Origin of the sequence: Streptomyces sp. NPDC005302 (genome assembly GCF_040607345.1) — a bacterium.
In the GTDB taxonomy this organism is placed as follows: Bacteria; Actinomycetota; Actinomycetes; order Streptomycetales; family Streptomycetaceae; genus Streptomyces.
Genome location: NZ_JBEXGN010000033.1, coordinates 1 through 57,671, shown reverse-complemented (window position 1 = coordinate 57,671; position 57,671 = coordinate 1). Strand labels below are relative to the sequence as shown.

The following is a 57,671-nucleotide window of genomic DNA, read 5'->3' as shown; positions in this document are numbered from 1 at the left end:
ACGACATCGCGCGGCTCGGTGAGGCCTTCAACAAGATGGCGCAGAACCTCCAGCTGAAGATCCAGCAGCTGGAGGACCTGTCGCGGATGCAGCGGCGGTTCGTCTCCGACGTGTCGCACGAACTGCGGACGCCGCTGACGACCGTCCGGATGGCGGCCGACGTCATCCACGACGCGCGCGCGGACTTCGATCCGATGACCGCGCGGTCGGCCGAACTGCTCGCCGACCAGCTGGACCGCTTCGAGACGCTCCTCGCCGACCTGCTGGAGATCAGCCGGTTCGACGCGGGCGCTGCGGCCCTGGAGGCCGACGCGATCGACCTCAGGGACGTCGTACGCCGGGTGGTCGGCGGAGCCGAGCCGCTCGCCGAGCGCAAGGGCACGCACATACGGGTCGTCGGTGACCAGCAGCCGCTGATAGCCGAGGCGGACGCCCGGCGGGTCGAGCGGGTGCTGCGCAACCTCGTCGTCAACGCCGTGGAGCACGGCGAGGGCAAGGACGTCGTCGTCAAGCTCGCCGCGGCGGGCGGGGCCGTCGCGATCGCCGTCCGTGACTACGGCGTCGGGCTCAAGCCCGGCGAGGCGACCCGCGTGTTCAGCCGCTTCTGGCGGGCCGACCCGGCACGCGCGCGGACCACCGGCGGTACCGGCCTCGGGCTGTCGATCGCCCTGGAGGACGCGCGGCTGCACGGAGGCTGGCTACAGGCCTGGGGCGAGCCGGGCGGCGGTTCACAGTTCCGGCTGACCCTGCCGCGGACGGCGGACGAACCCCTCAGGGGATCGCCGATACCGCTGGAGCCCAAGGACTCGCGGCGCAACCGCGGACTCGACGACGCCGGTCTGCCGCACGCCGGCGGTACCAAGCTCGCCACCGTGCCCGTACAGCAGCCGGTGGGCGGGGCCACGCCGCAGCGGGGGCCCATAGCGCCCCGCCCGGCAGGGTCGCCCACGGCCGACCCGACGGCGCTGCCGGGCAACGGCTCGCGCGTGGTGCCCCGGCCCGCCGGGTCCGTACGCCGTCAGGAAGAGACGTCCGGGGGCGGCCGTGAACAGACCGCGCCGGAGCAGGGCGGCGGGGAACAGACCGGTCCGGAGCAGGGGCGGGACGGCCGGACGCCGGAGGAGCTCGGACATGGGGAGGTATTCCGTGGGCGCTGACCGCGGGGGGAACGGCGTCCGCGGACGCCGTCCGGTGCGCGTCATGGCGTACGCGAGCTGTGGGGCCCTGCTGCTGGCGGGGTGCGCCTCGATGCCCGACAGCGGAGACCTGCGGCAGGTGGAGTCCACCCCGCGACAGGACTCCCAGGTCCGCGTCTACGCGATTCCGCCACGTCCCGGCGCCTCGGCGGACGAGATCGTGCAGGGCTTCCTGGAGGCGCTCACGAGTGACGACGCCAACTACGAGACGGCCGGCAAGTACCTCACGGACGGCGCCCGCAAGACGTGGGACCCGTACGCCTCCACCACCGTGCTCGACGACGCGCCGGACCCGGTGATGGTGCCGACGGACACCAAGGACGGCACGCGGGATGTCCAGTTCCGGCTGAACGGGACCCGGGTCGCCGGCGTGGACGAACGGCACGCCTACGAACCCGCGGCCGGCTCCTACAACGGCTCGGTGCGCCTGACCAAGCTGAAGAACAAGCAGTGGCGCATCGAAGGCCTGCCCGCGGGTGTGGTCATGGGCTCGTCCGACTTCCAGCGCAACTACGTCTCCGTCAACAAGTACTACTACGCGTCGAACGGCACCTCCGGGGCCGGCCGGCCGCTGGCGACGGTCGCGGACCCCGTCTACGTGCGCGCGCAGGTGGACCCGATGACGCAGATCGTGCGGGCGCTGCTGCGGGGGCCCACGAAGTGGCTGGACCCGGAGGTCACGTCGAGCTTCCCCACGGGCACGGACCTGAAGAGCGCCGACACCTCCCTGTCGACCGACGACCGCAACAGGGTGACGGTGCCGCTGAACAGCGAGGCCGACCACGTCGGGAACGCCCAGTGCGAACGGATGGCCGCCCAGCTCCTGCTCACGCTGACGAATCTGACGCCGACCGGTGTCGAGGAGGTGGAGCTGCAGAGGTCGGACGGCTCGCAGCTCTGCGTGCAGAACAAGGAGCAGGCCGCCGGAGTCGCCTCGCACGGTACGGGCCGACAGTCGGAGGACCAGTACTTCATCGACCGCGAGCAACGGCTCGTGCGGATGGACGGCGGCGACCGAGACAAGAACCCCGAGCCGGTGCCCGGAGCGCTGGGTGAGGGCGTCAAGAAGCTGCGCGCGGCCGCGGTGTCGCGGGACGAGACCAGCGCGGCCGGGGTGTCGGCCGACGGCCGGAACCTGTACGTCGGATCGCTGGTGTCCGGTGGTTCGCTCGGCGAGCCGGTGCTGCGGAGCCAGGGCGGCACCGCGGCCGACCGGCTGACGACGCCCAGCTGGGACGCGCGGGGCGACCTGTGGGTGGCCGACCGCGACCCGAAGAAGCCTCGTCTGCTGTTGCTGCGCAAGGGTGCGGGCGAGCCCGTCGTCGTCCAGACGCCGTTGGTCGACGGGCGCATCGAGGCGGTGCGGGTGGCCGCCGACGGGGTGCGGATCGCGCTGATCGTCGAGAAGGACGGCAAGAGCTCGCTGCAGATCGGGCGCATCGACCGGTCCACGGGGGACGAGCCGGTCGGCGCCGACGTCGTCAACACGCGCATGGTGGCCCCCCAGCTGGAGGAGGTCACGGCCATGTCCTGGGCCGGGGACAGCCGGCTCGTGGTCGTCGGCAGCGAGAAGGGCGGCGTGCAGCAGATGCGCTATGTCCAGGTCGACGGCTCCACGCCGCCGGCCACCGCGCCGTCCGCGCTCGCCAACGTCAAGGAGATCGCCGCGTCCGAGGACGACACGCTGCCGCTGGTGGCGCAGTCGGAGACGGACGGGATCGTGCGGCTGTCGGCGGGGGAGCAGTGGCAGAAGATCGTCCAGGACGGAACGGCACCGGTCTATCCCGGCTAGTCGCCACGGTTCACGGCAGTGGGCCCGCCCGGTTCTCCGGGCGGGCCCACCGGCGTTCCGGGGCCGCCCGCCCGGAGATCCCGAGGCTCTCCGGGCGGGCGCCTGCGAGCCCCGACGGCTCCTCCTCCGTGGCCGGGCACGAACGGGACCCGGAGTTGTCCACAGGCAGTTGTCCACAGGGGTGGCCGAGCGGGCCGGGCGTTGGCACAGTGGTGGCCATGCGGGGGTGGTGGCAGGACCTCACGGATCTGGTGCTGCCGGCCGAGTGCGGAGGCTGCGGACGGCCTCGCGCGGTGCTCTGTGCCGAGTGCCGTGCCGCCCTGATCGGGGCCGCGCCGTGCCGGGTGCGGCCGGCGCCGGAACCGGCCGGGCTGCCGGCGGTGCACGCGGCCGCTCCCTACACGGACGAGGTGCGGGCCGCGCTGCTCGCCCACAAGGAGCGCGGCGCGCTGGGCCTGGCGGCACCACTGGGCGCGGCCCTGGCGGGGGCTGTGCGGGCCGCTCTGGAGGCGGCGCGACGTCCTGGTCCGGCCGGGCGGCCGGTGGCTCCGCAGGGGCGGCTGAGGCGCTGGAGAGGGGAAGCGGGGTGCGAGCGGGAGTGGCTGGAACACGGTGGCGAAAGCGTCCCCGGCACGGGGCCGGGAGACGGGCCTGTCCTGTTGGTGCCCGTGCCGTCGGCGCGCAGGACGGTCCGGGCGCGCGGACACGATCCGGCGCGGCGGATCGCGCTCGCGGCAGCCGGTGAGCTGCGGCGGACGGGGACGCCGGCGCGGGTACTCGGTGTCCTGCGTCAACGGCGTGCGGTGGCCGACCAGTCGGGGCTGAACTCCCGGCAGAGGCTGGACAATCTGGCCGGTGCCCTGGAGGTCGTGGCGGGCGGTGCGCGGCTGCTGGCCGAGGGAGGCCGGGTGGTGCTGGTGGACGACCTGATGACGACGGGCGCCTCGCTGACGGAGGCGGCGCGGGCGCTGCGGGTGGCACGGGCGGCGCCGGAGGGCGTGTACGCGGGGCAGGGGACGCCGAAACTGCCGGACCTGCCGGAACTACCGGAACTACCGGAAGTGGACGGGCGAATCGTGGGTAGAGGGCAGGTCAGAGGGACGCACGGTGACACGGTCTGCTCGGCCGTGGTCGCCGCACCACCGGACGCCTTCGAAATAAACCGGAACTGACTGAGAACTTGCATCGTTGCAGGTAATGACCCGGTCAATTCACCTGAACGGAGGTACGCCGCAGTAGAGGGTGACGACATCCGTCCGGGCGAGATATGTTCGGTTGTGAGGCAATGGCGCAGGCCGGGCCTCGCGCACCCGAATGCCGTGCCGCGGGTTTTTCCGAATCACCCGCATCGGTGGGGTGGAGATCTTGTCCTCGGGGGAGGAGGAGGTGAACGTCACCGAGTCCGAGGTTCCGGTGCTCACCGGAACCTGGTGCAAAAGGGAGATGCTCCGCCAGTGGAGCGGGGCTATCCGGGAACGGAGTTCTGCGTGGACATCGTCGTCAAGGGCCGCAAGACCGAGGTGCCCGAGCGGTTCCGCAAGCACGTGGCCGAGAAGCTGAAGCTGGAGAAGATCCAGAAGCTCGATGGCAAGGTGATCAGCCTCGACGTCGAGGTGTCCAAGGAGCCCAACCCCCGACAGGCCGACCGCTGTGACCGGGTGGAGATCACGCTCCACTCCCGCGGACCGGTGATCCGGGCGGAGGCAGCGGCGAGCGACGCGTATGCAGCACTCGACCTGGCCGCGGACAAGCTTGAGGCCCGGCTGCGCAAGCAGCACGACAAGCGCTACACCCGACGTGGCAACGGCAGGATCCCGGCGGCCGAGGTCGCCGACCACGTCCCGGGTGCCGCGACCCTGAACGGCAACGGCAGCGTCGTCCACGAAGGGGACCAGGACGCCGTGCCGACGAAGAAGATCGGTTCCCTCGAGATCATGGGCGAAGGCCCCTGTGTCGTTCGCGAGAAGACCCATGTGGCCGCCCCGATGACACTCGACCAGGCGCTCTACGAGATGGAGCTGGTCGGGCACGACTTCTACCTCTTCGTCGACTCCGAGACCAAGGAGCCCAGTGTCGTCTACCGGCGGCACGCCTACGACTACGGCGTCATCCACCTCAGTACGGACCCGATGGTGACTCAGGGCGGAGCGGACGCGCCGGGCGGTGCGCTCGGCGGCTGACCCCGTCCCACGGCAGCAGATCAGTCGATCCGGTGCCCCTGGAAGCGCGTGTGCGCCCCCGGGGGCACCGGTGTGCGACCCCTTCGCGCCCCGCTCCGACACCTCATTGCCGTCCCGGCATGGAATCATGGCCGCACCGGCCCAACCGGTGGGCCGTTGCCTTGGGTTGGCGATGGCACGGAATCACAGGCCACGGCCTTCAGGGGGAGGAACGATGGCGGACAGCTTCGGACCGATGCGTGACCGGGACGCCGACCACGGCGTGGTCGCCCCGGGCCCGGACGTGGGCTCTCCACGCAAGGAGCCGATCAGGGTCCTCGTCGTCGACGACCACGCCCTCTTCCGGCGCGGTCTGGAGATCGTGCTCGCGGCCGAGGAGGACATCCAGGTCGTCGGCGAGGCGGGCGACGGGGCGGAGGCGGTCGACAAGGCCGCCGACCTGCTGCCCGACATCGTGCTGATGGACGTACGGATGCCCAAGCGCGGCGGTATCGAGGCGTGCACCTCCATCAAGGAGGTGGCCCCCAGCGCGAAGATCATCATGCTGACGATCAGCGACGAGGAGGCCGACCTCTACGACGCGATCAAGGCGGGCGCGACCGGATATCTCCTCAAGGAGATCTCCACGGACGAGGTGGCCACGGCCATTCGCGCGGTGGCCGACGGCCAGTCGCAGATCAGTCCCTCGATGGCGTCGAAACTCCTGACCGAGTTCAAGTCGATGATCCAGCGGACCGACGAGCGCCGCCTGGTGCCCGCGCCCCGGCTCACCGAGCGGGAACTGGAAGTCCTCAAGCTCGTGGCCACGGGAATGAACAACCGCGATATCGCCAAGCAGTTGTTCATCTCCGAGAACACCGTGAAGAACCACGTCCGCAACATCCTGGAGAAGCTGCAGCTGCACTCCAGGATGGAGGCCGTGGTGTACGCGATGCGCGAGAAGATCCTCGAAATCCGCTGAAGGTTTCCGGGCTGAGGCCTGCCGGGAGGCGGGCGGCCCTGCCCCGGGCTCCGGCGGCAGGGGCGGGTCTCAGCCGAGAAGGCGCCTGATCTCCGAGTCGAGGGCGTCGCGCAGCTGTGGGGCGTCCACCCGCTCGACGCGCACGTCCGTGCAGTCCACCCAGCTCGCGGCCTCCACCAGGGCCTGCGCCACCGCCGGCACCGCCCGGACGCCGTCCACCGTGACCTGCTTGGCGACCAGGGTGTCGCCCTCCCGCGCCGGGTCCACCCGCCCGACCAGCCGGCCGCCGGCGAGGACCGGCATGGCGAAGTAGCCGTGGATCCGCTTCGGTTTGGGCGTGTACGCCTCCAGCCGGTGCGTGAAGTCGAAGATGCGTTCCGTGCGCGCCCGCTCCCAGATGAGGGAGTCGAACGGCGACAGCAGCGTCGTACGGTGGCGGCCGCGCGGGACCGTCGCCAGCGCCGCCGGGTCCGCCCACGCGTCGGCCGCGGGGCGGGCGCCGAGTCCCTTGGCACCGCCCTTCACCGCCACGGGCCTGCCCCAGCCCTCCACCGACACCGGGACGAGGCCGGAGTCCGCGATCACCGCGTCGACCTGCTCGCCCCTGAGCCGGTGGTAGTCGGCGATGTCCGCGCGGGTGCCGACGCCGAGCGACTGGCCCGCGAGCCGGACGAGACGGCGCAGGCACTCGGTGTCGTCCAGGTCGTCGTGAAGAAGGGTCGCCGGGACGGCGCGCTCTGCGAGGTCGTACACCCGCTTCCAGCCGCGCCGCTCCACGCAGACCACCTCGCCGTACATCAGCGCGCGCTCGACGGCGACCTTGGTGCCCGACCAGTCCCACCACTCGCTGGTCTTCTTCGCGCCCCCCAAGTCCGTGGCCGTGAGGGGGCCTTCGGCGCGGAGCTGCTTGACGACCTGGTCGTACGTGCCGTCCGGCAGGTCGTGGTTCCAGTGCGGGCGGGCGCGGTAGGCGCGGCGGCGGAAGGCGAAGTGCGGCCACTCCTCGACGGGCAGGATGCAGGCCGCGTGCGACCAGTACTCGAAGGCGTGCGGTGCAGGGGGCGCGTCGGCCGAGCCCGACGACGACCAGTACGCCTGCTCGACGGTCTTGCGGCCGACGGCGCCGAGCCGGGCGTACGGCACGAGTTCGTGCGAGCGGGCGAGGACGGAGATCGTGTCGAGCTGCACCGCGCCGAGGTGCCGCAGGACCCCGCGGACGCCCGCCCTGCGGTCCGGGGCGCCCAGGAAGCCCTGAGCCCGCAGCACGATGCGGCGGGCTTCGTCCGCGGAGAGTTCGGTGAGGGGACGCGGGAGACTCGTCATGCCCTCACGGTAGGCCGTGGCACTGACAATCGGGCCCCGCTCCTAAGAGTGTGCCCTCCCCGTGGCAGGGCGTCTTCGCACGGGCGCCGGGACGACCCGGTCGGCGGGACCCGGCGGGAGCGCGCGGGCGTCAGCGGGCCGGCAGATACGGGGCCGTCGACGGCAGCTCCAGGTCCGAGGGGAGCAGCGAGCCGACCCAGCAGTCCCTGCGGACGCCCTTGTTGTTGATCGCGGAACGGAGGGTGCCCTCGATGGTGAAGCCGGCCTTCTCGGCGACCGCGCGGGAGCCGCTGTTGCCGACCTCGGCACGCCATTCGACACGGTCGACCGACACGTCCGTGAAGGCCCACCGGGACACGGCGACGGAGGCCTCGGTGACATAGCCGTTGCCCCGGTGCTCCTTGGCGGCCCAGAAACCGATCTCGCCGACCCCGAGGGACCGCATGGTGATGGCGACCATGGCCACCAGCTCCCCGGAGGGCAGGAAGACCCCGAAGGTGAAGGCGGAGCCGTCGGCCCAGCCCTCGGGCACCATCTGGTCGGTGAAGCCCGTCGCGTGCTCACGCAGGTACGGGGACGGGATCGTGGTCCACCGCTGGATGTCGGGGTCCTGGACGGCGTCGAAGACGGCGTCGGTGTCCTCCACCCCCACGGCACGCAGGACGAGACGGTCGGTGGTCAGGGTGACGGGGTCCATCGGCCGATTCTGCTCGGGGAGCCGTAAGGACGCCATTCCTTTGCGTTGAGTGAGCACTTCGTTACTTTTCGCTGCGACAGTGCGGCACCTTCGGCAGTACCTGTCCGTTGTCCTAGTGGCTGTCGCAGGCAGACCTCCCGACGCGGTGTGGTCCTCGCTTACGATGGCCGTTGCTCAAGCTGTGATTTGAATCTGTCATTGAAACCGACCGTCCCAGGCCCGACCGGCAAGGAGACAAACCCCCGTGTCCGTCCTCTCGAAGATCATGCGTGCAGGCGAAGGCAAGATCCTGCGCAAGCTGCACCGCATCGCGGACCAGGTCAACTCCATCGAAGAGGACTTCGTCGACCTCTCCGACGCCGAGCTGAGGGCCCTCACCGATGAGTACAAGCAGCGGTACGCCGACGGCGAAACCCTCGACGACCTGCTGCCCGAGGCGTTCGCCACCGTCCGTGAGGCGGCCAAGCGCGTCCTTGGCCAGCGTCACTACGACGTGCAGATGATGGGCGGCGCCGCGCTGCACCTCGGCTATGTCGCGGAGATGAAGACCGGTGAGGGCAAGACGCTCGTCGGCACCCTGCCCGCGTACCTGAACGCCCTTTCCGGCAAGGGTGTCCACCTCATCACGGTCAACGACTACCTGGCCGAGCGCGACTCCGAAATGATGGGCCGCGTCCACAAGTTCCTCGGGCTGGAGGTCGGCTGCATCCTCGCCAACATGACCCCGGCCCAGCGTCGTGAGCAGTACGCGTGCGACATCACGTACGGCACGAACAACGAGTTCGGCTTCGACTACCTGCGCGACAACATGGCGTGGGCCCAGGACGAACTCGTCCAGCGCGGCCACAACTTCGCGATCGTCGACGAGGTCGACTCCATCCTCGTCGACGAGGCCCGTACGCCGCTGATCATCTCCGGCCCGGCCGACCAGGCGACCAAGTGGTACGGCGACTTCGCCAAGCTGGTCACCCGCCTCAAGAAGGGCGAGCCCGGCAACCCCCTCAAGGGCATCGAGGAGACCGGTGACTACGAGGTCGACGAGAAGAAGCGCACCGTCGCCATCCACGAGCCCGGTGTCGCCAAGGTCGAGGACTGGCTGGGCATCGACAACCTCTACGAGTCGGTGAACACCCCGCTCGTCGGTTACCTGAACAACGCCATCAAGGCCAAGGAACTGTTCAAGAAGGACAAGGACTACGTCGTCATCGACGGCGAAGTCATGATCGTCGACGAGCACACCGGCCGTATCCTCGCCGGCCGCCGCTACAACGAGGGCATGCACCAGGCGATCGAGGCGAAGGAAGGGGTGGACATCAAGGACGAGAACCAGACGCTCGCCACGATCACCCTGCAGAACTTCTTCCGCCTCTACAAGCGCCACGACCAGCAGGAGAAGGAAATGCCGGGCCTGTCCGGCATGACCGGTACGGCGATGACCGAGGCCGCCGAGTTCCACCAGATCTACAAGCTGGGCGTCGTCCCGATCCCGACCAACCGGCCGATGGTCCGCATGGACCAGTCCGACCTGATCTACCGCACCGAGGTCGCGAAGTTCGAGGCGGTCGTCGACGACATCGTCGAGAAGCACGAGAAGGGCCAGCCGATCCTCGTCGGTACGACGTCGGTCGAGAAGTCCGAGTACCTCTCGCAGCAGCTCTCCAAGCGCGGTGTCCAGCACGAGGTGCTGAACGCCAAGCAGCACGACCGTGAGGCGCCGATCATCGCGCAGGCGGGCCGCAAGGGCGCCGTCACCGTCGCCACGAACATGGCGGGCCGCGGTACGGACATCAAGCTCGGCGGCAACCCGGACGACCTCGCCGAGGCGGACCTGCGGCAGCGCGGTCTCGACCCCGAGGAGCACATCGAGGAGTGGGCCGCGGCCCTGCCCGCCGCTCTGGAGAAGGCCGAGCAGGCGGTCAAGGCCGAGTTCGAAGAGGTCAAGGACCTCGGCGGCCTGTACGTCCTCGGCACCGAGCGGCACGAGTCGCGCCGTATCGACAACCAGCTGCGCGGTCGTTCCGGCCGTCAGGGCGACCCGGGCGAGTCCCGGTTCTACCTCTCCCTGGGCGACGACCTGATGCGTCTGTTCAAGGCGCAGATGGTCGAGCGCGTCATGTCGATGGCGAACGTCCCGGACGACGTGCCGATCGAGAACAAGATGGTCACGCGCGCGATCGCCTCGGCCCAGTCGCAGGTAGAGCAGCAGAACTTCGAGACGCGTAAGAACGTCCTGAAGTACGACGAGGTGCTCAACCGGCAGCGCGAGGTCATCTACGGCGAGCGCCGCCGCGTCCTGGAGGGCGAGGACCTGCAGGAGCAGATCCAGCACTTCATGGACGACACGATCGACGCCTACATCGCGGCCGAGACCGCCGACGGCTTCGCCGAGGAGTGGGACCTCGACCGGCTGTGGGGTGCCTTCCGGCAGCTCTACCCGGTGAAGGTCACCGTGGACGAGCTGGAGGACACCGCCGGTGACCGCTCCGGCCTGACCGCCGAGTTCATCTCCGAGTCCATCAAGGACGACATCCACGCCCAGTACGCGTCCCGCGAGGAGCAGCTCGGCTCCGAGATCATGCGCGAGCTGGAGCGCCGGGTCGTGCTGTCGGTCCTGGACCGCAAGTGGCGCGAGCACCTCTACGAGATGGACTACCTCCAGGAGGGCATCGGCCTGCGCGCGATGGCCCAGAAGGACCCGCTCGTGGAGTACCAGCGCGAGGGCTTCGACATGTTCAGCGCCATGATGGACGGCATCAAGGAGGAGTCCGTCGGCTACCTGTTCAACCTGGAGGTCCAGGTCGAGCAGCAGGTCGAGGAGGTCGAGGTCACGGACTCGGCGCCGTCCCTGGACAAGCAGGACGCCGTCCCCGCGGGCGCCGGGCGGCCCGAGATCCGCGCCAAGGGGCTCGACGCCCCGCAGCGGCCGGACCGCCTGCACTTCTCCGCGCCGAGCGTCGACGGTGAGGGCGGTGTCATCGAGGGCGACTTCACCCACGACGACGAGCCCGTGCGCTCCGAGGCGGACGGCCTCACGCGCGCGGAGCGCCGCAAGCAGCAGAAGGGCGGCGCGCGTCGCCGCAAGAAGTGAGTGAGGGCCGCGCGGAGCCGGTGACAGCCGGAGCGTGCGGCCGGTAGCGCGTCGGAAGGGCCGGGCACCTGGGTGCCCGGCCCTTCCGACGTTCCCGCGCACCGTGCTCGGGCGCCACGCACGCGTGAGGCCCCCGCCTTCGCCGCCGACCCTGCCGCCGAGGCCTCGGCCGCCCGCTCGCGCCGGCCGCGTCAGTCGTCGTCGCGGTGGGGCATGCGGGGGCCGCCCAGTTCGATGGCCGTGCAGCGCCAGCGCAGGTCGGGACCCTGTTCCAGGCGGAAGGCCATGGCGCGCAGCTGGTCACCGGCGCCGATGCGGGCGAAGGCCTCCACGGCACCGGGCCGGGCGACGTAGTAGCCGATGTCCCGGATGACGGGGCGGGTGCCGCGGGCGCGCAGGGCACCGCGCTCGGCGAGCCAGACCAGTTCGTCGTACGCGCGGCCCGCGGTGTGCCGCAGCATGCAGTGGACGGGACGCGTGCCGCTCAGCACGGCCAGCAGCCGCTCGGCGAAGACGTCGGTGGGCCGGGGCCCCGTCGCGGGCCGTACCCCGCCGCGGGCCGTGTCCGGGGCGCGTACGGCGGACGGTGCCGCCGAGGGGGCCGGGTCCTGCGGCGGGCTGCCGCCCGGGCGCCTGGCGGGCGTTCCGGCGCCCGGCCCGCGGGGCGGGGTGCTCCCGGGGCGGCGCGAGTCCTGGCGGCCCGGCGGCCGGCCGCCGGGCTGGCGCCTGGTCCTGGTCATCACCTTGTTCATGTGCCGTCCCCGTTCCTCCGGACCGGTTCATACCGGTCGGTAACCTGCCGTTGGGGATCTTGTACGAGGCGGGGGAGGGCCCTCGCAAGGACGGCGGGCGCGCGTCGGAGCCCCCGGAGAGTTCACCTATCAGGGTTGCCGGAGGGCCGGGAATCCGCACGGGACAAGGGCGGTACCGGGTGAATCGCGGGACCGGGGTGGACGCTGGGGAGGGGGCGGCCGGGGACTCGAAAGGGGACGCCCGCACGTATCCTGAAGGCCCTCCCCGGAGACGCGGGACCGCCCTCCCCGGAGCCCGCGGACCGGGAATCCCCGGAGCCCCGACTACGAAAGCGGCCACCATGCGCGTCTACGTCCCTCTGACCCTCTCCGGTCTCGCCGAGGCGCACAGGACGGGGGAGCTGGAGGCGGGACCGTTCCTCGCGTACGCCGTCACCCCCGCGCTGCGCGAGTGGTACCTCTCCGACGACATCGAGGAACTGGAGTACGCGGCACTGAGCCGTGCCGCGCTGGCCTCGCTGCGGCTCGTGGCCGTGGACCCCGGGGCGGTACGGCGCCGGGTCGTCGTCGCCGTGGACGTGCCCGACCGTGCAGCGGCCGTCGATCCCGACCGGGGGCTCGACGCCGCCGCGCTCGGCGAGGTGCGCGTCTCGCAGGCCGTGCCGCTGTCCAAGGCCGCCGCGGTCCACGTCGACGCCCCGGACGCCGAGAAGGACGTCACCGCGGCCGCCGAGGCTCTCGGGGCGGCGGACATGGGGGACGACGACGCGCAGTTCGTCGTCGACGGGGCCGAGGACCACGAGCTGCTGTGGTTCGCCAGGCAGGAGATCCCCAACCTCCTGGGGCAGGGCGAGTAGCCCCCGCGGGGTGTGGCGCTGTCGGTGGGGACGGGTACGTTTCTGTGTATGGGGAAGCCAGAAAACGCGCACATCGTCTGGGACTGGAACGGCACGCTGTTCCACGACAATGACGCGATCATCGGGGCGACGAACGCCGCGTTCGCCGAGCTGGCGCTCGAGCCGATCACGCTGGAGCGGTACCGGGCGATGTACTGCGTGCCCGTGCCGAGGTTCTACGAGCGGCTGATGGGGCGGCTGCCCACCGACGCCGAGTGGCAGATCATGGACGCCACCTTCCACCGGTACTACGCGGAGCACCGTGTGGCCTGCGGACTGACCGACGGGGTGCCCTCGCTGCTCGCCGGCTGGGGAGCGGCGGGCCGCAGCCAGTCGCTGCTGAGCATGTACGTGCACGAGGAACTGGTGCCGCTGGTGCGGGGCTTCGGGATCGAGCCGCACTTCGTCCGGGTGGACGGGCGCACCGGGCCCTCCGGGGGCAGCAAGGCCGAGCACATGGTGCGGCACCTCACCGCGCTCGCGGGGGTCGATCCGTCCCGCGTGGTGGTGATCGGAGACGCCGCCGACGACGCGGTCGCCGCCCGGCACGTGGGAGCCGGAGCGGTGCTCTACACCGGCGGCTCGCACAGCCGCGCCAGCCTGGAGCTGGTGGGCGTCCCGGTCGTGGACAGCCTGGAGGAAGCCGTCGAGGAGGCGCAGCGCCTCGCGGCCTGAGCGGCCCGAAGGGCCGACACGTCCCCGAGTCCCGGGCGCGATCCGTTCGCGCCCGGGCCGTCGGGACACGTCAGGTCACGGGAGCCTTCGCCCGCAGCACCGTCAGGAACTCGCGCATCCAGGCCGAGTGGTCCGGCCAGGCACGGGCGGAGACGAGGGTGCCGTCGACGACGGCCTCCGCGTCCTGGAAGGTCGCGCCCGCCGCCTGCATGTCGAGCTCCAGCGCGGGGTACGCCGTGACGCGGCGGCCGCGCAGGCTGTCGACCGCCGCGGTCAGCAGGGGACCGTGGCAGATCTGGGCCACCGGCTTGTCCGCGTCGAAGAACGACTTGAGGATCTTCCGGAGCTCGGGGTCGTTGCGCAGATACTCCGGAGCGCGCCCGCCGGGGATGACGAGCGCGACGTACGCGCCCGGGTCGACGTCCGCGAACGCGAGGTCGGCCGGCCAGGTGTAGCCGGGCTTCTCGGTGTAGGTGTCGAAGCCGGGCTCGAAGTCGTGGACCACGAACCGGAGCTTCTTCTGCTCGGGTGCGGCGATGTGGACCTCGTAGCCCTCCTCGCGCAGCCGCTGGTAGGGGTACAGGACCTCCAGTGACTCCGCCGCGTCGCCGGTGACAATCAGGATCTTCGCTGCCATGGTGCTGCGCTCCCGTCGGCCGTGCTCAGGCGTTCCGTTCGGTCGTCCCGGTCAACCTGCCTCCGGGGGAGGGACTTGCCAAGGGGCCGCGCGCTTCTTGGAGCGCCGCTCCGGGGTCCGGCTGCCGCGGAACACCGTCCGTAGTACGACGGTAGCCCGCAGTCGGCCCGCACTGCACGTCCTCGCCCCATTCGTCCCTGTGCATAGTGTCAAAGTTCCCCCCCTGGTTTTGTACACATACGGCTCATGACGACCCCGGGGTGAAGGGGGATAGCCTGGTGGCGTGATCAGCGCGATATCTCGCGGGGGCATCGTCGCCCCTGCCCCGCGCCCGGAGCGCACGGACGACATCCGTGACCGGGCGTCAGTCGCTGATCTTCGTGAGCGGGACGGGATGACGGCGAACGCCGTGTGCGCGTGCGGGAGAGCCGCCAGCGCCGACGGCACCGCACTCCGTACGTCGAGGGCACCCGAGAGACGGACGTCGCCGAGAGCAGCGTCACAGTCCCCGAGGGCGCCGAGAATGGCCGATAACCCCCCGCTCATCTCACCTTGCGGCATAGCGTCGAAGCAGACCGGACACCCCGCGTCACGGCGTTGCGTCGGAAGCGACGAGACCGTACTTCCTTCAACGTCACGCAACGGCGCGCGACAGGAGCCAGAGGACAATGCAGACCAAGCTGGACGAAGCCAAGGCCGAGCTGCTCGAACGGGCCGCCCGGGTAGCTGAGAACAGCCCGGTCGGGGGGCACCTACCGACTGGGACGACGGACGAGGGCACCCCCGACCGGGACACCGTGCTCGCGTTCCTCCAGCGCTACTACCTGCACACGGCCCCGGAGGACCTCAGCGACCGTGACCCGGTCGACGTCTTCGGAGCGGCCTTCTCCCACTACCGACTGGCCGAGAACCGCCCTCAGGGCACGGCCAACGTGCGCGTGCACACCCCCACCGTCGAGGAGAACGGCTGGACCTGCAGCCACTCCGTCGTCGAGGTGGTGACGGACGACATGCCGTTCCTCGTCGACTCGGTGACCAACGAGCTGTCGCGCCAGAGCCGCGGCATCCACGTCGTGATCCACCCGCAGTTCGTCGTACGGCGCGACCTGACCGGCAAGCTCATCGAGGTGCTGCCCACGCGGCCCTCCGCCGAGGACCTGCCGCACGACGCGCACGTCGAGTCGTGGATCCACGTCGAGATCGACCGCGAGACCGACCGCGCCGATCTGAAGCAGATCACCGCCGACCTGCTCCGTGTCCTGTCCGACGTCCGTGAGGCCGTCGAGGACTGGGAGAAGATGCGCGACGCGGCGCTGCGGATCGCCGACGAGCTGCCCGCCGAGCCCGCCGCCGACGACCTGCGCGAGCAGGAGGTCGAGGAGGCCCGCGAGCTGCTGCGCTGGCTGTCCGGCGACCACTTCACCTTCCTCGGGTACCGCGAGTACCAGCTGCGCGACGACGACTCGCTGACCGCCGTCCCCGGCACCGGGCTCGGCATCCTTCGCTCCGACCCGCAGCACGGCGACGAGGACAGTCACCCGGTCAGCCCGTCCTTCGAGCGGCTGCCCGCCGACGCCCGCGCCAAGGCCCGCGAGCACAAGCTGCTCGTCCTGACCAAGGCGAACAGCCGCGCCACCGTGCACCGGCCGTCGTACCTGGACTACGTCGGGGTCAAGAAGTTCGACGAGAACGGCGAGGTCGTCGGCGAGCGCCGCTTCCTCGGCCTCTTCTCCTCCGCCGCGTACACCGAGTCCGTGCGCCGCGTGCCCGTCGTGCGCCGCAAGGTCGAGGAGGTCCTGCGCGGGGCCGGGTTCTCGCCCAACAGCCACGACGGCCGCGACCTGCTCCAGATCCTGGAGACGTACCCGCGCGACGAGCTGTTCCAGACGCCCGCCGACGAGCTCCGGGCGATCGTCACCTCCGTCCTGTACCTCCAGGAGCGCCGCCGGCTGCGGCTCTACCTCCGGCAGGACGAGTACGGCCGCTACTACTCGGCCCTCGTCTACCTGCCGCGCGACCGGTACACCACCGGTGTGCGGCTGCGGATCATCGACATCCTCAAGGAAGAACTCAACGGCGCCAGCGTCGACTTCACGGCCTGGAACACCGAGTCGATCCTGTCCCGGCTGCACTTCGTGGTCCGCGTCGAGCCCGGCACCGAGCTGGCGCAGCTCTCCGACGCCGACAAGGACCGGATCGAGGCGCGCCTCGTCGAGGCCGCCCGTTCCTGGGCCGACGGCTTCGGCGAGGCGCTGACCGCCGAGTGCGGTGAGGAGCGCGCCGCCGAACTGCTGCGCCACTACGGCAACGCGTTCCCCGAGGGCTACAAGGCCGACCACTCGCCGCGTTCCGCGGTCGCCGACCTGGTGCACCTCCAGGCGCTCGGCCAGGAGCAGAGCAAGGACTTCGCGCTCAGCCTCTACGAGCCGGTCGGCGCGGCCCCCGGCGAGCGCCGGTTCAAGATCTACCGCACCGGTGAGCAGGTCTCGCTCTCCGCGGTCCTGCCCGCCCTGAACCGCATGGGCGTCGAGGTCACCGACGAGCGCCCGTACGAACTGCGCTGCTCGGACCGTACGACGGCGTGGATCTACGACTTCGGGCTCCGGCTGCCCAAGTCCCTGACCGGCAACGGCGACTACCTCGGCGACGACGGCCGCGAGCGGTTCCAGGAGGCCTTCGCCGCCACCTGGACCGGCCGGGCCGAGAACGACGGCTTCAACGCCCTCGTGCTGAGCGCCGGTCTCAACTGGCGGCAGTCGATGGTGCTGCGGGCGTACGCGAAGTACCTGCGCCAGGCCGGCTCCACGTTCAGCCAGGACTACATGGAGGACACCCTCCGCAACAACGTCCACACCACCCGGCTGCTCGTCTCGCTCTTCGAGGCCCGGATGTCGCCGGAGCGCCAGCGCGCCGGCGTCGAGCTGACCGACGCGCTGCTGGAGGAGCTCGACGCGGCGCTCGACCAGGTCGCCTCCCTCGACGAGGACCGCATCCTGCGGTCCTTCCTGCACCTCATCAAGGCGACCCTGCGCACGAACTTCTTCCAGAAGACGGCGGACGGCACGCCCCACGCCTATGTCTCCATGAAGTTCGACCCGACGGCCATCCCGGACCTCCCGGCGCCCCGCCCGGCGTTCGAGATCTGGGTGTACTCGCCGCGCGTCGAGGGCGTGCACCTGCGCTTCGGCAAGGTCGCGCGCGGTGGTCTGCGCTGGTCCGACCGGCGCGAGGACTTCCGTACGGAGATCCTCGGCCTGGTCAAGGCGCAGATGGTGAAGAACACCGTGATCGTGCCCGTCGGCGCCAAGGGCGGCTTCGTCGCCAAGCAGCTGCCGGACCCGTCCGCCGACCGCGACGCGTGGCTGGCCGAGGGCATCCGCAGCTACCGGACCTTCATCTCGGCGCTGCTCGACATCACCGACAACCTGGTCGCCGGTGAGATCGTGCCGCCCGCCGACGTCGTCCGGCACGACGAGGACGACACGTACCTCGTGGTCGCCGCCGACAAGGGCACGGCGACGTTCTCGGACATCGCCAACGAGGTCGCCGAGAGCTACAACTTCTGGCTCGGCGACGCCTTCGCCTCCGGCGGCTCCGCCGGCTACGACCACAAGAAGATGGGCATCACCGCCCGCGGCGCCTGGGAGTCCGTCAAGCGGCACTTCCGGGAACTGGGCGTCGACACCCAGTCGCAGGACTTCACCGTGGTCGGTGTCGGCGACATGTCCGGTGACGTGTTCGGCAACGGCATGCTGCTGTCCGAGCACATCGGGCTGGTCGCCGCGTTCGACCACCGGCACATCTTCATCGACCCGAAGCCGGTCGCCGAGACCTCGTACGCCGAGCGCCGCCGGCTGTTCGAGCTGCCGCGCTCCTCGTGGGCGGACTACGACACCGGGCTGATCTCGGCCGGCGGCGGTGTCTTCCCGCGCAGCGCCAAGGCCATCCCGGTCAACGCGCACATCCGCGAGGCCCTCGGCATCGAGTCGAAGGTCGCGAAGATGACGCCGGCCGACCTGATGCGGGCGATCCTCCAGGCCCCCGTCGACCTGCTGTGGAACGGCGGCATCGGCACGTACGTGAAGTCGTCCGCCGAGTCGAACGCGGAGGTCGGCGACAAGGCGAACGACGCGATCCGCGTCGACGGCGCCGAACTGCGCGTCAAGGTCGTCGGCGAGGGCGGCAACCTGGGCCTGACCCAGCTCGGCCGGATCGAGTTCGCGCAGCACGGCGGCAAGATCAACACCGACGCCATCGACAACAGCGCGGGCGTGGACACCTCGGACCACGAGGTGAACATCAAGATCCTGCTCAACGCGGTGGTGGCCAACGGCGATCTGACCGTCAAGCAGCGCAACAAGCTGCTCGCCGAGATGACCGACGAGGTCGGTGCCCTGGTGCTGCGCAACAACTACGCGCAGAACACCGCGATCGCCAACGCGCTGGCCCAGTCCCCGAGCATGCTCCACGCCCAGCAGCGGTTCATGCGCACGCTGGTCCGCGAGGGGCACCTCGACCGGGCGCTGGAGTTCCTGCCCAGCGAGCGGCAGATCCGCGAGCGGCTCACCGCCGGCCAGGGCCTGACCGGCCCGGAGACGGCCGTCCTGCTCGCGTACACGAAGATCACGGTCTCCGTGGATCTGCTCGCCACCTCGCTGCCGGACGACCCGTACCTGCAGAGCCTGCTGCACGCGTACTTCCCGACGGCGCTGCGCGACCGGTTCCGCGAGCAGATCGAGGGCCACGCGCTGAGCCGCGAGATCGTGACGACCGTCCTGGTCAACGACACGGTCAACACCGGTGGCACGAGCTTCCTGCACCGGCTGCGCGAGGAGACGGGTGCCTCGCTGGAGGAGATCGTCCGGGCGCAGACCGCGGCCCGCGCGATCTTCAACTCCAGTGCGGTGTGGGACGCGGTGGAGGCGCTCGACAATGTCGTCGCCGCCGACGTCCAGACCCGGATCCGGCTGCACTCGCGCCGCCTCGTGGAGCGCGGTACGCGCTGGCTGCTCAACAACCGGCCGCAGCCGCTCCAGCTCGCCGAGACGATCACGTTCTTCAGCGCGGGCGTCGAGCAGGTGTGGTCGGAGCTGCCCAAGCTGCTGCGCGGCGCGGACCTGGAGTGGTACCAGCAGATCTGCGACGAGCTGACGAACGCCGGGGTGCCGGACGAACTCGCCACGCGGGTGGCCGGGTTCTCCTCCGCCTTCCCGGCGCTGGACATCGTCTCGGTGGCCGACCGCACGGGCAAGGACCCGATGGCCGTCGCCGAGGTCTACTACGACCTTGCCGACCGGCTCGGCATCACGCAGCTCATGGACCGCATCATCGAGCTGCCGCGTGCCGACCGCTGGCAGTCCATGGCCCGCGCGTCGATCCGCGAGGACCTCTACGCGGCCCACGCGGCGCTCACCGCGGACGTGCTCGCGGTGGGTGACGGCACCTCCACGCCGGAGCAGCGCTTCGAGGCGTGGCAGGAGAGGAACGCGCCGATCCTCGGACGCGCCCGCGCCACGCTGGAGGAGATCCGGGGTTCGGACTCCTTCGACCTCGCGAACCTGTCGGTGGCGATGCGGACGATGAGGACGCTGCTGCGCGCGCACTCCTAGGCGGTACGCCGACGGGGGCGTCCCGGGCCTTCAGGGTCCGGGGCGCCCCCGTCGGCATGAGGTGCGTCACGCCTTGAGGCGCGTCACCTCCGGCGCGGTGCCCCGGTCCTCCCGGACCGGGGCACCGCGCCCTTCTCTTGCCTGCCTCTGGTGGTTCTCCTGCGAAACCCCGGCTCGCAATTTACCTATACCTGGTAAATAAGACATTTGGCTTAAGGTTGGCTCGATCGATCGCTCGACCAGATGCTCTGGCGACGGACAGACGTGTGGAGGACCCGGACCCGTGACAGTGCACCTCACCGAGCGGCAGGCTCCCGCCGCGACAGCCCCCGTCGTCCGCCCCCGGGGTCCTCAGGCCGCCACCAGGCCCCCGCGGGTCCGGCGGTTCGCCCTGGAGCTGGCGCGCTTCTCGGTCGTCGGGGGCAGCGGGGTCGCCGTCAACGTCCTCTTCTTCAATCTGGCCCTGCACGGACTGAACTGGGCGCCGATGGTCGCCACCGTGCTCGCCAGCTGCGTCGCGATGGGCACGAACTACCTCGGCTTCCGTTTCTTCGCCTATCGGGACCGGGCCTCGCGCACCCGCGGCCAGATCGCCCTCTTCTTCGCGTTCAGCGGGCTCGGTGTCGTGATGGAGAGCGCCCTGTTCTACCTCGGGTACCACGCGTTCGGGATGAGCGGCTCGCTCGGCTCGAACATCGCCAAGGTGCTGTCCATCGTGCTGGCCTCCGCGTTCCGCTTCGTCGCCTACCGGACCTGGGTCTTCCAACACGCGAAGAACGGGTGATAGCACACCATAACGGGGCGGGGTCCCTACGATAAATAGGATGAACGTGGATCAACATGGTGCGTCCGCCCCGTCCGGCACCGGGCCCTCCCGGCCGGCCGTCTCCGTGGTCGTCATCGTCTACAACGACACCGACCGGCTGCCCACGGCGGTCCGCTCCGTACTGGACCAGACGCTGCGCGCCGTCGAGGTCGTCATCGTCGACGACCGGAGCACCGACGGCTCGTACGACGTGGCGCGCGGACTGGCCGCCGCCCATCCCGGCCGGGTCCGCGCCTGCCGGCTGCCCGAGAACAGCGGCGGCTGCGGCGCCCCCCGCAACCGCGGCATCACCGAGGCCCGCGGCGACTTCGTGGTCTTCCTCGACAGCGACGACGTCCTGGAGCGCAACGCCTGCCGCAACATGCTGGAGGCCGCCGAGACCACCGGCGCCGATCTCGTCTCGGGGCTGTGCGTGCGCGTGCACGTCGACTCGCGCACGGGCAAGGAGGTCAAGTGGTACCCCTGGCTGTACGAGCGCACCCGCACGCTGGAGTCGATCTCCGAACTGCCCGACCTGATGGTCTTCGACACCCTGTCGACGAACAAGTGCTACCGCCGGCGCTTCCTGCTCGACGAGGACCTGCGCTTCCCCGTCGGCATCCACTACGAGGACCTGCTCTTCTCCGCCCAGGCCTACGCCTCGGCCCGCCGCATCACCCTCATCCCCAACCGGGTGTACGACTGGCGGGTCGCCGACAAGGCGGCGGCGAAGTCCATCAGCAACCGGCGTGACGAGATCGCCAACTTCGCGCACCGCATGGAGATCCACCGGCGCGTCGACCGGCTCCTCGCCGACAAGGGCCTGCTGGAGCTGAAGTTCGCCAAGGACGTCAAGTTCCTCAAGCACGACCTCGTGCTGCACCTGCGTGAACTGCCCTTCCGGGACGCGGCCTACCGCGAGGAGTTCGCCGCCATCGCCCGGCAGTACCTGGAGTCGATCGACCGCGCCGCCTTCGACGAGGCCGAACCCATCCACGCCGTCTGCGCCTACCTCCTCCAGGTCAGCGACTGGGACAACCTGCTGCCGGCCGTGGACACCCTCGCCAACCGCGACAAGATCTCCTCGCCGCTCGTCGAACGCGACGGCCGCGTGTACTGGTGCGCCGAGCACCTCGACGACCCCTTCGGCCGCCACGTCCTGGACGTCACCGACCTCGGGTACCACGCCCGGCCCGTCGAGAAGATGTTCCTGCGCGACGAACTCACCTCCTACGAGCCGGGTCCCGGCGGTGCCGTCCGGCTCGCCGGGCGCGTCACCAACCCGCTCGGGGTCATTCCGCCGGACGCCCGGCTCACCGCGGAGCTGGAGTTCTACGCCCGACGGCGCGGTGTGCGCTTCCGGACGTTCCGCTTCCCCGTGGCCCGTGTGCGGCACGCCGGCGACACCATCGCCTGGGAGGGCTCGGCGGACCTCACGGCCGTGCGCCCGCTCGGCGTCGTGGACACCGTCTGGGACGTACGGCTGCACCTCCTCGTCGACGGGGTCCGCACCACCACACGGCTCACCGCCGCCGAACCCGGCCTGATCGCGGGCCGGTCGCCCGTCCGGCCCCGGCTCACCCGGCTGGTCGCCGACCGGTTCGAGCCGGTCGTCTCCACACGCGGGCACCTGTCCTACCGGCTGGTCCCGGACAAGAGGGCGAACGCCCTCGTGCAGCGCGGTATCCACGGCAGGCCCGGGGCGCTCGCCAAGTCGGGTTACCGCAGGGCGCGTTCGCTGCGCAAGGACCTCACCTCGGGACCGGCCAAGATCCGCCTCTACCATGAGGTGTTCAGCCGGCTGCCCGTCCGGCGGCGCCTCGTCGTCTTCGAGAGCCACCTGGGCCGCCAGTACAGCGACAGCCCCCGCGCCCTCTACGAGGAGATGCGCCGCCAGGGCCTGGAGTTCGACGCGGTCTGGTCGTACGAGGGCCGGCCCGACGGGTTCCCGGACGACGCCACCCTCGTCCGCCGTTGGTCGCTGCCCTACCTGCGGGCGCTCGCGCAGGCCGAGTTCTGGGTCGACAACCAGAGCTACCCGCTCAAGCTCACCAAGCGGCCCGCGACCACGTACCTCCAGACCTGGCACGGCTCCGCCCTCAAGCGGATGGGCTTCGACGAACCGGAGTGGAAGCTCAAGTCGCGGACGGCGCAGGACGTGCAGCAGCGCACGCTGGACCGCTTCGACCGGTTCCTGATCCGCTCCGAGCACGACGTCCGCACCCTCGCGCGGGCCTTCCGGCTCCAGGAACGGACCCTGCTGCGGGTCGGCTACCCGCGCAACGACGAGCTCGTGCGGGCGCGGATGGCGGAGCGGGCCGGCGAATCGCGCGAACGCGGGCCACTGGCAGCGGAGTTGGGTATCCCCGAGGACAAGCAGATCCTGCTGTACGCCCCGACCTTCCGGGACCGCGGCAGCGGGCAGAAGCGGTTCGAGCTGCCCTTCGACGTGCAGCGCTTCGCCGACACCTTCGGCGACCGCTACGTCCTGCTGGTCCGCTCCCACTACCTGAACCACGTCGTGCTCCCGCCGTCCGTGCGCGGGCGCGTCATCGACGTCACCGCGCACCACGACATGACCCCGCTGCTCGCGCTGGCCGACGGACTGATCACCGACTACTCGTCGGTGATGTTCGACTACGCCCTCCTCGACCGGCCCATGTTCTTCTTCGTGTACGACTACGAGGAGTACGTGCACGAGGGCCGCGGCACCTACTTCGACCTGCTGGAGCGCGCTCCCGGACCCGTCGTGCGCACCGAGGACGAACTGCACGTCGTCCTCGGCTCGCTGGAGGAACAGAGCGTCAAGTACGCGCCGAAGCGCGAACAGTTCACGGCCGAGTTCGGCGAGTACGACCAGGGGACCGCGTCCCGCGACATCGTCGAGCAGTTCTTCGCGCACTGGAGGCGTGGATGACCGACTTCCCTCAGCGGGACATCTTCTTCGTCTCCAACAGCGTCGACGAACTCGGCGGGGTGACCAGCTGGTCGCACCAGATGGCCCGCCTCTTCATGGAACGCGGGCACCGCGTGCACGTCATCGGGATCACCGACCCCGACGTCCCGCAGGAGCTGGGCGAACTCCCGTACCCGACCACGACGTTGTACGAGGTCCGGCCGCCGCGGGTGCGTGCGGTGGGCGGGCTGCGCGGGCGGATCGACGTCGTCGAGCACCGGCGGCGGGCCGAACGGGCGGCCGGGATGCGGGAACGGGCCGGCCGCCTGACCGGACTGCTGCGGACGGCGCGGCCCGGCGGCGTCGTCATCGTCACGCAGGTGTGGGCCATGGAGTGGGTGGAACTCGCCGACACCACGGGGCTGACCGTCATCGGGATGAGCCACGAGTCCTTCGCGTACTCCCGGTCGACCTCGCGCTTCCGACGGGTCCTGAAGCACTACGAGGACGTCGACCGGATGCTCGCGCTCACCCGCGAGGACGCCGACCTGTGGATCAGGCAGGGCATGAACAACGCGTCCTTCATGCCGAACCCGCTGCCGTTCATGCCCGAGGTGCCCTCGCCGCGCACCGAGAACGTCGTCGTCAGCATCGGCCGGCTGCACGACCAGAAGGGCATCGACATGCTGCTCGACGCCTGGTCGGAGACGGCGCCGCTGCATCCGGACTGGCGGCTGCGGATCTACGGCTCGGGGGAGGACGAGGAGATCCTCAAGAAGCAGTGCACGGCCCTCGGGCTGGACGACTCGGTCGACTGGATGGGGCGGACGAGCGATGTGCCCGGCGCGCTGCGCGGCGGCTCGGTGTTCGTGCTCTCCTCGCGGGGCGAGGGGTTCCCGCTCGCCGTCATGGAGGCGATGGCCGCAGGGGTCCCGTGCGCGGCCTTCGACTGCGCGCCCGGCGTCCACGAGATCATCCGGGACGGTGAGGACGGTCTCCTCGCGAGCCTCGGCAACACCGGTGAACTGGCTCGCAGACTCGACACGTTGATGTCCGACAAGGCCTTGCGGGACGCCATGGGCGAGGCGGCGCGCGTGAACGTCCAGCGCTTCACGACCGGTGAGGTGGTCCGCGGGTGGGAGGAACTGTTCGCGTTCCTGGAGCGCTGAGGGCTGGGCACTGAGGGCTCAGCGCCGGAGGCTTGGGCGCAGAGGCCCGGAGCCCCGGAGCCCCAGAGACCCAGAGACGCAGAATCGCCGAGAAACGCCGGACGGGACGCGGGGCTTCGACAGCCCGCGTCCCGTCCGTTGCGGGCCGCTACTTGCCCGTGAACTTCTCGTACTCCTTGAGGACGTCCTCGGTGGGTCCGTCCATGCGCAGCTCGCCGCGTTCCAGCCACAGCACGCGGTCGCAGGTGTCGCGGATCGACTTGTTGTTGTGGCTGACCAGGAACACCGTGCCGGCGCTCTTGCGCAGCTCGCGGATGCGGGCCTCGGAGCGCCGCTGGAAGGAGCGGTCCCCGGTGGCGAGCGCCTCGTCGATCATCAGGACGTCGTGGTCCTTGGCCGCGGCGATGGAGAAGCGCAGCCGGGCCGCCATGCCGGAGGAGTAGGTCCGCATCGGCAGGGTGATGAAGTCGCCCTTCTCGTTGATGCCGGAGAAGTCGACGATCTCCTGGTAGCGCTCCTTGACCTGCTCGCGGGACATGCCCATCGCGAGGCCGCCGAGGTAGACGTTCCGTTCGCCGGTGAGGTCGTTCATCAGGGCGGCGTTGACGCCGAGCAGCGAGGGCTGGCCGTCCGTGTAGATCTTGCCGTTCTCCACGGGGAGCAGACCGGCGACGGCCTTGAGCAGTGTGGACTTGCCGGAGCCGTTGGTGCCGATCAGGCCGATGGCCTCGCCCCGGTAGGCGGTGAAGGACACGGACTTGACGGCGTGGACCTTGCGGACGCCCGCCGCCTTCTCGCTCTGCTTGCGGCGCAGCATGCGGTTGAGGGCGGCAGTCGCGCTGCCGCGTCCGGCGCCCGTGCCGTTGACGCGGTAGACGATGTCGACGCTCTCGGCGATGACGGTGGGGATGGGCTCCGGGCCCGCTCCGGACGCCGCCGCGGTGCCCTGCGGCGGAACGTCCTGCGTCGCCTGCGTCTGCTGCGTGATGGTGTCAGCCACGGCCGTAGGTCTCCTCAGCCTTCCAGAAGTAGATGAAGCCGCCGACGCCGGCGACGAGCGCCCAGCCCACCGCGAGGGCCCAGACGTGGTGCGGCAGCTGGTGCGCGTGGAAGCTGTCGATCAGCGCGAAGCGCATCAGGTCGATGTAGACGGCCGCGGGGTTGCTCTCCAGCAGGACCATCGCCCAGTGCGGCAGTTTGTTGTTGCTGAGCACCTTGTCGATGCTCCACATGACACCGGAGACGTACATCCAGGTGCGCAGCAGGAACGGCATGAGCTGGGCGATGTCCGGAGTGCGGGCGCCCATCCGGGCCATGACCATCGCCACGCCGGCGTTGAAGGTGAACTGGAGCACCAGCACCGGCACGGCGAGCAGCCACGAGGCGCTGACCGGCACTCCGAAGCAGAGCAGGATCACCACGAGCGCGGCCATCGAGAACAGCAGCTGCTGGAGCTGCTGGAGGGCGTACGACACCGGGAGCGCGGCGCGGGGGAAGTGCAGGGCGCGGACCAGGCCGAGGCTGCCGGAGATCGCCCGGGTGCCCGCCATGATCGAACTCTGCGTGAAGGTCCAGATGAAGACGCCGGTGACCAGGAACGGGATGTAGTCCGGGACGCCGTGCTTGGTACCGAGCAGGATGCCGAAGATGAAGTAGTAGACCGCCGCGTTCAGCAGCGGGGTCATCACCTGCCACACCTGGCCGAGCTTGGCCTGGCTGTACTGCGAGGTGAGCTTGGCGGTGGCGAACGCGGTGATGAAGTGGCGCCGCGCCCACAGCTGGCGGACGTACGCGGGCAGGCTCGGGCGGGCGCCGCTGACGGTGAGGCCGTACCGGGCGGCGGAGGCCGCGGCGGCGTCGGCGGGGGAGGCCGTCGTCGCTGTCGCGGGCGGGGTGTGGAGGACCTGGCTCACATCCGTTGCTTTCGCTCGGGGGGTGGGGTGCGGGGCGTCCTGACCATTTCGAGGACTGCTCTTTGCCGTTCTCTTACGTCGGGACGGGACCGTATCGTCGCAACGTGAGCGTAGGGCTGTCTACGTCGGAACGCAACCGTTTCGACGTAACGGCCTATGCTGGTCCGTATGACCACGAACGCCGACACAGCCGCGAGTGCCGCCACGCCCGCGCCTGCCGACGGGAAGGCCCCGCGTCGCCGGGCCCCCGCCGGTGCGGCCGTACTGAGGGAGGATGTGACCGAAGCGATCCGTGCCGCCGTCTTCGAGGAGCTCGCGGCCGTCGGATACGCCCGGATGTCCATCGAGGGCATCGCCCGCCGTGCCGGGGTCGGCAAGACCGCGGTGTACCGGCGCTGGCGCTCCAAGCGCCATCTCGTGCTCGACCTGGTCTCGGCGATCGCCGTCCAGGGACTGCCCGCCCCCGACACCGGCTCCCTGGAGGGCGACCTCCGGCTGCTCTACGAGGTCACCTCACGCGCCCTGCGGCACCCGGTGGCCGGCCAGATCATCCCCGACCTCCAGGCCGAGGCGGCCCGCAACCCCGAGATCGCGGACGCGCTCCAGAAGGCGCTGCGGGAGGGTCAGCAGGGCGTCGCGAGCGGCATCGTCGCGGCGGCCACCGCTCGCGGCGAGGTCCGCGAGGGCGCCGACCTCGAACTGGCCCTGGACCTGATGTCCGGCCCCCTGTACTGGCGGGCGGTCGTGGTCCGCGGCCCCAAACTCCCGAAGCCCTACCTGGCCGCCCTGGCCCGCACGACAGCGGCGGCGCTCAAGGCGTTGTGATCCCGTCGGCGGGCGTCCGGGGCCCGTCGGCCAGCCGGCCGGCGAGCCCCGCGACGTCGTCCGCCCGCAGGACCCGGCCGCCCGAACCCGGCAGGGGGACGTGCAGGGCCGCGGTCCACCGGCCGGGGATCGCGTCGTCCCCGTACACGGCCCCGGCGAGGGCGCCCGTCACGGCGGCGACCGTGTCCGTGTCGCCGCCGAGGTCGACCGCCGCGCGCAGGGCGTCCTCGAAGGAGTCCGTCGTGCGCAGCGCCCACACCGCCGAGCCGAGGCAGGGCCAGACCGCGCCGTTGAACTCGGTCGCCCTGTCCGGGTGCCAGTCGCCGGCGAGGACGGTCGCGTAGCGGGCGCGGTGGTCCGGGTGGACCGCGTCCAGGGTGTCGGGGAGCGCGGTGAGGGGATCGTGCCCGACCAGGGCGGTGCGGACGAGTTCGTGGAGGATCGCCGTGCCCTCCCAGGCCGCGCGGTCGCCGTGGGTGAGCGCGGCGATCCGGCGGGCGGCGGACATCGTGACGTCCCGGCCGCACGCGGCGAAGAACACCGCGGAGGTCGCCGCCCGCATCAACGAGCCGTTCCCGGCGGCGCGTTGACTTACCTGGAAGTGCAGGGCGGACGCGAGATCCCAGGGGTCGCCGCTCGTGAGGACCGCTTCCGTCTGGAGGCCGATGTCCTTCGGTTCGGCCGCCGCCCACCGCCGGAACCCGTCGAAGACGTCCGGGAGTTCGAGGCCGCCGTGCCGGACCAAGGAGTCGCCGACGATCACCGCCATCTGCGTGTCGTCGGTCGCCTCGCCCGGGTCCCAGCCACCGCCACCGCACATCTCCCCGCCCTGTCCGGGAACGGGGAAGCGCCGCGTGAACGCCCCTTCCGGCCCGAACTCGAAGGGAGCGCCCAGCGCGTCACCCACCGCGGAACCGAGGATCGTGCCGATGGCGGTCATGGGGCGAGCGTACGGGCGGTCGCGGGCGGGTTCGGACACCGGTTCCGGCACCGGTTCCGGCGTGCTGCCCGGGTGCGCCGCCCCGGACGGAGCCCCCGCCGAAGCGGTCGGGCCGTCAGCCCCGGTCCGCCCCTGGATGGTGGTGGGTCCAGCCCGTCCAGGCCGAGGTGATCATGTCCTCGACGTCGTAGCGGGCCTTCCAGCCGAGTTCGGTGGCGATGCGGGTGGCGGAGGCGACGACGCGGGCCGGGTCGCCGGGGCGGCGGGGAGTGGTGACCGGGGGGCGGTCGTAGCCGGTGACCGCGTTGATGCGGTCGATCATCTCGCGGACCGAAACGCCCTCGCCGCGGCCGATGTTGAGGGTCAGGCCGGCGCCGGGGGAGGCCCGCAGCGCGCGGGCCGCGGCGACGTGCGCCTCGGCCAGGTCGACCACGTGGATGTAGTCGCGGACGCAGGTGCCGTCGGGGGTCGGGTAGTCGTCGCCGAAGATGCGCGGCGGCGCGTTCTCCGTCAGCCTCTCGAAGACCATCGGGACGAGGTTGAAGACGCCCACGTCGGCCAGTTCGGGGCTCGCCGCGCCGGCCACGTTGAAGTAGCGCAGGGAGGCCGTGGACAGGCCGGTCGCGCGGCCCGTCGCGCGGACCAGCCACTCGCCCGCGAGCTTCGTCTCGCCGTACGGGCTCATCGGCACGCACGGCGTCTCCTCCGTCACCAGCTCCACGTCCGGCATGCCGTACACCGCGGCCGAGGACGAGAAGACGAAGGCCGTCACGGACGCGGCGGTCACGGCGTCCAGCAGGACGCGCAGTCCCTCGATGTTCTCCCGGTAGTAGTGCAGGGGCAGGTCCACGGACTCGCCGACCTGCTTCTTCGCCGCCAGGTGGACGACCCCGGTGATCGCGTGCTCCGCGAGGGTCCGGGCCACCAGTTCGCCGTCCAGGGTCGAGCCGACCACCAGCGGGACGTCCGACGGCACCCGCTCGGCGATCCCCGTCGACAGGTCGTCGTAGACCACGGCACCCTCGCCCGCCTCGCGCAGCGCGCGGACGACGTGCGCCCCGATGTAGCCGGCGCCGCCGGTGATCAGCCAGGTCATGTGGGCCGTCCCCTCGTCAGTGAGCCCGTGGTGCCCGGTCGCGCGTCCCCGTGCATCCCGTGCGGCCCCGCGTGTCTTCGCGTATCAGTGAAGCAGGCGCCCGGCCCTGCGGCGCAGCACCTCGGTCATTCCTCGCCAACCGGACGTGGTGCGCAGGGCGAGCGCGCCCGCGTGGGTCCGGTACGGCTGCAGGAAGTACACGCTGCGGACGCCGTGGTGGACGTCCGGGACGGCGCGGCGGCGCAGCAGGCCGGGGCCGCCCAGCGCGTGCGCCGTCACCTCCCGGCTCGTGCCGTCACGGAAACCGAGGGTCAGACGCAGGTCCCAGGTGCCCGGCTCCAGCTCGGACAGCTCCACCGGGGTCTCCGCCGTCCACACGTCCCCGTACCGGTCGGCCAGCAGCCGGGCCTCGGCGCGCGGGCCCGCCCGGCCGTCCTCGCGGCGGGTGAACACCACGTCCACCGATGCCGGACCGGCCTCGGCCATCCGGCCGTACAGCTCGTGCAGGCGCAGCCGCAGCCGGGTGCCCCGCGCGCGGACCCGCAGCTCCGCGTCGACGGCGGCCGGCAGCAGATGGGCCGGGCGCTCCAGGAAGTGCTCCAGGGTGACCTGGGGGAGGTCCGAGGACCAGACCGGGGTGCCGTCGGAGGCGCGGGCGTACGGGGGGAGCAGCCGGGCCGGGCGGGCCGCCAGTTCCCGCAGCCGGGGCAGGTCGCGCGGCCGGTGCGAGGCGAGCAGCACGCGGGCGAGGAGACGGCCGGGGGCGCTCGGGTTGAGGGTGAGGTCGGCCGCGTCGAACGTCGACAGGTACGCGCGCGTGTGGTCCCACCAGGCGCGGCGGTAGGCGGCGGTGCGCAACTCCAGTTCCCGCGTGTACATCCGCAGGTCGTGGTCGAGGAACTTGGCGTGCACGGCCCGCGCGAGCCGCTTCTCTCCGGCGCCGAGGAGGATCTCGTAGGCCGCCCGGTTCGCCTCGGTGCGCGCACGCCAGTTGGAGATGTCCGCGCGGTCGAGCGAGATGGACAGCCGCTCGGCGTCGCGCCGCACGTGCCACACGTAGACCGTGTCCGGGACGAGGGCGACGCGCGGCGCGGCGGCCAGTACGCGCGCGGTGAACACGCAGTCCTCGTAGGGGTAGCGGCCGTCGGGGAAGCGGATGCCGTGGTCGCGCAGGAAGTCGGTGCGGTACAGCTTGTTGACGCAGAGCGTGTCGTGCGCGAGACGCGGACGCCGGGAGGGGTTGGGGAGCACGGCGGGTCCCGCGTAGAGCGCGCGCTCCCAGGGGATCTCGCGGCCCGACGGCAGCTCACGGCGCACGCACAGCCCGGCCGCGACCTGGACGCCGTGCGCCTCGGCCGTGCCGAGCAGCGCGTCGACCGCGCCGGGCGACAGGACGTCGTCGCTGTCGAGGAACATCACGTACGGGGCGGTCGCCGCGTCGATGCCGTCGTTGCGCGGGCTGCCGCAGCCGCCGCTGTTGACGGCCCGGTGGACCACCGTCAGGCGGGGCTCCCCGGCCGCGAGCGTGTCGAGGAGGGCGGCGCTGCCGTCGGTCGAGCAGTCGTCGACGGCGATCACCTCGCGCACGGCGTCGCCCTGGGCGAGGGCGGAGCGCACGGCGTCCGCCACGTGGTCACCGTCGTCGTAACCGATGACGACGACGGTGACCTTCGCGCGATGAGGGGTCATGAGGGCGGTCCACGGTCCGGATTCGGATGAGTTGCGGCAATTCTCCGTTAAGGGGCGCTCAGTGTCCTGTCCGCACTCCGGCGAGGGCGCGGCGCGTGGCGCGCGTCCGGCGCTGGGGGATGCGGCCCGCGGTGGTCGGGGGCAGTCCGGACCGCCACAGCCGTACGAGTGACAGGCCCGCCGCGGCGGCCAGCAGGCCGTTGCGCACGAGCATCAGCAGACAGCCCGTCCAGGTGCTGTGGATCACCTCGCCGTACATCGCCGGGTACACGACCGTGCTGACCGCCGTCGCCGCCACGATCAGTGCGGCGACCGGGCGTTGGGTGGTGTGCCGCGAGGTCAGGCAGACGGCGGCCAGGCCCAGCAGCCACACCATGTACTGGGGGCTGATCACCCGGCTCGTCACGGTGAACAGCAGGACGGCGGCGAGCGCCGCGTCGAACGGCGTGGCCGCCGTCCAGTGCCGGGCCCGCACCCGCCACAGCAGCAGGATCCCGAACGCCGCGACGGTCAGGGCGAGGGAGCCGGCCGCGACCGAGCTGACGTACGGGCCCACGAACTCCATGGCGCCGTACTGGTAGCGGGCCGTTCCCGGCCAGCCGGCGTGGCGCGCGAACCCCAGCACCGTGCCGCCGAGCGATTCGATCTGCACGCCCCGGCCGCCCTGCTGGCGCAGGAAGTCGAAGGAGTTGCTGAACGCGGCGACGAGGACGGCGAGCAGCGCGGCGGCCGCGACCACGGCCGACGTCCAGGCCTCCCGGGTGGTCCGGCCCCGGGGTGTGCCGATCAGCGCGAGCGCGGGCCACACCTTCACGAGGGCGCCCAGCGCGGCGAACACCCCGCCCGCGCGCGGGGAGCGCGACAGCGCCAGCAGGGAGAGCACGGCGAAGGCGGTGACCTGCACGTCGTACCGGGCGAGCGGGATGTGCAGCAGCAGCGGCAGGCCCAGCACCCACAGCAGGGCGCCGCGCAGGCTGCGGCCGGCCCGCCGCCCCGCGCGCGTGAGCGCGACGGTGATCACGAGGTCTGCCACGAGGGTGAGCGCCACGAACGCCGTGACGTAGGTCAGCCACGGCAGCAGCGCGGGTGCCAGCAGGACGGGGCCCGCGCCGGGCGGGTACTGCCACAGCCGGTCGCCCGCCGGGAACGCGCCCTGCGACAGGACGCCGTACCAGCGGAAGTAGAGATGTCCGACCTCGCGGGACACGCCGCCCCGGCCGAGGAGACGGAGGTCGTCGTGGGCGAGGAGCCACAGCATCAGGGCGCGGGTGGCGAGCCAGACGGCGGCGAGGGCAAGCGGGCGGTGGTTCCTGAGGACGCTCATCAAGGCCGGATCGTAAGCCGCATGGATGGGCTATTGCGGTCGATACGCCGTCAATACCGGCCAAAGGTTGTTTAATAGCAAAAAATTTGGCCCATGGTGTATGCGTGGGTCAGACGGTCGGCAGTGGGGCGTCCGGAGACAGCGGCCGTTCTCCTTCCCGTGCTCGTGATGCTCGCGATCGGGCTCTGGGGGCTCGACCGCGGCGCCATGTGGCGCGACGAGGCGGTGACCTTCCAGGTCGCCCGGCGCTCGGTGCCCCAGATCTGGCACCTGCTGCACTCCGTGGACGCCGTGCACGGCCTGTACTACCTCGGCATGCACGCCGTCCTCGCGCCGCACCCCGGCGAGATCGCCCTGCGGCTGCCCTCCGTATGCGGCGCCGCCGCGACCGCCGGCCTGGTCGCCGCCCTCGGCGTCCGCCTGTGCCGGCCGCGGGTCGGCCTGTGGGCGGGGCTCCTGTACGCCGTCACGCCGATGGCCGGCCACTTCGCCCAGGAAGGCCGTTCCTACGCGCTCGTCGCGGCCGGAGCGGCGGGAGCGACCCTGCTCCTGGTGCGGGCCGTCCCGTCCCCGCGGCCGGGTCCCTGGTGGGCGTACGGCGCGGCGCTCGCCGTGACCTGCCTGCTGCACGAGATGGCCCTGCTCCTGCTGCTCGCGCACGCCTGCACGCTGGCCCTCGCGCGCCCGCCGGCCCGGGTGTGGCGCCGCTGGCTCCTCGCCGCCGCGGGCGTGGCCCTCGTGCTGCTGCCGCTCCTGATCGTCTCGCAGGGGCAGTCCGAGCAGGTCGCCTGGCTGTCGCGGACCGGGCTGCGCAGCGCGGAGCGACTGCTCACGACGTTCACCGGTCCGGCGCGGCTCGTGGTCCTGCCCTATCTCCTGCTCGCCGCCCTCGCGTTCGTGCCCGGCCCGCCCCGCCGCGGCGCGCTCACCCTCCCGGCGGTCGCCCTGCCGCTCGCCGCGGTGCCGCCCCTGGTGCTGCTGACGGTGTCGCGCTGGTGGCCCCTCTACGACGACCGGTACGTCCTGTACGCGCTCGCCGGTGCACCGCTCCTCGCGGCGGCCGGGGCCGAACGGCTCACCGCCCTGCTGCCCCGGCTGCTGCCGCACGCGGTCCTCAGCGGCGTCCTCGGCGTCACCCTCGTCTTCGCCGTGCAGCTCCCGATCCTGCGCCAGGACCGCAGCCCCGACCGGCGTCCCGACAACCTCGCCGCGGTCTCCGCCGTCGCCCACCGCGAACTGCGCCCGGGCGACCCCGTGCTGTTCCTGCCCTCGCTGGCCCGGCGCGCGGCCCTGGCCTATCCGAAGGGGTTCCTGGGAATCCGCGACATCGCGCTGAGTGTTCCGGCGCCGGCCTCGGGCACCCTGTACGGCCGTGAGGCGGGCGCAGCCGAACTGCGCCGCCGGCTGAAGGGGCTCGACCGGGTGTGGCTGGTCGCCGAGCCGTTCGCGACGGTGCCCTCCTGGTATCCGGGCACTCCCACCGAGCGCGCCAAACTCGCCGTGGTCGACGAGCAGTTCGTGCCCCGTGAGCAGGTCGTGCGCCGCGGCGTGACGATGCGTCTCTACGTGCGCAGGCCTATGCGGAGCCCGGTGTCTGCGACAGAGCCGCCCGGTCGAGAGCGGCCGTCAGTCGGTCGAGCCGGTCCCGGAGCTCTCGGATCTCCTCCAGGTCCGCCCCGGTAGCCGCCCCGATCCGGCGCGGCACGGACGCCGCGCGCTCCCGCAGGGCGCCGCCCTCCTCGGTGAGGCGCACCTGCACGGACCGCTCGTCCCGCGTGCTGCGCTCCCGCAGTACGAGGCCCGCCGCCTCCAGCCGCTTCAGCAGCGGCGACAGCGTCCCCGAGTCGAGCCGCAGATGCTCGCCGAGCTTCTTCACGGGCAGCTCGCCGTGCTCCCACAGCACCAGCATCACCAGGTACTGCGGGTAGGTGAGCCCGAGGTCCTTGAGGATCACCCGGTACACACCGCCGAAGGCGCGCGAGGCGGCGTTCAGCGAGAAGCAGATCTGCTGGTCGAGGCGGAGGAAGTCCCCGTCGGAGGGGGCCGGGGAGGCCGGCGCGGGTGTGGCGGTCATGGGCCCAGGATAGCTCGTGCGAGCCATTAAGTTGTGCACAACTGAATTGCGTGCTCTAATTCTGGTCGTGGGGCCGCCGGACCGGCAGCCCCGCCAAGGAACCGACTTGAGAGGGATGGTCCTCATGGACACGCTCTACACCGCAGTCGCCACCGCCACCCACGGCCGCGACGGCCGTGCCGTGAGCTCGGACGGCAAGCTCGACCTCCAGCTGGCGATCCCGGTGGAGATGGGCGGCAGCGGGCAGGGCACCAACCCCGAGCAGCTCTTCGCCGCCGGTTACGCCGCCTGTTTCGCGAGCGCCCTCGGCGTCGTCGGCCGCGCCGCGAAGGTCGACGTCTCCGAGGCCGCGGTGACCGGTGAGGTCGGCATCGGCAAGCAGGGCGAGGGCTTCGGCCTGGCCGTCACGCTCCGCGTCGAGCTGCCCGACACCGTGGACGAGGCCACCGGCCGCAAGCTGGTCGAGCAGGCCCACCAGGTCTGCCCCTACTCCAACGCCACCCGCGGCAACATCCCGGTCGAGCTCGTCATCGAGTAGTCGTCACCGGCGGCGGCGCGTCACCGGGCGGGACGAACCCCGGGACCGGCCGCCGCGCCGGTGGCCCCGCCACCTGCCGTGCCCGTGTCCCCGGCCGGACCGGCCCCCGTGCCGACCCGGGCCAGCACCTCCCCGGTCTCGCGGCTCCACGCCACCACCGTCGCCTCCTCGGGAACCCGCCGCCAGCGCGTCAGCAGCAGCCAGCGGACGTGGTACCGGCGGGCGACGGCGGTGCGCTCGGCCCGTGTCGAGGCCGGGTCGAGGTAGGCGCGGACGGCCGCGACCCGCCGCCGCCTCTCACCCTCGTCGAGGGCGGGGTCGGGCCAGGCGGGCGCGGCGAGGTCCGGGCCGTAGCCCGCGATCAGATGCACCGCGTAGTACCCGTCGGTGACGACCGCCTCGCCCGGTGCGATGTGCCGGGCGGCCCAGTCGTACGTCGGCCAGTGCGGCGGCTGGTCGAAGCCGACCGGGTCGAGTGCGCGGGGCACGACCGCCCCGGCCTGCACGGTGAGGAACCCGGCCAGCGCGGCGCAGGCCGCCGTCCACCCCAGCAGCCGCCGCCCCCGGCCCCACGGCCGGGGCGCCGCCAGCTCCACCCCGAGCGCGAACTGCAGCGGCACGAGCGTGAGCCCGAGGATCCTGCCGAACGTGTAGTGCCCGCTCGCCCAGCCGTAGGCGACCACCGCGCAGTCCAACGCGAACAGCAGCACCAGCGGATCACGCCACCCCTGCCCGCCGAGCCTGCGGGCGCTCCGGGCCCGCAGCCACAGCGCCGGCAGCCCGGCCGCCGCCAGCCAGAAGTGCCCGGGCATCCCGTCGTACAGCCGCTCGTGCATGGCGTCCACGCCGCGGTCCCCGGTCAGCGCGAAGACGTCGAAGTACGGCCAGGCGTACGCGACCAGGAGCGCCACCACGCCCGTCAGCAGCCACCGGCCCGCGACGGCCGGAACCGGGCCGCGCCGGGAGCCCGCCACGAACGCCACGGCTCCGAGCGCCGCCGCGAGCGCGGTGATCGGGTGGACGAGCAGGATCAGCCCGTACAGCCCGCCGAGCGCGGCGTACCCCCACCAGCTGCTGAGACCCGCCGGGCCCACGAAGCGCACGGGACCGCCGGTCGTGCCCGCCGCGCGCGTGGCGGTGAACGCCCAGGCCCAGAAGGTCAGTCCGATGGCGAACGTCGACGGATAACCCAGGTTCCCGGTCATCGACATCAGCCCGAGATAGCCGCTCCACCAGGCCCGCTCGGTGCCCCAGAGCAGCACCATGGCGAACAGGCAGAGGACCGGCGCCCACGGCCGGGGTGTCAGCGTCCGCACGAGACGGCCGATGCCGGTCAGCAGCACCAGCAGGTTCACCGGTCCCGACAGCCGCACGACCGCCCAGCCGCCGAGCCCGGTCAGCCGCGCGAACGCGCCCTGCGCCACCGCGTACGGCGAGTAGTACGGGCTTCCCGCGCCCGGCAGGTCCGCCATCGGGTGCCGCGGATGGAGCAGATGCGCCCGCAGGCGCTCGACGACCGCCGCGTGCTGGCCCGCGTCGCAGCACAGCGGGACACGCCAGTAGGCGAGCGTCACCACCAGCCAGAACAGTCCGCCGAACAGCTGGTACGGCGTCGGACGCCAGGTGCCGCCGCCGCGGAGCGCGGTCGCGCCCCGGACGGCCCCCCGCCGGGCGAGGACATCGGCGCTCATCGGGCGGCAGGTGGGACGGGCTCAGCGGTTTCCGGCATTTGCCGTATATGCCCGCAGGGGTCGGGCCGCTAGCCCAAGATCACCTCATCGGGCGACCTCGGCGTCCCGCCGCACGGGCCCCGGCACCGCGCCGGTGAGGGCCCGTGCGGCCGGACGGACGACCGCGTCCAGGAGCAGCGGCAGGCCGACCACCGGGAGCAGCCACAACAGCACGATCAGCCGGTTTCCCCAGATGTTGATGTCCGGATGCCCGGCCTGGTTGAGCACCCCGGTGAAAGCGGCCGCCAGCAGGAAGGGCGCGAACGCGCGGTGCCGGCGCAGCGCCCCCCATCCGGCCGCCGTCACGGCCGCCAGGAACAGCGGCTCCCACAGCTGCCGGCGCAGCCACTCGATCCAGAACGCGGTCTCCAGATGGAAGAACTCCGGCCACGGACCGGCCCGGTCGGGACGGGCGAAGTGCCCGGTCAGCAGGTCCTGCAGGCTCTCCGACTCGGAGGGGTAGCCCAGCACCTTCGCGAGCAGCACGGTGCCCAGCGCCGCGCAGCCCGCGACCACCCCGAGCGTCCGCAGCGGCCCGTCCCACCGGCGCAGGCGCACCAGGTGCAGCGCGCAGACGGCGGCCAGACACAGGCCCAGGAAGAGCGCCTGCGAGTGCTTGACCGTGAAGAGGACGGCCAGCGAGGCGCCGGCCAGCCACGTACCGGCCCGCGCGCGCCCCTCCAGGGCCAGCGCGCAGCCCCACAGCGCCGCCAGGGTCACCGTCAGCATCAGACCCTCGGTCATCGGGCGCATCGCGGTGGTCCCGCACGGCAGGACGTAGAAGAGCGCCTGACCGGTGAGGGCCGCGCCCGTGGAGGTGCGCAGGGTCCGCAGCACGAGGAAGACGAGAACACCCCCGGCGACGGTCACGAGGACGCTCGACGCCCACAGCCCCCACGTCACCCCGAGCACCGTCACGAACGGGACCAGCAGCACCGGATAGCCGGGCCGCACCTCGAAGATCCGCATGAAGCGCGGAGGCATGAACGGCACCGTGTGGCCGGCGGTCTGCCCGGCCGCGAGCCGCGCGGACACCCCCCGCCACTCCGCACGACGGCACTCCTCGACCACCCGCCGGGTCGGACTCGCGCGGTGGAAGCGCACCACGTCGACGGCCTGGTTGCGGCGGGCGACGGACGCCTTGCTCGCGCACGCGTAGTCGATCGTCCGGGCGGCCGCCTCGTGCTTGCCGTCGCCGCTCAGACTCAGCGCGTACGACAGGTAGTTCTTCGTGTCCGGGGTGTCCCGGCCGGTGATGTTGGCGAGCTGGAGCACGGCGAAGACCGCGGCGATCACCACCACCCAGCCGCGCGCCGACCGCGGCCGGCGCAGCGCCCGCGCCCAGCGGCGCGGGGCGCGCGCGGTCGTGGCGGCGCTCACGAGGACGCGAGGACGTCGTGTCCCGCCTGCGCGGGGACCGCGACGGCCGCCGCCGTGGCCGGGTTCTCGGGCCGCTCGCCGAGCATCAGCGTCCTCACCACGCGCTCCGCGGCCCTCCCGTCGTCGAACTCGCAGAACCGCGCCCGGAACCCGGCCCGCAGCCGTGCCGACTCCGCGTCCCGCCAGGACCCCGACGCGAAGAGCCACGCCAACTCCCGCTGCGTGCCCGCCACATGGCCGGGCGCGTCGGAGGTGATGTCGAAGTAGGCGCCCCGGCTCGCCGCGTACGCGCCCCAGTCGTCGGCGAGCAGCACGATCGGCCGGTCGAGGTTGGCGTAGTCGAACATCAGGGCCGAGTAGTCGGTGACCAGCGCGTCGGAGGCGAGCATCAGGTCCTCGACGGACGGCTCGTCCGTCGCGTCGACCAGCATCCCGCGCCGGTGCAGTTCGGCCAGGCCCATCCCGCGCGCCGGACCGTCCGCGAGCGAGGGATGCAGCCGTACGACGAGGGTGTGGCCGTCGCCGAGATCGTCCGCGAACCGGGCGAGGTCGAGCCGGTCGGCATGCCCGCCGCGCACGTAGTCGCGGCGCGTCGGCGCGTACAGCACCACCCGGTTCCCGGCGGGGATGCCGAGGCGTTCGCGGACCGCGGCCCCGTCCCCGGGGCGGGCCCGCACGAGGACGTCGTTGCGCGGGCTGCCGGTGCGCAGCGACGTGAAGTGGCAGGGGTAGGCGCGGTCCCAGACCAGCTCGGAGTGGCGGTTGGCGACCAGGCTGAAGTCCCAGCGGTCGGCGCGGCGCAGCATCTGCGGCACGTCGAAGCCGTGCCGGGCTCCCGGCTTGTGCAGCAGGTCCGCGGCCATGAACTTCAGCGGGGTGCCCTGATGGGTGTGGATATGGACGCTGCCGGGGCGCTTCACCAGGGAGCCCGGCCAGTTGACGTTGTTCACGAAGTACGTGGCGCGTGCGGTCACCCGGCGGTAGTGGGGCGAGTCGAGCAGCACGTGCTCGGTGTCCGGCGGCAGCAGGGCCGCCTGCTCCTCGTCGCGGACCACCCACACGCCCCGGACGTGCGGGGCGAGTTCACGCGCGGCCGCGTACACGGCCGCCGGGTCGCCGAGGACTCCGCGGTGCGAGAACGCCGAGTACACCGCGAGATTCGGGTCCAGCGGGCGGTGTTCGTGCAGCGAGGACCAGCCGCGCCCGACCCGCACGGTCGCCGCCCTGCGCACCTGCTGTCCGCGCCGGCTCAGCTCCCGTCCCGCCCGCGCGGCCTGCCGCCGCAGCCGGTACCGCGTGAACCCGCCCTCCAGCACGCGCAGTTCGGGCGGCACGGGACCGCTCCGGTGCTTGCGGAACAGCGCGGCCGTCAGCCGGAAGAACTCGGCCTTGTCGCCCTCCGGCAGCCGGTCCTGCTTGGAGAGGATGTCGAGACAGTGCTCGCCCATCTTGTGGTGCAGGTACGGGCGCCAGCTCGACAGCTCGGGCCGGGCGTCGACGAACGCGAAGACCCGCTCGTACTGGTCGTGGATGTCGAAGTGCTTGCGGCTGGTGGTGGACAGGATGTTGCCCTGGCGGCGCTGCCGGTAGGCGAGGCAGATCCGGTCCAGCGCGGCGATCCGCCGGGCGCTGAGCATCACCGGGAACGTCCACGGGGTGTCCTCGTAGTAGCCGGGCGGGAAGGCGAAGCCCTCCTGCTCGACGAAGGCGCGCCGGTAGACCTTGTTCCACACCACCATCAACAGGTCGAGGATCTCGGGGTGTTCGGACGCCGAGAAGGTTCCCGCGCCGGCTTCCGCGAGCACCCGGGCGAGCACGTTCCTGCGGGTTCCGCCCCACCAGTAGGTGCGGGCGTAGTCGAAGACCAGCACGTCCGGGTCCGCGGTCTCCTCCAGCCGGTCGGCGACGGCGCGCAGCGCGCCCGGCGTGAGGGTGTCGTCGCTGTCGAGGAAGAACAGGTAGTCCCCGCCGGCCAGGGGCATGCCCGCGTTGCGCGCGCGGCCGAGCCCCACGTTCTCCGGCAGGTGCAGCACCCGCACGCGCGGGTCGCGGTCCGCGTACTCGTCGAGGATCGCTCCGCAGCCGTCCGGGGAGCAGTCGTCGACGGCGATCACCTCGAGGTCCGTGTACGACTGCTCCAGGACCGAGTCGAGACACTCGCGCAGAAAGCCCTGCACCTTGAAGACGGGGACGATGATGCTGAAGCGGGGCACGTCAGCTCCTTACGAGGGTGGACGCGGAGGGAGCCGGGCGGCGTTCGGCGAGCGGCAGGACGGGCGGGATCGCCTCGGGGGGTTCGCCCAGCAGCACCCTGCGGACCACCCGCTCGGCGGCCCTCCCGTCGTCGAACTGGCAGAAACGCTCGCGGAACCGGGCCCGCAGAGCCGTCGCCTCGGGATCGGCGTACGAGCCGTCGGTGAAGAGCGCGGCCAGCTCGCCCGGGGTACGCGCGATCCGGCCCGGCGGCTCCTTCATCACGTCGAAGTAGACGCCCCGCGTCTCCCGGTAGACCTCCCAGTCGTCTGCGTAGACGACGACCGGACGGTCCAGGTTGGCGTAGTCGAACATGATCGACGAGTAGTCCGTGATCAGCGCGTCCGCGGCCAGGCAGACGTCCTCGGAGGAGCGGTGCCCGGTCACGTCGATGATCCGACCCGAGCCGCGCCCGCTGCCCTCGTCGTAGAAGTAGTGGGCGCGCAGCAGGACGACGAACTGCTCCCCGACCGCCTCGCAGAAGGCCTCCAGGTCGAGGCGCGACTCGAAGCCGGTGCTGTGGTCGCGGTGGGTGGGGGCGTACAGCAGGGCTGTCCGGCCCTCGGGCACCCCGAGGCGCTTACGGACCCGGGCCACGTCCTCGGCGGTCGCCGTGCAGTACACGTCGTTGCGCGGATAGCCGTACTCCAGGGCCTCGTAGCCGCCGGGGAAGGCCCGCTCCCACATCTGTGTGGAGTGCCGGTTGGAGGAGAGGTTGTAGTCCCAGCGGTCCACCCGGGACAGCAGCTTGGTGAAGCTGCCGGTCGCGGCGGCCACCACCGGGTACGTCGACTGGTCGACGCCCATCTTCTTCAGCGGTGTGCCGTGCTGCGTCTGGACGTGCACGCTGCCGGGCCTTTTCACCACGGCGTCCGCGAAGTTGGCGTTGTTGACCAGGTACTTGGCGCGGGCGAGCACCTCCCAGGAGCGCCGGCTGCCGATCACCGCGTGCTCGACGTCCTTCGGCACCGCGTCCACCGCGTCGGGCTCCACCAGGAACACCGAGCGGATGTGCGGGGCGAGTTCGCGGGCCTTGGCGTGGATCGCGGCCGGGTTGCAGGCGTACCCGCGGCCCCAGTACGCGCAGTACACGGCGAGGTTCTCGTCGAGCGGCCGGCGCAACTGGGCGGCGTAGAAGGCGCGGGTGCGCAGCATCCTCGGGCGCGGCACCCGCCGGACCGCACCGGCCGCGGCCCGGTTGGCGCCCCGCAGGGCCCGGAACGCGCTGTAGGCGCCCGTCGCGAGCAGCCGGTGCTGCACGCCGAGGCTGCCTCCCGGCACGCGGAAACCGGCCGGGCGATGACGCCGGTAGAGCCGGCCCGCGCGGCGGAAGAAGGCCCGGCGGCGGCGCGCCGGCACCCGGGTGGGATGCGCGGCCGTCTTCAGGACCAGGGTGAAGAGCTCGCCGAACAGCGCCTTGGACCGGGCGGCGGGAACGGTCTGTTCGGCGACCCGGGCCAGCACCCGCTCCACCTGGTCGAGGAGTTCGAGGTGGTGCTCGCCCGGCGCGTTGAGCCGGCTGCCCTGGCGGCGCAGATGGTGGCGTACGCAGACCGTGCGCAGCACGTCCGTCCGTCCGCCCGCGACCGTCACCAGCCCGCCCCAGCCCGCGTCGGTGAAATGCCCCTCGGGGAAGACGAGTTCGTGCTCGACGAGGAACGCGCGACGGTAGGCCGCGCTCCACGCCGGCACGTGCACGCCGAGGACCTCGGCGGCCTTGTCGAGCGGTGGTGTGCTCGGCTCGCCCTCCCACCAGTGCACCCGCTGGTGCCCGAAGTAGAGGACGTCCACACCGGTCGGCAGGGCCGCGTCCAGCGCGGCGAGCGCACCCTGGGCCAGCTCGTCGTCGCCGTCGAGGAAGAGCACGTAGGCGCCGGTCGCGGCCGCGATCCCGGCGTTGCGGGCCCCGCTCAGCCCGCCCGGGGGCGGCGAGTGGACGGGCGCCACCCGGGGGTCGCGGGCGGCGTACCCGGCGGCGACCGCCGCGGCCGGTGAGTCCGGCCCGTCGCAGACCGGGATCAGCTCGACGTCGCCGAAGGACTGGGTGAGGACCGAGTCCAGTGCGTGGGACAGTCGCCCGGCGACTCCGAAGGTGGGCACGATGACGCTGAAGCGGGGCATTCTGATCTTTCTCTCAAGGGGCGCCGAACGGGGGTTTCATCGCCCGGGGCGCCCGGTCGGCCGCCATGTGGTGGGCCGGGTGGGCGTGGGCCGCGACGGGCTGGAGGGCACGCGGACTCCGGTTCAGTGCTGCTCGGTCAGGGGGAGGGCACCGCCCGGCGCCGGGACGGCCGGGAGCGGCGCGGCGGGAGGGGCGACCGCCGGTGGGGCCGAGCCCACGGGGCGGGGAGGCGCCGCGAGCGCCGAGGGGACCGGGTGCCGCTCCGCGAACGGGATGAACGGCGGCAGCCCCGTCGTCTCCCCGAGCACCACCCGCCGCACCACCCGCTCGGCGGCGCGTCCGTCGTCGTACGGGCAGAACCGCTCGCGGAACGCGGCCCGCAGCTGCGAGGAGCGCGAGCCCCGCCAGTGGCCGGTCGCGAAGATGTCGATCAGTTCGTCCTCGCTGCGCGCGACCGCGCCCGGCGGGAAGGCGCGCAGGTCGAAGTAGGTTCCGCGAGCCGCCTCGTACGCCTCCCAGTCGTCGGCGTGCACGACGATCGGCCGGTCCAGGCCCGCGTAGTCGAACATCAGGGACGAGTAGTCGGTGACCAGCGCGTCCGAGGCGAGGCACAGCGACTCCACGCTCGGATGGTCCGACACGTCGATGAGCCGGCCGCCCGAGGCGTCGGTGAGCGGCGCCCCGTAGCGGTGGTGGGCGCGGGTGAGGACCACGAACCGCGGCCCCAGCTGCCGCAGTACGCGCTCCAGGTCCAGGGTGCGGTGCTGGCCGTTCCGGTAGTCGCGGTACGTCGGCGCGTACAGCACGGCGACCGCGCCCTCGGGGATGCCGAGCGACGCGCGCAGCCGGGCCACGTCGGCCGAAGTCGCCTTCTGGAACACGTCGTTGCGCGGCATCCCGTACTCCAGCGTGTCGTACGAGGAGGGGAAGGCCCGCTCCCAGACCAGCGTGGAGTGGCGGTTGGCGGACAGGCAGTAGTCCCATGTGTCGACGCCGCGCAGCAGCTCGGCGAAGTCCGTGCCGCGCGCGGCGGCCGGTCGGTCCTGGAGGTCGAGGCCCATGTACTTGAGCGGCGTCCCGTGCTGCGTCTGGATCATGACCTGGCCGGGCCGCTTCACCAGACGCCGGTCGAAGTCGACGTTGTTCACCAGGTACTTGGAGCGGGCGAGCGCCGTCCAGTAACCGGGCGTCCCGGGGCGCAGCCGGCCGGTGGCCGCCGGGATCGTGTGATGGTGTTCGAGGTCGGCGATCCACGTGGTGCGGACGTGCGGCGCGTACGTGCGGAACGCCGACTCCAGGGCGCCCGGATTGCAGCCGTGGCCCCGGCCCCGGTAGCTGGAGAAGACGGCGCGGTCGGCGCGCAGCGGGAGCCGGAGCTGCACGCGGTAGTGCAGGTGGAGCGCGGCGCCCCGCGCCGAGCGCCGCAGGGTGCCGACCAGCCGGACGGCCCGCTTGCGGGTCCGCGACAGGGACGACAGCAGCCGGTACGTGCGGTGGGTGCCGAACCGGACCAGCGCGTGCCGCAGCCGTGGCCCGGTGGGGGCGCCCGGGACGCGGTAACGCCGGTAGTGGTCACGGGCCTTGCGCAGGAACTCGGCACGCGCGCCGCGCGGCAGCCGGTCCCGCTTCACGAACACCGTGGAGAAGTGGTCGATCATGCGGCGGAACAGCAGCGGGCGCCACCGCTCCAGTTCGGGGTGCGCGGCGACGTGCGCGAAGACCCGGTCGTACTGGTCGAAGACGTCGAAGTGCTTGCGGCTGCTGGTGCCGAGGATGCTGCCGTGCCGCCGCTGGCGGTAGTGCACGCACACCCGGTCGAGCGTGGCGATCGACTCGGCGGACATCATCGCCGGATAGGTCCAGGGCGTGTCCTCGTAGTACCCGGGCGGGAAGGAGAGGCCCTCGCGTTCGACGAACTCCCGGCGGTACGCCTTGTTCCAGACCACCATCAGCAGCCGGAGCAGCCCGGGCCGCTCGTCGAGCCGGAAGGGTGCCGGGCCCTCCTCGGTCAGTTCCGCCGCGAGCTGGTTCCGCCGGACCTCGCCCGACCAGTAGGTGCGCGCGTAGTCGTAGACCAGCACGTCCGGTTCGGCGGTCTCCTTCAGACGGTCGGCGATCGCGTGCAGCGCGTCCGTGGTGAGGGTGTCGTCGCTGTCCAGGAAGATCAGGTAGTCGCCGGTGGCGCGTTCGATGCCCGCGTTGCGGGCGCGGCCGAGTCCCACGTTCTCCGGCAGGTGCACCGGCAGGACGCGGGCGTCGCGGGCCGCGAACTCGTCGATGATCGACCCGCAGGCGTCGGGCGAACAGTCGTCCACCGCGATGAGTTCGAGATCCGGATACGACTGTTCGAGCACCGATTCGAGGCACTCGTGCAGGTACGCCTGAACCTTGTACGCGGGGACGATGACACTGAACCGGGGCACGGGACATCCATGGGTCGGCGCGGGCATACCTGCCCGGGAACGGCCGAAGGGGTGACTTGGTTACGCCAGATGTGGCATCCGGGGGATGTCCGGTGAACGGCGAGGGGCGGGCCGGTGTCCGGCCCGCCCCTCAAATGCTGCTGCTACCTGCCTATTTGACGGCGCCGGCCATCACGCCGGACACGAACTGCCGCTGGAACGCGAAGAACACGGCGAGCGGGATCACCATCGAGATGAAGGCGCCCGGGGCCAGCACGTCGATGTTGTTGCCGAACTGGCGTACCTGCGTCTGGAGCGCGACCGTGATCGGCTGGCTGCCCGAGTCGGAGAACACCAGGGCGACCAGCATGTCGTTCCACACCCACAGGAACTGGAAGATCCCCAGCGAGGCGATGGCGGGCCCGCCGAGCGGCATCACGACCCGTGTGAACAGCCGCAGTTCGCCCGCACCGTCCAGCCGGGCCGCCTCCAGCAGTTCCCGGGGTATCTCCGCGAAGAAGTTCCGCAGCAGGAACACCGCGAACGGCAGCCCGTACCCGACGTGGAAGAGGACCACGCCGATGATCGACCCGAAGATGCCGATCTTTCCGAAGAGTTCGGCGATCGGGAGCAGCGCCACCTGCACGGGCACGACCAGCAGACCGACCACGCCGAGGAACCACCAGTCGCGGCCGGGGAACTCCATCCAGGCGAAGGCGTAGCCCGCGAGCGAGCCGATCACCACGACGAGCAGGGTCGCGGGCACGGTGATCAGCACCGTGTTGAGCAGCGAGTTGGTGATGTCGCTGTTCTCCAGGAGCTTCTGGTAGCTGTCCACGGTGAGCTGCGAGGGCTCGCTGAAGACCTTCCACCAGCCGCTCGCGCTCATGTCCTCCGGCTTGCGGAGCGAGGACAGCAGCAGCCCGAGCGTGGGCACCAGCCAGAACAGGCCGACCAGGAGCAGGAAGACGCGCAGGACACCGCTGCTGACGGCACCCGCGATCCGTGAACCGAGCGACCGCCGGGCCGTCCTCGCCTCGGCCGCGGGTGCCGTCTTCGTGAGACTTCCGGCATGGGCCGTCATCGCCGCACCTCCCGCCTGAGCCTGCGGACATTGAAGAGCATCACCGGGATCACGAGCAGCAGCAGGAACACGGCGATGGCGCTCGCGATGCCCGGCTGGTCCTCCGCGAAGCCCTTGCGGTACAGCTCCAGGGCCAGCACGTTGGCGTCGTCCTGGGAGGAGCCCGGAGCGATGATGAACACCAGGTCGAAGACCTTCAGTACGTTGATCATCAGCGTCACGGCGACCACCGCGAGGACCGGTGCGAGCAGCGGCACCGTGACCCGGCGGAACACCTGCCACTCGTTCGCCCCGTCGACCCGGGCCGCCTCCAGGAGCTCACGCGGCATGCCCGCGAGTCCCGCCGCGATCAGCACCATCGCGAAGCCCGCCCACATCCAGATGTACGAGCCGATGATGGCGGGAGTGACCAGCGACGGGCCGAGCCAGTCGAGTCCGTTGTACGGCTCCTTGAAGTTGTCGGCCGGGAGCCGCAGCAGTGCTCCGTCGGCCTTGCCCGAGAGCGTGAACGTGCCGTCGTCGCCGACCTTCGCCGAGTCGACGACCTTGCCGTCCTTGACCGCCTCGATCCGCATCCCGGGGTAGCCCAGCTCGCTCGGGTCGACCTGGCCGAGCTTGCCCACGCCCTTGCCGCGGGTGAAGTCCTGCCAGGCGGTGCCGGTGACATTGCCCGGGTCCGTGGCCGCCTGCACCGCCTTCTTGGCGCTGTCCGGCATCTGGTCCGGGGCGACGCCCACCAGCGGCAGCGAGACGGACTGTCCGGCCCGCACGGCGTCGCGGGTGACGAAGCCGCCCTCGTCGGCCTTCAGGGGCGACTCCCGGCCGAGGTGGGCCTTCGGGAACGCCGACGACGAGGCGAAGGTGTCGTGCACCCCGACCCACACGGCGTTCGCGATGCCCTTGTCCGGGTCCTGGTCGTACACCAGCCGGAAGATGATGCCGGAGGCGAGCATCGAGATGGCCATCGGCATGAAGACGACCAGCTTGAACGCCGTTCCCCAGCTCACCCGTTCGGTGAGCACCGCGAAGATCAGGCCGAGCGCGGTCGCGACCGTCGGGGCGAACACCACCCAGATGATGTTGTTCTTCAGCGCGGTGCGGATGCCGTCGTCGCTGAACAGTGCCTTGTAGTTGTCGATCCCGGCGAACCCGTCGCCCGACTGGTCGTAGAAGCTGCGCACGACCGAGTACCCGATCGGGTAGACCACGAGCGCGCCGAGCAGCACCAGGGCGGGCAGCAGGAAGAGCGCTGCCACGGTCCTGCGGGTGCCGGTCACGCTCTTGCGCTTGCGGGCCGGGGGCACCGGTGCGGCGCCCCCGGCCGTTGCCGACGTCATCGCCGGATCAGCCCTTGTAGGCCGCTGCGGCGTCGGATTCGAGCTTCTTCTGGGTGCCCGCGATGTCCTTCGGGTTCTTCAGGAAGTCCTGCAGGTCCTTCCACTCGCCCTTGCCGGGCGTGCCGCCGAACGACTGCGGGGCCTGGTCGGACATGTCGAACCGGAAGTCGTCGCCGGCCGCGATCAGCGCCTTGGCCATCTTCTGCTGGACCGCGTTGGGGTAGGCGGACAGCGCCACGCTCTTGTTGGGCGACAGATAGCCGCCGAGCTTCGCCTGGATGGTCGCCGCGTCGGGCGAGGCCAGGAAGGTGGCCAGCGCCTGGGCCGCCTTGGAGTCCTTCAGGACGACGGCGGCGTCACCACCGCTGACCACCGGCGGCTTGTCACCGACCGCGGGGAAGGGGAAGACCTTCGCGTCCGTGCCGATCTTCGCCTTGGTCTCCGCGATGTTGACGGCCACGAAGTCGCCCTCGAAGACCATGCCCGCCTTCGGCTGGTCACCCCCGGTGAACGTCTGCGTCACCGACGCCGGGAACTCCGTCTGGAGCGCGCCGTCCGGGCCGCCCGCGATGAGGTTCTTGTCGCCCCAGATCTGGGCGAGCGTGGTCAGCGCGTCCTTCACGGACGGGTCCGTCCACTTGATCTTGTGCTGGGCGAGCTGGTCGTACTTCTCCGGGCCCGCCTGGGAGAGGTAGATGTTCTCGAACCAGTCGGTGAGCGTCCAGCCGTCCGCGCCGCCCACCGACACCGGGGTGACACCGGAGTCGTAGACGGTCTGCGCGGTGGTCAGGAAGTCCTTCCAGGTCTTGGGCTCCTTGGCCCCCGCGTTCTCGAAGACCTTCGCGTTGTACCAGACCAGCGACTTGTTGGCGGCCTTGTAGTAGACGCCGTACTGCTTGCCGTCGACCTTGCCGAGGTCCTGCCAGCCCTGGGCGTAGTTCTTCGCCAGCTGCGCCTGGGCGTCGGGCCCGATGGGCTTGGCCCACTTCTTGTCGACGGCCTGCTTGATGGCGCCGACCTGGGGGAGCATCGCGACGTCCGGCGGCGCGCCACCGGCGATCTTCGAGCCGAGGAAGTTGATGATCGGGTCCTGCGCGGGGACGAACGTGACCTTCGCGCCCGTGCGCTTCTCGAACTCCGCCAGCACCTTCTTGAAGTTGGCCTGTTCGGCGCCGGTCCAGACGGCGGCGACCTCCAGGGTGTCGCCGTCGAGCTTGGGCAGGGTCACCGAGCCGGTGCCACCGCTCGCGGTGGCCGTGCCGCCGTCGCTGCCCTTGTCCGTGCCGCCGTCGTCGCCGCCGCACGCGGTGAGCGTGAGCGCCCCCGCGACGAGCGCGGCGGCTGCCTGTGCCGTCCTGCGTGAGCGGTGCGTGGCGTGATCGGTCGACCTGTGTGTACGAAGAGTGCTGCGCATCAGTGCCCCGTTCTCCGTTCTGCGTTCCTCGTTGAACGTCCGAACAGCTGTCCCGTGCGCTCCGGTCTACGCCTGGTCGCTCAAGGGCGGCAAGAGCGCCGGTGCTGTCAAGAGAGCGATCGTGATTGGGTCGTGACGTCGGGCACACCGACGCGAGACCCGAACAGACCTCGCGAACAGGGCACTTGGGGGCGGTTTCGCGGCGCCGGACGCACCGCCCTGGATCGGTCCGGGGGCCGGACCGATCCAGTTGCCCTGGGCAGTACACCTAGAGCAGCGACGGCACCTCGGCCGCGGAGACGGAACGGGCCGCGCGCTCCAGCGCGCTGGCGAGCAGGGCCAGGTCCGTCGGACCGTTCCCCAGTTCGCGGACCGGGCGGCGCGTCGGCGGGTCGCCCATGCGGTGCCACTCCAGGGGGACGACCGTGGGGCGCAGTGTGGCCGTGCGGGGGATGCGACCGGTGACCCGGCCGCCCTGGAAGGGGGTCTCCCGGCCGTCCGGGCGCAGCAGACGGCCCCGCCCGGGGGCGGGTTCGTCCGGTCCCGGTGACGGCGCTTCGAGGGTGACGCGCAACGCGGCGGAACGCGCCAGCTCCGACCCCGCCGTACGGCCGTCCTCCGCGGTCGCCGCCACGAGGTGCACGCCGAGACGGTCGCCCTCGCGGGCCACGGCCTCCAGCGCCCGCACGACCGAACCGGCGGCCGGGCGCCCCGGGGACCCCAACGGCGGTGACAGCAGGGCGTCCAGGTCGTCGACGACCACGACCAGGCGGGCCAGCGGCGGGCCCGCCTCTGCCTGCCGGCGGGCCGCGGCGGGCCGCAGCCGCAGCGTCGAACTGGACGGCGTGTCGAGGTCGGCGGCGCCGGTGGGCGGGGTTCTGCCCGCCGACGGGCCGGGCGAGCGCTGGGCGACCAGCCGGCCGGACACCGCCTGTCCGGTGTGCCACTCGCCGAAGCCGAGCCGGCCGAGCAGCTCGGAGCGCCGCTTCAGCTCGGCGCTCAGGGACTGCGCGAACTCCCGCATGCGCACGGGGTCGTTGGCCGTCAGATGCGTGGTGACGTGCGGCAGGTCGGTGCAGACCTGGAGTCCTTCACCGGTGCTCGCGGAGCCGTGTCCGCCCGTGCCGTCGCGGCCCTCCATCAGGACGATGCCGAGCCGGTCGGGCCGCTCGGCGGCGGCCAGGGACGCGGCGACCGAGCGCAGCAGCTCCGTACGGCCGCTGCCCGGAGGGCCTTCGATCAGCAGGTGCGGGCCCTCGACGTGGAGGTCGACGGCGACGGGGCCGCGCGGTCCCGCGCCGAGGACGGCCCGGGCGCGTCCGCCGAGTGCCTCGGTGTCGTCCGCGGCGTCCGCCCAACGGGCCATCAAAGAAGCGGGGGTGGCGCGTGCGAGACCCAACTCGTCCAGCAGGCGGGCCGCCTGGGGCAGGGGCGCGGACACGCGCGTGTGCCGGTCGCCCTGAGCGCCGTCGGTCCGTAGCGGTGCGAGCGCCCGCGCGAACCTTTCGGCCCAGGCGAGCGACACGGCGTCCACCGCGGCGACGGTGCCGTGGCCGACGGGACCGCGCGCCGGTTGTCCTCCGGCGCCGGGGGAGGTGCGGCCCGAGTGGGGCGAGGAGGTGCCGGAGGGTCCGGCCGCGGACCCGCGTCCGGCTCCGGGGTGCGGGATGCCGAGGTGCGTCGATCCGTCGTGGCGTGAGGAGGCGGCCGACGGCCCGGTGTGCGCGGGGCCGGAACGCGGTGACGGCGCCGACGGTCCGGTGCGCTCCGCCACGCCGCGGGACCGGTCGCCGTGCGCCGCCCCGGTCAGCGGAGTCCCGCCGGGGGCGGGCTCGCCGGTGCCGCCCGGCGCCACCCGCAGCAGCCGCAGTGCCGTCGCCACGTCCCCGCTGAGCAGGGCGACCGCCCCGCACGCACGGAACGCCGGTGCGACGGCGCAGGCCGCCTCGTACGTCTCCGTCACCGGGGACGCGGGTGACGCGGCGGCCGTCTCGGCGAGACACACCACGTGGATACCGGCCCGCGGGCCCTCGTGCGTGAGGCGCAGCACGGCCTCCCGGACGTCCGCGCCGCCGGGGTCGCCGTCCACGACGACCACCGTGTACGGACCGTCGAAACCGCTGTCGTCCTGTCCGGACCCGGTGTGCGGCCCGCTCTCCGCGCGGGCCCAGGAGGGCCGGTGCGTCGCACCGCGCGCTGTGCCGCCGGTGCCGGGCCCGTCGTGTGCGCCGCTCTCGTGCGGCTCCGGGCGCCGGGCGGCGGGGACGGAGACGCCCTCGCCGCCGGTGCCCCGCCGGCCGGGCCCGCCGTCCGTCTCCGCGAGGTGGTCCTCCAGGCGGCGCAGGAGTTCGTCGGTGCGCGCCGCCGCCTGTTCACGGTCGTACGCGAGGAGGAGACGGCAGTCCTGCCCGTGGGTGGGACGCAGATGGGGGAGCCAGCCGAGCCAGGACCACTCGGCGCTGCGCTCCTGCACCGGGCGGGCGCGGTCGGCGCTGATGAGGACGATCTCCAGCGCGTCGGGGGAGTGCAGCGCGGCGAGCTGGGCGACGACCGCCCGGGCCAGCCCCGCCAGCCGCGCCCTCGGGCCGGCCAGGCCCAGGGAACCGACCTCACGCAGTCCCGTGGTCACCGGCACGGCGGGCAACGCGCCCGAGCCGCCCGGCGTCGTCCGGTCGGCCGTGCCGAGCCGCACCGTCAGAGCCTCCGGGTGACCGGGGCCGCGCTCCCAGAGCCGGGGGCCCGGGCCGAGGGCGGTGAGCAGCAGTGCCGCCGGGTCGGGCCAGCTCTCCGGCGAGCGGTGCACGGCGGCCGGGAGGTCCCGCACCACCAGCGCTCCGTCGTCGAACGCCTCGGGCGCCGTCCCCTCCTCCGGGCCGCCGCGGCCTCCCGTCAGCCGCCGGGCCCAGGCTCCGAGACCTCCGCGCCTGCGCATCCCCGGGGGAAGGTCCGTGCCGCGCGTCGGCGTGCCTTTGCGAGCTCCCGGGATGCCCGGTCCGGCGCCGAAGGCGTCCTCCGGCTCTCCTTCGGGCCAATCGCCGGCGGCTCCCGCGTGGCCGTCGCTCCGGCCCGGGCCTCCGGCTCCGCCGCGCGGGCCGCTCTCGATCCGGGGTGCCCGGCCCTGCTCCGGCACGACAGGCGGTGCCGGCCGCCCGTACTCCTCGGGTCCCGGGACGCCGTCGGCGGAGGCCCCCCAGTCGGAGGTGCCGTAGGCGTGATGGGTCTCGTCCGCGGGAGGCAGGGAGCCCCCCTGGAAGAGGGAGGCGCTCTCCCCGCGCGCGTGGGGGACCGCTCCGTGCGGCTGCCGGGCGTCCGGGGAGGCGCTCGGTGAGGGGGCGGACACAGGGCCCGGAGCGTGGGGGCCGCCGTCCGGGGCGTCGCGGGGCGCGCCCACCGACACCCGGACGTGCCCTTCGCCGTCCGGGGCCGTCGCCACCGTGCCCGGGCCTCCGGGCGGGGCGAGGCGCAGGGCGGACTCGCCGACGCGCAGCAGGGCGCCCTCGGTGAAGCGGACGGGACGCTCGCCCACGCGGGTGCCGTCCAGCGTCGTGCCGTTCGTGGAGCCGGTGTCGGCGACCGAGACCCGGCCGTCCGGGGTGACCGTGACGGCGCAGTGCAGACGGGAGACGTCCGGGTCGTCCAGGGGGACGTCCGCCCGGCCGGAGCGGCCCACGTGGATCTGGCCGCCGTGCAGCAGGTGGACCCCGCCCGCGTCGGGCCCCGCGACCACATGGAGCTGGGTCGAGACGTCGTCCAGGTCGGGACCGGGCTCGGCGGGTGAGCCCAGACTGAGCACGGCGCCGTCCGTCAGCGGCGGCTCACCGAGGGTGCAGCGCTGGGCGTCGAGTCGCTCCGCGCCCGCGTAGAGCACGATCTGGCCGCCCCCGGGCTCACGCCCCCGCTCGCCCTGCCCGCTGCCCCCGACCGCCGAGGCCAGCCCCGACGCGACCGCGGCCAGCGCCGTCCCGGCGGGCGCGGTCACCAGCACATCGCAGGCCGCGGCTCGCCCCCGCGGCTCCGAGGGCGGGCCCAACGGGTCTACGACGGTCAGCCGGATCTGCATCGCCGTCAGGGGTCCCTTCCGCGCAGGTGCCCGCGACGAGGACGAGGCTGTGCTGCGGTCCCCCACCGCAGAATTCCCCCACCGCACACGGGCACGTCGGCCAGTACTGGAGGCATCCTCGCACCTGCCACTGACAACACGCCCGCCCCCCACCCGTAAGTGATCTTGATTGGTCGGCTCTGCCCGTAAAAGTGCCTGACCGGTAGCCGGCGGGTGTCCGCTTGAGATCGGTCACGCCCGTCTTCCGGCAACCAAGCGACCGGACCGAGCGTCTTTCCATCGAACATGCACGGGTAGCCGCACGTATGCGCTTATGCGGACCACAGGCGCGCGGGGGACCTATGGCCAAGCACACGACGACGACAGCCCGGTGCCCGGGAGGGCGGCACTACAGTGGGTCGGAAACCTGACCACGGTGACCACGGTGGACGGACCAGTCAAGCAAGCAACAGGGAGCGCATGACGTGCGGCCGGTAGGGAGCAAGTACCTCCTTGAGGAGCCGCTGGGACGCGGCGCCACAGGCACGGTCTGGCGCGCCCGCCAGCGGGAGACCGCGGGCGCCGAGGCGGCCGTCGCGGGCCAGCCCGGCGAGACCGTGGCGATCAAGGTCCTGAAGGAGGAGCTCGCCAGCGACGCCGACATCGTGATGCGGTTCCTGCGCGAGCGGTCGGTGCTGCTGCGCCTGACCCACCCGAACATCGTGCGCGTACGGGACCTCGTCGTCGAGGGCGACCTGCTCGCGCTGGTCATGGACCTGGTCGACGGGCCCGACCTGCACCGCTACCTGCGCGAGAACGGGCCGTTCTCGCCCGTCGCCGCCTCGCTGCTGACCGCCCAGGTCGCCGACGCGCTCGCCGCCAGCCACGCCGACGGCGTCGTGCACCGCGACCTGAAGCCCGCGAACGTCCTGCTCAAGCAGGACGCCGGCGGGATGCACCCGATGCTCACCGACTTCGGCATCGCCCGCCTCGCCGACTCCCCGGGCCTGACCCGCACCCACGAGTTCGTCGGCACGCCCGCCTACGTGGCGCCGGAGTCCGCCGAAGGACGCCCGCAGACGTCCGCCGTCGACATCTACGGCGCGGGCATCCTGCTGTACGAGCTGGTCACCGGCCGCCCGCCGTTCTCCGGCGGCTCCGCCCTCGAAGTGCTGCACCAGCACCTCAGCGCCGAACCGCGCCGCCCCTCGACCGTCCCGGACCCCCTGTGGACGGTCATCGAGCGCTGCCTGCGCAAGAACCCCGACGAGCGGCCCAGCGCCGAGAACCTCGCGCGCGGCCTGCGCGCCGTGGCCGCCGGCGTCGGCGTGCACGCGACCCCCGCGGCCATCGCCGCCGCGGACGGCGTGGGCGCCCTCCTCGCCCCCGACCCGTCCCCGGCGACCGTCCCCGGCATGCCCGGCGCGGCCGACCCCACGCAGGTGCTCCCGCACAACGCGGGCTCCTACGACCCGTACGGCGCCACCAGCGTGCTGCCGCACACCTCCGGCGACGCCGACCCCACCTCCGTCCTGCCGAACCGCGGCGCGGCCGACCCGACCGCCGTGCTCCCGCCCGTACCGCCGCACCAGCCCGGCGGCCAGGGTGAGGACCCGCACCCCTGGCAGAACCAGCTGCGCGCGGCCCGCGACCGCAACGACCAGACGCAGGTCCAGTACCTCGACCCGAACGAGGACCCGCTGCGCCGCCGCCCCCAGCGTCAGGTGGCCCGGCCGCAGCAGCAGCCCCAGCAGCAGCGACCGCAGCGCGGTGGGCAGCCGCAGCAGCAGGGCTACGGCTACCCGCAGCAGCAGGACCCGCAGCAGTACGGGCGCCAGCAGCAACAGCCGCAGCGCTACGCCCCGGCACCCCAGCAGCAGCCCCAGCCGCAGCGCTACGCCGAGCCGCAGCGCCCGCAGCAGCCCGCGCCGCGCCCCGCCCGCGAGCCCCGTCAGCGCGGCGCCAACCCCATGAAGATCCCGGGGCTCGGCTGCCTGAAGGGCTGTCTGTTCACCATCGTCATCCTGTTCGTGGCCGGCTGGCTGGTGTGGGAGTTCAGCCCCCTCCAGGGCTGGATCGGCAGCACGAAGGGCTACTGGGCCCAGCTCAGCGACTGGTTCGACACGGTCAGCGGCTGGGTCGGCGACCTCGGCGGAAACAGCCCCTCGAGCAACTGACCCTGTGGATTTGTCGATATCTGACGGGTGATTTCCGCCTCGGGAGTGAAGGTTGGCTCCTCGGACGCGTACTTTTAGCGACAACACGCGTCTGTAGGAGCAGTCTTGGCACGCAAGATCGGCAGCCGGTACACCGCGAACCAGATCCTGGGGCGGGGGAGCGCCGGCACGGTGTGGCTGGGCGAGGGACCCGAGGGTCCCGTCGCCATCAAGCTGCTGCGCGAGGACCTCGCCTCCGACCAGGAGCTCGTGGGGCGCTTCGTGCAGGAGCGCACCGCACTGCTCGGTCTCGACCATCCCCACGTGGTGGCGGTCCGTGACCTGGTCGTCGACGGCAACGACCTCGCCCTCGTCATGGACCTCGTCCGCGGCACCGACCTGCGCACCCGGCTCGACCGGGAGCGCAGGCTCGCCCCCGCGGCGGCCGTCGCGATCGTCGCCGACGTCGCCGACGGACTGGCCGCCGCGCACGCCGCCGGCGTCGTCCACCGCGACGTGAAGCCCGAGAACGTGCTGCTCGACATGCAGGGCCCGCTCGGCCCCGGCGGCTCCCACCCCGCCCTCCTCACCGACTTCGGTGTGGCCAAGCTCATCGACTCCCCGCGCCGCACCCGGGCCACGAAGATCATCGGCACCCCGGACTACCTGGCCCCCGAGATCATCGAGGGACTGCCGCCGCGCGCCGCCGTCGACATCTACGCCCTGGCCACCGTGCTGTACGAGCTGCTCGCCGGGTTCACGCCCTTCGGCGGCGGCCACCCCGGCGCCGTCCTGCGCCGCCACGTCACGGAGACCGTCGTCCCGCTCCCCGGCATCCCGGACGAGCTGTGGCAGCTCATCGTGCAGTGCCTCGCCAAGGCGCCCGCGTCCCGGCTGCGCGCCTCCGAGCTGGGAGCCCGGCTCCGCGAGCAGCTGCCCCTGCTGTCCGGGATGCCACCGCTGGACGTGGACTCGCCGGACTCGGAGGACGAGGAGGCGGACGACGAGCGCCAGGACGGCGACGAGAGCGCCGAGCCTTCCGAGCCCGCCGCGGAGCGGGTACGGCGCGGGGCCGTGCCGCTCGTGCCGGGGGCCGCGCCCGACTCGAACCGCGACACCCACACCTCGATGCGCGTACCGGCGCCCGACGAGCTGGCCGGCGGGGCCCGCGGCACGGCGCGGGCACCCCGGGCCGCCGGTGCGCCCCGGCCGGGGTCCGCACGCCACCGTGCCTCCGCGCGGCGCCGCCGGATCACGCTGGGGGCGGCGGCGGTCGCGCTCGTCGCCGCGGTGGGCGTCGGCACCTGGCTCGCCACCTCCGGCGATGACTCCGGCGGGAGCCCCCAGGACACGAAGAACTCGGCCCCTTCGTCGCCGTGACCCCGGGGCGGGCGTCGCGGACAGGCGCCTTTCGGAAGTCTTCGGCGGTCCTCGGGCCAAGGCCCCCTCGGGGACGAGGGCGGGCCCGGTTGTCGTAGCCGTTACGCTGGAGGCGTGGCAGTCGTCGATGTATCCGAAGAGCTCAAGTCCCTCTCCTCGACCATGGAGTCGATCGAGGCCGTCCTGGACCTCGACAAGCTGAGGGCAGATGTCGCCGTGCTCGAGGAGCAGGCGGCCGCGCCGTCCCTGTGGGACGACCCCGACGAGGCGCAGAAGATCACCAGCAAGCTGAGTCACCTCCAGGCGGAGGTCAGGAAGGCCGAAGCGCTCCGCGGGCGCATCGACGATCTGGGTGTGCTCTTCGAGATGGCCGAGGAGGAGGACGACCCGGACACCCGCGCCGAGGCCGAGACCGAGCTCACGGCCGTCAAGAAGGCGCTGGACGAGATGGAGGTCCGCACCCTCCTGTCCGGCGAGTACGACTCCCGCGAGGCCGTCGTCACCATCCGCGCCGAGGCCGGAGGCGTCGACGCCTCCGACTTCGCCGAGAAGCTCCAGCGCATGTACCTGCGCTGGGCCGAGCGCCATGGCTACAAGACGGAGCTCTACGAGACCTCGTACGCGGAAGAGGCGGGCATCAAGTCCACCACCTTCGCCGTCCACGTCCCGTACGCGTACGGGACGCTCTCCGTGGAGCAGGGCACCCACCGACTCGTGCGCATCTCCCCCTTCGACAACCAGGGGCGCCGCCAGACCTCCTTCGCCGGTGTCGAGATCCTGCCCGTCGTGGAGCAGACCGACCACATCGAGATCGACGAGTCGGAGCTGCGCATCGACGTGTACCGCTCGTCCGGTCCCGGCGGCCAGGGCGTCAACACCACGGACTCCGCGGTGCGCCTGACCCACCTGGCCACCGGCATCGTCGTCTCCTGCCAGAACGAGCGGTCGCAGATCCAGAACAAGGCCTCGGCCATGAACGTGCTGCAGGCCAAGCTCCTCGAGCGGCGCCGGCAGGAGGAGCAGGCCGCGATGGACGCCCTCAAGGGCGACGGCGGCAACTCCTGGGGCAATCAGATGCGTTCGTACGTCCTGCACCCGTACCAGATGGTCAAGGACCTGCGCACCGAGTTCGAAGTCGGCAACCCCGAGGCCGTGTTCGGCGGCGAGATCGACGGCTTCCTGGAGGCCGGAATTCGCTGGCGCATCGGACTGTCCCCGCTGGAGACCGGGCTGCGGCTGCTGCCGCTGACCGTCGCGGCGATGGCCGCCGGCCTCGCGGGCGCGAAGCTGCTGCGCCGG

At 72.2% G+C, this 57,671-nt stretch carries 38 protein-coding genes (1 of these 38 running past the window's edge); 18 read left to right on the top strand and 20 right to left on the bottom strand.

The window, feature by feature from the left end:
* From mtrB to ABZT74_RS32465, 5 genes are all read left to right on the top strand, one after another.
* Nucleotides 1-1,157, top strand: partial view of an MtrAB system histidine kinase MtrB gene (gene mtrB / locus ABZT74_RS32485; RefSeq protein WP_356177868.1) — the 3' portion only. The gene continues 949 nt to the left of window position 1, outside the view; only the last 1,157 of its 2,106 coding nucleotides appear in the window; its start codon lies beyond the left edge, outside the window; its stop codon occupies nt 1,155-1,157.
* Nucleotides 1,147-2,988 (top strand): LpqB family beta-propeller domain-containing protein, encoded by a 1,842-nt coding sequence (locus tag ABZT74_RS32480; protein WP_356440819.1) that lies wholly within the window; start codon nt 1,147-1,149, stop codon nt 2,986-2,988. The genes mtrB and ABZT74_RS32480 overlap by 11 nt, the downstream gene beginning before the upstream one ends.
* Nucleotides 2,989-3,206: 218 nt before the next feature.
* Nucleotides 3,207-4,160 (top strand): ComF family protein, encoded by a 954-nt coding sequence (locus tag ABZT74_RS32475; protein ID WP_356440801.1) that lies wholly within the window; start codon nt 3,207-3,209, stop codon nt 4,158-4,160.
* A gap of 282 nt (nt 4,161-4,442) precedes the next feature.
* On the top strand, nt 4,443-5,168 hold the full coding sequence (gene raiA, locus ABZT74_RS32470; protein WP_355862705.1) for a ribosome-associated translation inhibitor RaiA: 726 nt from the start codon (nt 4,443-4,445) through the stop codon (nt 5,166-5,168).
* Between the two features lie 214 nt (nt 5,169-5,382).
* A complete protein-coding gene (locus tag ABZT74_RS32465) occupies nt 5,383-6,129 on the top strand; it encodes a response regulator transcription factor (RefSeq protein WP_355862707.1) in 747 nt (248 codons plus the stop codon).
* 69 nt (nt 6,130-6,198) lie between these two features.
* Here ABZT74_RS32465 and ABZT74_RS32460 read toward each other — a convergent pair whose 3' ends face one another.
* On the bottom strand, nt 6,199-7,452 hold the full coding sequence (locus ABZT74_RS32460) for a crosslink repair DNA glycosylase YcaQ family protein (protein WP_356440797.1): 1,254 nt from the start codon (nt 7,450-7,452) through the stop codon (nt 6,199-6,201).
* Nucleotides 7,453-7,582: 130 nt separating this feature from the next.
* Nucleotides 7,583-8,149, bottom strand: coding sequence for a GNAT family N-acetyltransferase (locus ABZT74_RS32455; protein WP_355862711.1), 567 nt, complete (start codon nt 8,147-8,149; stop codon nt 7,583-7,585).
* A gap of 244 nt (nt 8,150-8,393) precedes the next feature.
* Here ABZT74_RS32455 and secA point away from each other — a divergent pair, with 244 nt between their 5' ends.
* Nucleotides 8,394-11,237, top strand: a complete 2,844-nt coding sequence (gene secA / locus ABZT74_RS32450; protein WP_355862713.1) for a preprotein translocase subunit SecA — start codon at nt 8,394-8,396, stop codon at nt 11,235-11,237.
* A gap of 191 nt (nt 11,238-11,428) precedes the next feature.
* Here the strand turns inward: secA and ABZT74_RS32445 are convergent, their stop codons facing one another.
* Nucleotides 11,429-11,989, bottom strand: coding sequence for an Rv3235 family protein (locus ABZT74_RS32445; protein ID WP_356440794.1), 561 nt, complete (start codon nt 11,987-11,989; stop codon nt 11,429-11,431).
* A gap of 341 nt (nt 11,990-12,330) precedes the next feature.
* Between ABZT74_RS32445 and ABZT74_RS32440 the strand changes: the two genes are divergently transcribed.
* Together ABZT74_RS32440 and ABZT74_RS32435 are read left to right on the top strand one after the other, a co-directional pair.
* The gene (locus ABZT74_RS32440) at nt 12,331-12,846 is read left to right on the top strand and encodes a hypothetical protein (protein ID WP_355862717.1); all 516 of its coding nucleotides are present in this window, start codon (nt 12,331-12,333) and stop codon (nt 12,844-12,846) included.
* Between the two features lie 48 nt (nt 12,847-12,894).
* On the top strand, nt 12,895-13,560 hold the full coding sequence (locus tag ABZT74_RS32435) for an HAD family hydrolase (protein ID WP_356440791.1): 666 nt from the start codon (nt 12,895-12,897) through the stop codon (nt 13,558-13,560).
* A gap of 70 nt (nt 13,561-13,630) precedes the next feature.
* Here the strand turns inward: ABZT74_RS32435 and ABZT74_RS32430 are convergent, their stop codons facing one another.
* A complete protein-coding gene (locus tag ABZT74_RS32430) occupies nt 13,631-14,197 on the bottom strand; it encodes a DJ-1/PfpI family protein (RefSeq protein ID WP_081217619.1) in 567 nt (188 codons plus the stop codon).
* A gap of 668 nt (nt 14,198-14,865) precedes the next feature.
* On the opposite strand from ABZT74_RS32430, the gene ABZT74_RS32425 reads away from it, so the two are divergent.
* The 4 genes from ABZT74_RS32425 (at nt 14,866) to ABZT74_RS32410 (ending at nt 24,676) form a co-directional block, all read left to right on the top strand.
* On the top strand, nt 14,866-19,806 hold the full coding sequence (locus tag ABZT74_RS32425; protein WP_355862721.1) for an NAD-glutamate dehydrogenase: 4,941 nt from the start codon (nt 14,866-14,868) through the stop codon (nt 19,804-19,806).
* Between the two features lie 283 nt (nt 19,807-20,089).
* On the top strand, nt 20,090-20,590 hold the full coding sequence (locus ABZT74_RS32420) for a GtrA family protein (protein WP_356440788.1): 501 nt from the start codon (nt 20,090-20,092) through the stop codon (nt 20,588-20,590).
* A gap of 40 nt (nt 20,591-20,630) precedes the next feature.
* Nucleotides 20,631-23,528 carry a CDP-glycerol glycerophosphotransferase family protein gene (locus tag ABZT74_RS32415; RefSeq protein ID WP_356440785.1) on the top strand — a complete coding sequence of 966 codons (2,898 nt, stop codon included), beginning with the start codon at nt 20,631-20,633 and terminating at the stop codon, nt 23,526-23,528.
* Nucleotides 23,525-24,676 (top strand): glycosyltransferase, encoded by a 1,152-nt coding sequence (locus tag ABZT74_RS32410; protein WP_356440782.1) that lies wholly within the window; start codon nt 23,525-23,527, stop codon nt 24,674-24,676. Before ABZT74_RS32415 ends, ABZT74_RS32410 begins: the two co-directional genes overlap by 4 nt.
* 148 nt (nt 24,677-24,824) lie before the next feature.
* On the opposite strand, the gene ABZT74_RS32405 is transcribed toward ABZT74_RS32410, so the two are convergent.
* Both ABZT74_RS32405 and ABZT74_RS32400 read right to left on the bottom strand, forming a co-directional pair.
* Nucleotides 24,825-25,586: an ABC transporter ATP-binding protein gene (locus ABZT74_RS32405; protein ID WP_355863771.1), complete on the bottom strand. Its 762-nt coding sequence runs from the start codon at nt 25,584-25,586 to the stop codon at nt 24,825-24,827.
* Nucleotides 25,587-25,668: 82 nt separating this feature from the next.
* Nucleotides 25,669-26,589 (bottom strand): ABC transporter permease, encoded by a 921-nt coding sequence (locus ABZT74_RS32400; RefSeq protein ID WP_356440779.1) that lies wholly within the window; start codon nt 26,587-26,589, stop codon nt 25,669-25,671.
* A gap of 156 nt (nt 26,590-26,745) precedes the next feature.
* Here ABZT74_RS32400 and ABZT74_RS32395 point away from each other — a divergent pair, with 156 nt between their 5' ends.
* The gene (locus tag ABZT74_RS32395) at nt 26,746-27,414 is read left to right on the top strand and encodes a TetR/AcrR family transcriptional regulator (protein ID WP_355862731.1); all 669 of its coding nucleotides are present in this window, start codon (nt 26,746-26,748) and stop codon (nt 27,412-27,414) included.
* On the opposite strand, the gene ABZT74_RS32390 is transcribed toward ABZT74_RS32395, so the two are convergent.
* From ABZT74_RS32390 to ABZT74_RS32375, 4 genes are all read right to left on the bottom strand, one after another.
* The gene (locus tag ABZT74_RS32390) at nt 27,401-28,354 is read right to left on the bottom strand and encodes an ADP-ribosylglycohydrolase family protein (protein ID WP_356440776.1); all 954 of its coding nucleotides are present in this window, start codon (nt 28,352-28,354) and stop codon (nt 27,401-27,403) included. The genes ABZT74_RS32395 and ABZT74_RS32390 overlap by 14 nt on opposite strands.
* Nucleotides 28,355-28,469: 115 nt before the next feature.
* The gene (gene galE / locus ABZT74_RS32385) at nt 28,470-29,450 is read right to left on the bottom strand and encodes a UDP-glucose 4-epimerase GalE (protein WP_356440773.1); all 981 of its coding nucleotides are present in this window, start codon (nt 29,448-29,450) and stop codon (nt 28,470-28,472) included.
* A gap of 84 nt (nt 29,451-29,534) precedes the next feature.
* Nucleotides 29,535-31,139 (bottom strand): glycosyltransferase family 2 protein, encoded by a 1,605-nt coding sequence (locus ABZT74_RS32380; RefSeq protein WP_356440770.1) that lies wholly within the window; start codon nt 31,137-31,139, stop codon nt 29,535-29,537.
* Nucleotides 31,140-31,197: 58 nt separating this feature from the next.
* On the bottom strand, nt 31,198-32,463 hold the full coding sequence (locus ABZT74_RS32375) for a glycosyltransferase 87 family protein (RefSeq protein ID WP_356440767.1): 1,266 nt from the start codon (nt 32,461-32,463) through the stop codon (nt 31,198-31,200).
* A gap of 168 nt (nt 32,464-32,631) precedes the next feature.
* Here ABZT74_RS32375 and ABZT74_RS32370 point away from each other — a divergent pair, with 168 nt between their 5' ends.
* A complete protein-coding gene (locus tag ABZT74_RS32370; RefSeq protein WP_355863773.1) occupies nt 32,632-34,146 on the top strand; it encodes a glycosyltransferase family 39 protein in 1,515 nt (504 codons plus the stop codon).
* Here ABZT74_RS32370 and ABZT74_RS32365 read toward each other — a convergent pair.
* Complete coding sequence (locus tag ABZT74_RS32365) at nt 34,040-34,537, bottom strand: MarR family transcriptional regulator (protein ID WP_355862739.1); 498 nt, start codon at nt 34,535-34,537, stop codon at nt 34,040-34,042. The genes ABZT74_RS32370 and ABZT74_RS32365 overlap by 107 nt on opposite strands.
* Nucleotides 34,538-34,661: 124 nt before the next feature.
* Between ABZT74_RS32365 and ABZT74_RS32360 the strand changes: the two genes are divergently transcribed.
* Nucleotides 34,662-35,075: an organic hydroperoxide resistance protein gene (locus ABZT74_RS32360; RefSeq protein WP_081221601.1), complete on the top strand. Its 414-nt coding sequence runs from the start codon at nt 34,662-34,664 to the stop codon at nt 35,073-35,075.
* Between the two features lie 20 nt (nt 35,076-35,095).
* Here ABZT74_RS32360 and ABZT74_RS32355 read toward each other — a convergent pair whose 3' ends face one another.
* The 9 genes from ABZT74_RS32355 to ABZT74_RS32315 form a co-directional block, all read right to left on the bottom strand.
* Nucleotides 35,096-36,766: a hypothetical protein gene (locus ABZT74_RS32355; protein WP_356440763.1), complete on the bottom strand. Its 1,671-nt coding sequence runs from the start codon at nt 36,764-36,766 to the stop codon at nt 35,096-35,098.
* Between the two features lie 84 nt (nt 36,767-36,850).
* A complete protein-coding gene (locus ABZT74_RS32350) occupies nt 36,851-38,107 on the bottom strand; it encodes a hypothetical protein (RefSeq protein WP_356440816.1) in 1,257 nt (418 codons plus the stop codon).
* A 74-nt stretch (nt 38,108-38,181) separates the two neighbouring features.
* Nucleotides 38,182-40,398 (bottom strand): CDP-glycerol glycerophosphotransferase family protein, encoded by a 2,217-nt coding sequence (locus tag ABZT74_RS32345; RefSeq protein ID WP_356440761.1) that lies wholly within the window; start codon nt 40,396-40,398, stop codon nt 38,182-38,184.
* 1 nt (nt 40,399) lies between these two features.
* Nucleotides 40,400-42,559 (bottom strand): CDP-glycerol glycerophosphotransferase family protein, encoded by a 2,160-nt coding sequence (locus ABZT74_RS32340; protein WP_356440758.1) that lies wholly within the window; start codon nt 42,557-42,559, stop codon nt 40,400-40,402.
* Between the two features lie 123 nt (nt 42,560-42,682).
* Nucleotides 42,683-44,983 (bottom strand): bifunctional glycosyltransferase family 2 protein/CDP-glycerol:glycerophosphate glycerophosphotransferase, encoded by a 2,301-nt coding sequence (locus tag ABZT74_RS32335; RefSeq protein WP_356440755.1) that lies wholly within the window; start codon nt 44,981-44,983, stop codon nt 42,683-42,685.
* A 151-nt stretch (nt 44,984-45,134) separates the two neighbouring features.
* A complete protein-coding gene (locus ABZT74_RS32330) occupies nt 45,135-46,046 on the bottom strand; it encodes a carbohydrate ABC transporter permease (protein ID WP_356177608.1) in 912 nt (303 codons plus the stop codon).
* A complete protein-coding gene (locus ABZT74_RS32325) occupies nt 46,043-47,383 on the bottom strand; it encodes a sugar ABC transporter permease (protein ID WP_356440753.1) in 1,341 nt (446 codons plus the stop codon). Before ABZT74_RS32325 ends, ABZT74_RS32330 begins: the two co-directional genes overlap by 4 nt.
* Before the next feature lie 7 nt (nt 47,384-47,390).
* Complete coding sequence (locus ABZT74_RS32320; RefSeq protein WP_356440751.1) at nt 47,391-48,797, bottom strand: ABC transporter substrate-binding protein; 1,407 nt, start codon at nt 48,795-48,797, stop codon at nt 47,391-47,393.
* A 268-nt stretch (nt 48,798-49,065) separates the two neighbouring features.
* Nucleotides 49,066-52,857 (bottom strand): FHA domain-containing protein, encoded by a 3,792-nt coding sequence (locus ABZT74_RS32315; RefSeq protein WP_356440748.1) that lies wholly within the window; start codon nt 52,855-52,857, stop codon nt 49,066-49,068.
* A 464-nt stretch (nt 52,858-53,321) separates the two neighbouring features.
* Between ABZT74_RS32315 and ABZT74_RS32310 the strand changes: the two genes are divergently transcribed.
* From ABZT74_RS32310 to prfB, 3 genes are all read left to right on the top strand, one after another.
* Nucleotides 53,322-55,013, top strand: coding sequence for a serine/threonine-protein kinase (locus tag ABZT74_RS32310; RefSeq protein ID WP_355862760.1), 1,692 nt, complete (start codon nt 53,322-53,324; stop codon nt 55,011-55,013).
* Nucleotides 55,014-55,118: 105 nt separating this feature from the next.
* Nucleotides 55,119-56,372: a serine/threonine-protein kinase gene (locus ABZT74_RS32305; RefSeq protein ID WP_355862762.1), complete on the top strand. Its 1,254-nt coding sequence runs from the start codon at nt 55,119-55,121 to the stop codon at nt 56,370-56,372.
* Between the two features lie 114 nt (nt 56,373-56,486).
* Nucleotides 56,487-57,671, top strand: a 1,185-nt coding sequence (prfB, locus tag ABZT74_RS32300; RefSeq protein ID WP_356440745.1) for a peptide chain release factor 2, incomplete at its 3' end; no start/stop codon positions are given.

Bases quoted from the DNA above. Each gene is read 5' to 3' on its own strand.
- ABZT74_RS32475 (WP_356440801.1), top strand. From the start codon at position 3,207: ATGCGGGGGTGGTGGCAGGACCTCACGGATCTGGTGCTGCCGGCCGAG.
- ABZT74_RS32465 (WP_355862707.1), top strand. From the start codon at position 5,383: ATGGCGGACAGCTTCGGACCGATGCGTGACCGGGACGCCGACCACGGC.
- ABZT74_RS32460 (WP_356440797.1), bottom strand. From the start codon at position 7,452: ATGACGAGTCTCCCGCGTCCCCTCACCGAACTCTCCGCGGACGAAGCC.
- ABZT74_RS32455 (WP_355862711.1), bottom strand. From the start codon at position 8,149: ATGGACCCCGTCACCCTGACCACCGACCGTCTCGTCCTGCGTGCCGTG.
- ABZT74_RS32445 (WP_356440794.1), bottom strand. From the start codon at position 11,989: ATGAACAAGGTGATGACCAGGACCAGGCGCCAGCCCGGCGGCCGGCCG.
- ABZT74_RS32440 (WP_355862717.1), top strand. From the start codon at position 12,331: ATGCGCGTCTACGTCCCTCTGACCCTCTCCGGTCTCGCCGAGGCGCAC.
- ABZT74_RS32435 (WP_356440791.1), top strand. From the start codon at position 12,895: ATGGGGAAGCCAGAAAACGCGCACATCGTCTGGGACTGGAACGGCACG.
- ABZT74_RS32430 (WP_081217619.1), bottom strand. From the start codon at position 14,197: ATGGCAGCGAAGATCCTGATTGTCACCGGCGACGCGGCGGAGTCACTG.
- ABZT74_RS32425 (WP_355862721.1), top strand. From the start codon at position 14,866: ATGCAGACCAAGCTGGACGAAGCCAAGGCCGAGCTGCTCGAACGGGCC.
- ABZT74_RS32415 (WP_356440785.1), top strand. From the start codon at position 20,631: ATGAACGTGGATCAACATGGTGCGTCCGCCCCGTCCGGCACCGGGCCC.
- ABZT74_RS32410 (WP_356440782.1), top strand. From the start codon at position 23,525: ATGACCGACTTCCCTCAGCGGGACATCTTCTTCGTCTCCAACAGCGTC.
- ABZT74_RS32395 (WP_355862731.1), top strand. From the start codon at position 26,746: ATGCTGGTCCGTATGACCACGAACGCCGACACAGCCGCGAGTGCCGCC.
- ABZT74_RS32390 (WP_356440776.1), bottom strand. From the start codon at position 28,354: ATGACCGCCATCGGCACGATCCTCGGTTCCGCGGTGGGTGACGCGCTG.
- galE (WP_356440773.1), bottom strand. From the start codon at position 29,450: ATGACCTGGCTGATCACCGGCGGCGCCGGCTACATCGGGGCGCACGTC.
- ABZT74_RS32380 (WP_356440770.1), bottom strand. From the start codon at position 31,139: ATGACCCCTCATCGCGCGAAGGTCACCGTCGTCGTCATCGGTTACGAC.
- ABZT74_RS32375 (WP_356440767.1), bottom strand. From the start codon at position 32,463: ATGAGCGTCCTCAGGAACCACCGCCCGCTTGCCCTCGCCGCCGTCTGG.
- ABZT74_RS32370 (WP_355863773.1), top strand. From the start codon at position 32,632: ATGCTCGCGATCGGGCTCTGGGGGCTCGACCGCGGCGCCATGTGGCGC.
- ABZT74_RS32365 (WP_355862739.1), bottom strand. From the start codon at position 34,537: ATGACCGCCACACCCGCGCCGGCCTCCCCGGCCCCCTCCGACGGGGAC.
- ABZT74_RS32360 (WP_081221601.1), top strand. From the start codon at position 34,662: ATGGACACGCTCTACACCGCAGTCGCCACCGCCACCCACGGCCGCGAC.
- ABZT74_RS32355 (WP_356440763.1), bottom strand. From the start codon at position 36,766: ATGAGCGCCGATGTCCTCGCCCGGCGGGGGGCCGTCCGGGGCGCGACC.
- ABZT74_RS32340 (WP_356440758.1), bottom strand. From the start codon at position 42,559: ATGCCCCGCTTCAGCGTCATCGTGCCCACCTTCGGAGTCGCCGGGCGA.
- ABZT74_RS32330 (WP_356177608.1), bottom strand. From the start codon at position 46,046: ATGACGGCCCATGCCGGAAGTCTCACGAAGACGGCACCCGCGGCCGAG.
- ABZT74_RS32325 (WP_356440753.1), bottom strand. From the start codon at position 47,383: ATGACGTCGGCAACGGCCGGGGGCGCCGCACCGGTGCCCCCGGCCCGC.
- ABZT74_RS32320 (WP_356440751.1), bottom strand. From the start codon at position 48,797: ATGCGCAGCACTCTTCGTACACACAGGTCGACCGATCACGCCACGCAC.
- ABZT74_RS32315 (WP_356440748.1), bottom strand. From the start codon at position 52,857: ATGCAGATCCGGCTGACCGTCGTAGACCCGTTGGGCCCGCCCTCGGAG.